49 protein-coding genes (1 of these 49 only partly in view) are annotated in these 57,070 nt (G+C 71.3%); 23 read left to right on the top strand and 26 right to left on the bottom strand.

Going from position 1 to position 57,070, the window contains the following annotated elements; genetic code table 11:
* Positions 1-143 precede the first annotated feature (143 nt).
* On the top strand, positions 144-581 hold the full coding sequence (locus ABZW17_RS16975; protein ID WP_354814284.1) for a hypothetical protein: 438 nt from the start codon (positions 144-146) through the stop codon (positions 579-581).
* 19 nt (positions 582-600) lie between these two features.
* Here ABZW17_RS16975 and ABZW17_RS16980 read toward each other — a convergent pair whose 3' ends face one another.
* From ABZW17_RS16980 to ABZW17_RS16990, 3 genes are all read right to left on the bottom strand, one after another.
* On the bottom strand, positions 601-1,074 hold the full coding sequence (locus ABZW17_RS16980) for a hypothetical protein (protein WP_354814286.1): 474 nt from the start codon (positions 1,072-1,074) through the stop codon (positions 601-603).
* On the bottom strand, positions 1,071-2,564 hold the full coding sequence (gene miaB, locus ABZW17_RS16985; protein ID WP_354814288.1) for a tRNA (N6-isopentenyl adenosine(37)-C2)-methylthiotransferase MiaB: 1,494 nt from the start codon (positions 2,562-2,564) through the stop codon (positions 1,071-1,073). The genes ABZW17_RS16980 and miaB overlap by 4 nt, the downstream gene beginning before the upstream one ends.
* Positions 2,565-2,748: 184 nt before the next feature.
* Positions 2,749-3,015, bottom strand: coding sequence for a hypothetical protein (locus tag ABZW17_RS16990; protein ID WP_354814290.1), 267 nt, complete (start codon positions 3,013-3,015; stop codon positions 2,749-2,751).
* Between the two features lie 134 nt (positions 3,016-3,149).
* Between ABZW17_RS16990 and ABZW17_RS16995 the strand changes: the two genes are divergently transcribed.
* The 3 genes from ABZW17_RS16995 to ABZW17_RS17005 all read left to right on the top strand — a co-directional run bounded on the left by ABZW17_RS16995 (position 3,150) and on the right by ABZW17_RS17005 (position 5,335).
* Entirely contained in the window at positions 3,150-3,995 is an 846-nt protein-coding gene (locus ABZW17_RS16995) for a hypothetical protein (RefSeq protein WP_354814292.1), read from the top strand.
* A 196-nt stretch (positions 3,996-4,191) separates the two neighbouring features.
* Complete coding sequence (shbA, locus tag ABZW17_RS17000; protein WP_354814573.1) at positions 4,192-4,779, top strand: RNA polymerase sigma factor ShbA; 588 nt, start codon at positions 4,192-4,194, stop codon at positions 4,777-4,779.
* Between the two features lie 361 nt (positions 4,780-5,140).
* Positions 5,141-5,335: a hypothetical protein gene (locus tag ABZW17_RS17005; RefSeq protein WP_354814294.1), complete on the top strand. Its 195-nt coding sequence runs from the start codon at positions 5,141-5,143 to the stop codon at positions 5,333-5,335.
* Between the two features lie 10 nt (positions 5,336-5,345).
* Here ABZW17_RS17005 and ABZW17_RS17010 read toward each other — a convergent pair whose 3' ends face one another.
* The 3 genes from ABZW17_RS17010 to ABZW17_RS17020 form a co-directional block, all read right to left on the bottom strand.
* Positions 5,346-5,681 carry a hypothetical protein gene (locus ABZW17_RS17010; RefSeq protein WP_354814295.1) on the bottom strand — a complete coding sequence of 112 codons (336 nt, stop codon included), beginning with the start codon at positions 5,679-5,681 and terminating at the stop codon, positions 5,346-5,348.
* Positions 5,682-5,782: 101 nt separating this feature from the next.
* Positions 5,783-7,531 (bottom strand): cellulase family glycosylhydrolase, encoded by a 1,749-nt coding sequence (locus tag ABZW17_RS17015; RefSeq protein WP_354814297.1) that lies wholly within the window; start codon positions 7,529-7,531, stop codon positions 5,783-5,785.
* A gap of 79 nt (positions 7,532-7,610) precedes the next feature.
* The gene (locus ABZW17_RS17020) at positions 7,611-9,047 is read right to left on the bottom strand and encodes an RICIN domain-containing protein (RefSeq protein ID WP_354814299.1); all 1,437 of its coding nucleotides are present in this window, start codon (positions 9,045-9,047) and stop codon (positions 7,611-7,613) included.
* A 407-nt stretch (positions 9,048-9,454) separates the two neighbouring features.
* Here ABZW17_RS17020 and ABZW17_RS17025 point away from each other — a divergent pair, with 407 nt between their 5' ends.
* Complete coding sequence (locus tag ABZW17_RS17025; protein ID WP_354814301.1) at positions 9,455-10,168, top strand: serine/threonine protein kinase; 714 nt, start codon at positions 9,455-9,457, stop codon at positions 10,166-10,168.
* Here ABZW17_RS17025 and ABZW17_RS17030 read toward each other — a convergent pair.
* From ABZW17_RS17030 to ABZW17_RS17060, 7 genes are all read right to left on the bottom strand, one after another.
* Positions 10,153-11,478 carry a jacalin-like lectin gene (locus tag ABZW17_RS17030; RefSeq protein WP_354814303.1) on the bottom strand — a complete coding sequence of 442 codons (1,326 nt, stop codon included), beginning with the start codon at positions 11,476-11,478 and terminating at the stop codon, positions 10,153-10,155. The genes ABZW17_RS17025 and ABZW17_RS17030 overlap by 16 nt on opposite strands.
* Positions 11,475-13,325 (bottom strand): phosphatase PAP2 family protein, encoded by a 1,851-nt coding sequence (locus ABZW17_RS17035; RefSeq protein ID WP_354814305.1) that lies wholly within the window; start codon positions 13,323-13,325, stop codon positions 11,475-11,477. The genes ABZW17_RS17030 and ABZW17_RS17035 overlap by 4 nt, the downstream gene beginning before the upstream one ends.
* 152 nt (positions 13,326-13,477) lie before the next feature.
* Positions 13,478-17,638 carry an NEW3 domain-containing protein gene (locus ABZW17_RS17040; RefSeq protein ID WP_354814307.1) on the bottom strand — a complete coding sequence of 1,387 codons (4,161 nt, stop codon included), beginning with the start codon at positions 17,636-17,638 and terminating at the stop codon, positions 13,478-13,480.
* Positions 17,639-17,646: 8 nt separating this feature from the next.
* On the bottom strand, positions 17,647-18,960 hold the full coding sequence (locus tag ABZW17_RS17045; RefSeq protein ID WP_354814309.1) for an extracellular solute-binding protein: 1,314 nt from the start codon (positions 18,958-18,960) through the stop codon (positions 17,647-17,649).
* 24 nt (positions 18,961-18,984) lie between these two features.
* Positions 18,985-19,824 carry a carbohydrate ABC transporter permease gene (locus ABZW17_RS17050; protein WP_354814311.1) on the bottom strand — a complete coding sequence of 280 codons (840 nt, stop codon included), beginning with the start codon at positions 19,822-19,824 and terminating at the stop codon, positions 18,985-18,987.
* Between the two features lie 25 nt (positions 19,825-19,849).
* Entirely contained in the window at positions 19,850-20,806 is a 957-nt protein-coding gene (locus tag ABZW17_RS17055) for a sugar ABC transporter permease (protein ID WP_354814313.1), read from the bottom strand.
* Positions 20,807-20,944: 138 nt separating this feature from the next.
* Complete coding sequence (locus ABZW17_RS17060; protein WP_354814315.1) at positions 20,945-22,051, bottom strand: ROK family protein; 1,107 nt, start codon at positions 22,049-22,051, stop codon at positions 20,945-20,947.
* A 225-nt stretch (positions 22,052-22,276) separates the two neighbouring features.
* On the opposite strand from ABZW17_RS17060, the gene ABZW17_RS17065 reads away from it, so the two are divergent.
* Both ABZW17_RS17065 and ABZW17_RS17070 read left to right on the top strand, forming a co-directional pair.
* Positions 22,277-24,202, top strand: coding sequence for a hypothetical protein (locus ABZW17_RS17065; protein WP_354814317.1), 1,926 nt, complete (start codon positions 22,277-22,279; stop codon positions 24,200-24,202).
* 51 nt (positions 24,203-24,253) lie between these two features.
* A complete protein-coding gene (locus ABZW17_RS17070) occupies positions 24,254-25,180 on the top strand; it encodes a TAXI family TRAP transporter solute-binding subunit (RefSeq protein WP_354814319.1) in 927 nt (308 codons plus the stop codon).
* Here ABZW17_RS17070 and ABZW17_RS17075 read toward each other — a convergent pair.
* Both ABZW17_RS17075 and ABZW17_RS17080 read right to left on the bottom strand, forming a co-directional pair.
* Positions 25,177-26,574: a HAMP domain-containing sensor histidine kinase gene (locus ABZW17_RS17075; RefSeq protein WP_354814321.1), complete on the bottom strand. Its 1,398-nt coding sequence runs from the start codon at positions 26,572-26,574 to the stop codon at positions 25,177-25,179. The genes ABZW17_RS17070 and ABZW17_RS17075 overlap by 4 nt on opposite strands.
* A 2-nt stretch (positions 26,575-26,576) precedes the next feature.
* Positions 26,577-27,248, bottom strand: coding sequence for a response regulator transcription factor (locus ABZW17_RS17080; protein WP_354814575.1), 672 nt, complete (start codon positions 27,246-27,248; stop codon positions 26,577-26,579).
* 278 nt (positions 27,249-27,526) lie between these two features.
* Between ABZW17_RS17080 and ABZW17_RS17085 the strand changes: the two genes are divergently transcribed.
* From ABZW17_RS17085 to ABZW17_RS17110, 6 genes are all read left to right on the top strand, one after another.
* Positions 27,527-28,255 (top strand): amino acid ABC transporter ATP-binding protein, encoded by a 729-nt coding sequence (locus ABZW17_RS17085; protein WP_208630558.1) that lies wholly within the window; start codon positions 27,527-27,529, stop codon positions 28,253-28,255.
* A 67-nt stretch (positions 28,256-28,322) separates the two neighbouring features.
* On the top strand, positions 28,323-29,249 hold the full coding sequence (locus ABZW17_RS17090) for a glutamate ABC transporter substrate-binding protein (RefSeq protein ID WP_354814323.1): 927 nt from the start codon (positions 28,323-28,325) through the stop codon (positions 29,247-29,249).
* A gap of 97 nt (positions 29,250-29,346) precedes the next feature.
* Positions 29,347-29,994, top strand: coding sequence for an amino acid ABC transporter permease (locus tag ABZW17_RS17095; protein ID WP_354814324.1), 648 nt, complete (start codon positions 29,347-29,349; stop codon positions 29,992-29,994).
* Entirely contained in the window at positions 29,991-30,854 is an 864-nt protein-coding gene (locus ABZW17_RS17100) for an amino acid ABC transporter permease (RefSeq protein WP_354814325.1), read from the top strand. The genes ABZW17_RS17095 and ABZW17_RS17100 overlap by 4 nt, the downstream gene beginning before the upstream one ends.
* Positions 30,855-30,929: 75 nt before the next feature.
* Positions 30,930-31,667, top strand: coding sequence for an SDR family oxidoreductase (locus ABZW17_RS17105; RefSeq protein WP_354814327.1), 738 nt, complete (start codon positions 30,930-30,932; stop codon positions 31,665-31,667).
* 44 nt (positions 31,668-31,711) lie between these two features.
* A complete protein-coding gene (locus ABZW17_RS17110) occupies positions 31,712-32,035 on the top strand; it encodes a DUF6204 family protein (RefSeq protein WP_354814329.1) in 324 nt (107 codons plus the stop codon).
* Here the strand turns inward: ABZW17_RS17110 and ABZW17_RS17115 are convergent.
* Positions 32,022-32,690, bottom strand: coding sequence for a YoaK family protein (locus tag ABZW17_RS17115; protein ID WP_354814331.1), 669 nt, complete (start codon positions 32,688-32,690; stop codon positions 32,022-32,024). The genes ABZW17_RS17110 and ABZW17_RS17115 overlap by 14 nt on opposite strands.
* Positions 32,683-33,726, bottom strand: a complete 1,044-nt coding sequence (locus tag ABZW17_RS17120) for a DUF4037 domain-containing protein (RefSeq protein ID WP_354814333.1) — start codon at positions 33,724-33,726, stop codon at positions 32,683-32,685. Before ABZW17_RS17120 ends, ABZW17_RS17115 begins: the two co-directional genes overlap by 8 nt.
* A 170-nt stretch (positions 33,727-33,896) precedes the next feature.
* On the opposite strand from ABZW17_RS17120, the gene ABZW17_RS17125 reads away from it, so the two are divergent.
* Positions 33,897-34,748: a helix-turn-helix transcriptional regulator gene (locus ABZW17_RS17125; RefSeq protein ID WP_354814335.1), complete on the top strand. Its 852-nt coding sequence runs from the start codon at positions 33,897-33,899 to the stop codon at positions 34,746-34,748.
* Positions 34,749-34,754: 6 nt separating this feature from the next.
* Positions 34,755-34,934, top strand: a complete 180-nt coding sequence (locus ABZW17_RS17130; RefSeq protein WP_354814337.1) for a DUF397 domain-containing protein — start codon at positions 34,755-34,757, stop codon at positions 34,932-34,934.
* Here the strand turns inward: ABZW17_RS17130 and ABZW17_RS17135 are convergent.
* From ABZW17_RS17135 to ABZW17_RS17155, 5 genes are all read right to left on the bottom strand, one after another.
* Positions 34,918-36,033 (bottom strand): amidohydrolase family protein, encoded by a 1,116-nt coding sequence (locus tag ABZW17_RS17135; RefSeq protein ID WP_354814339.1) that lies wholly within the window; start codon positions 36,031-36,033, stop codon positions 34,918-34,920. The genes ABZW17_RS17130 and ABZW17_RS17135 overlap by 17 nt on opposite strands.
* An 83-nt stretch (positions 36,034-36,116) precedes the next feature.
* Complete coding sequence (locus ABZW17_RS17140) at positions 36,117-36,869, bottom strand: succinate dehydrogenase/fumarate reductase iron-sulfur subunit (protein ID WP_354814341.1); 753 nt, start codon at positions 36,867-36,869, stop codon at positions 36,117-36,119.
* Positions 36,866-38,782 (bottom strand): fumarate reductase/succinate dehydrogenase flavoprotein subunit, encoded by a 1,917-nt coding sequence (locus tag ABZW17_RS17145; protein ID WP_354814343.1) that lies wholly within the window; start codon positions 38,780-38,782, stop codon positions 36,866-36,868. The genes ABZW17_RS17140 and ABZW17_RS17145 overlap by 4 nt, the downstream gene beginning before the upstream one ends.
* 52 nt (positions 38,783-38,834) lie before the next feature.
* A complete protein-coding gene (locus ABZW17_RS17150; RefSeq protein ID WP_354814345.1) occupies positions 38,835-39,659 on the bottom strand; it encodes a hypothetical protein in 825 nt (274 codons plus the stop codon).
* Entirely contained in the window at positions 39,656-39,943 is a 288-nt protein-coding gene (locus ABZW17_RS17155; RefSeq protein WP_003054488.1) for a hypothetical protein, read from the bottom strand. The genes ABZW17_RS17150 and ABZW17_RS17155 overlap by 4 nt, the downstream gene beginning before the upstream one ends.
* A gap of 236 nt (positions 39,944-40,179) precedes the next feature.
* On the opposite strand from ABZW17_RS17155, the gene edd reads away from it, so the two are divergent.
* The 4 genes from edd (at position 40,180) to ABZW17_RS17175 (ending at position 46,178) form a co-directional block, all read left to right on the top strand.
* Positions 40,180-42,063: a phosphogluconate dehydratase gene (edd, locus tag ABZW17_RS17160; RefSeq protein ID WP_354814347.1), complete on the top strand. Its 1,884-nt coding sequence runs from the start codon at positions 40,180-40,182 to the stop codon at positions 42,061-42,063.
* Positions 42,060-42,665: a bifunctional 4-hydroxy-2-oxoglutarate aldolase/2-dehydro-3-deoxy-phosphogluconate aldolase gene (eda, locus tag ABZW17_RS17165; RefSeq protein WP_354814349.1), complete on the top strand. Its 606-nt coding sequence runs from the start codon at positions 42,060-42,062 to the stop codon at positions 42,663-42,665. Before edd ends, eda begins: the two co-directional genes overlap by 4 nt.
* A 215-nt stretch (positions 42,666-42,880) precedes the next feature.
* Entirely contained in the window at positions 42,881-44,848 is a 1,968-nt protein-coding gene (locus tag ABZW17_RS17170) for a PEP/pyruvate-binding domain-containing protein (protein WP_354814351.1), read from the top strand.
* A 19-nt stretch (positions 44,849-44,867) separates the two neighbouring features.
* Entirely contained in the window at positions 44,868-46,178 is a 1,311-nt protein-coding gene (locus ABZW17_RS17175) for an MFS transporter (protein ID WP_354814353.1), read from the top strand.
* A gap of 31 nt (positions 46,179-46,209) precedes the next feature.
* Here the strand turns inward: ABZW17_RS17175 and ABZW17_RS17180 are convergent, their stop codons facing one another.
* The 4 genes from ABZW17_RS17180 to ABZW17_RS17195 form a co-directional block, all read right to left on the bottom strand.
* Complete coding sequence (locus tag ABZW17_RS17180) at positions 46,210-46,737, bottom strand: regulatory protein RecX (protein WP_354814577.1); 528 nt, start codon at positions 46,735-46,737, stop codon at positions 46,210-46,212.
* Between the two features lie 153 nt (positions 46,738-46,890).
* Positions 46,891-47,934 (bottom strand): recombinase RecA, encoded by a 1,044-nt coding sequence (gene recA / locus ABZW17_RS17185; protein WP_354814355.1) that lies wholly within the window; start codon positions 47,932-47,934, stop codon positions 46,891-46,893.
* Between the two features lie 238 nt (positions 47,935-48,172).
* Positions 48,173-48,367: a DUF3046 domain-containing protein gene (locus ABZW17_RS17190; RefSeq protein WP_354814357.1), complete on the bottom strand. Its 195-nt coding sequence runs from the start codon at positions 48,365-48,367 to the stop codon at positions 48,173-48,175.
* Positions 48,368-48,412: 45 nt separating this feature from the next.
* Positions 48,413-50,251, bottom strand: coding sequence for an Hsp70 family protein (locus ABZW17_RS17195; protein ID WP_354814359.1), 1,839 nt, complete (start codon positions 50,249-50,251; stop codon positions 48,413-48,415).
* A 338-nt stretch (positions 50,252-50,589) separates the two neighbouring features.
* Between ABZW17_RS17195 and pdxA the strand changes: the two genes are divergently transcribed.
* The 4 genes in view from pdxA to ABZW17_RS17215 are tightly spaced (each overlapping or abutting the next) and all read left to right on the top strand, a layout consistent with a single transcriptional unit that may run on beyond the window.
* A complete protein-coding gene (gene pdxA / locus ABZW17_RS17200; protein WP_354814361.1) occupies positions 50,590-51,618 on the top strand; it encodes a 4-hydroxythreonine-4-phosphate dehydrogenase PdxA in 1,029 nt (342 codons plus the stop codon).
* Positions 51,615-52,736 carry an MFS transporter gene (locus ABZW17_RS17205; protein WP_354814363.1) on the top strand — a complete coding sequence of 374 codons (1,122 nt, stop codon included), beginning with the start codon at positions 51,615-51,617 and terminating at the stop codon, positions 52,734-52,736. The genes pdxA and ABZW17_RS17205 overlap by 4 nt, the downstream gene beginning before the upstream one ends.
* Entirely contained in the window at positions 52,708-53,496 is a 789-nt protein-coding gene (locus ABZW17_RS17210) for a DeoR/GlpR family DNA-binding transcription regulator (protein WP_354814365.1), read from the top strand. The genes ABZW17_RS17205 and ABZW17_RS17210 overlap by 29 nt, the downstream gene beginning before the upstream one ends.
* Positions 53,489-57,070, top strand: the 5' portion of a protein-coding gene (locus ABZW17_RS17215; RefSeq protein WP_354814367.1) for a DEAD/DEAH box helicase. 1,089 nt of this gene lie beyond the right edge of the window; the window shows 3,582 of its 4,671 coding nt (coding positions 1-3,582); the start codon lies at positions 53,489-53,491; its stop codon lies off the right edge, out of view. Before ABZW17_RS17210 ends, ABZW17_RS17215 begins: the two co-directional genes overlap by 8 nt.

The following is a 57,070-nucleotide window of genomic DNA, read 5'->3' on the forward strand; positions in this document are numbered from 1 at the left end:
CGTGAGTGGTAAGGCGGGTTCTAACCCGCCTTACCACTCACGACGGGCCGGGTGGTCGAGGCGTCACCCGAAGCGGGGTCGCGTGCTCCCTGACCGGGGGCTACCGCGCGCCTTCCGGCACCGCCGGTGCTCCACTGTCGACCATGATCAGGACACCCCGCAGGATCCTCGCCGCTCTGGCCCTCAGTGTCGCCCTCGCCGGACTCGCCCCCGCGCTCGCCGCCCCGGCCGGCGCCGCGCCGCTCTCCTCGGCCACCGAGGCGGGCAAGGGGAAGGTGAAGGTCGACGGCAAACTGGCCAAGGACCACGTCAAGGTGAACGAAAAGGTCGACCTCAAGGGCACCCTCAAGGTCCTCGACGCGGCCCGCACCGAAGGATCCGTCGAGACCGTCGTCGTCCAGCAGCTGCAGGCCGGGGCCTGGGTGAACCTCGCCGACACCACCTGCCGGCCGAACGGGGGCTTCTCCTTCACCCTCGGCTTCAGCCTGAGCGCCACCGTCTCGCTGCGGCTCTACCACCCCGAGACCACGCTCTACGCCGCCGCCTACTCGGCGAGCACCCTCACCCTGCGCGTCGGCTGAGCCTCGTCCCCACCGGTCCTCACGACCGCGAGAACGCCGTCCGCATCCACTGCACCGCCAGGCAGACCATCGCGACGAACGCGATGATCATGCCGATCCCCGGGCCGCCGCCCGCGGAGCCCGAGGCGTGGGACGACTGCTGGGACCAGATCGCCAGCAGCCCGTCCACCGAGGCGAACCAGCCGCCCGCCGCGCAGACCCAGGACAGCCACCAGCGGCGCGTCACCAGGGCCAGCGCCGAGGCCAGGATGCCGACGCCCGTCGACGTCGCGGCGAACAGCTGCGGGATCCCGCCGCCCTCGCCGGCCAGGACGCGCCAGCCCGCGTGGTCGCCGACCCACGGCAGGATCTGGCAGATCAGCAGCACGAACGTGAACACCGCGATGGTGAACCCGCGGCGGCCCAGCTCCACCGTCCGCGACGCCCGCGCGCCCGCTTCGTCGATCTCGGCGGCCAGCTCGGCCAGCTCGCCGTTGCCCCGCGGCTCGGTCACAGCGCACACCCACTCACCGGTTCGGGCCGGGCCGCCGGGGCACCGAAGCCCGGCAGGCCCAGCGTCACACCGCTCGTCTTCGGCCGCAGCCCGGCCTCCGCGTTGTCGCCCGCCCGCGTCCGCCGGTGGGACAGCAGGTCACCGTCGGCCACCAGGTGGTGCGGCGCGCCGTAGGTGACGACCGTCTCGACGACGTCACCCGGGCGGACCGCGCGATCCACCTGCGCGCCGCTCGGCGTGAAGTGGACCAGCCGCCCGTCGCGGGCGCGGCCGCTCATCCGGTGCGTCTCGGCGTCCTTGCGGCCCTCGCCCTCGGCGACGAGCAGCTCGACGCGGCGGCCGACGATCTTCTTGTTCTCGTCCCAGGAGATCGCGTTCTGCAGCTCGACCAGCCGTTCGTAGCGCTCCTGCACGACCTCCTTCGGCAGCTGGCCGTCCATCGTCGCGGCCGGCGTGCCGGGGCGCTTCGAGTACTGGAAGGTGAACGCGCTGGAGAAGCGGGCCTGCTCGACGACGTCCAGGGTCGCCTGGAAGTCCTCCTCGGTCTCACCGGGGAAGCCGACGATGATGTCGGTGGTGATCGCCGCGTCCGGCATGACCGCGCGGACCTCGTCGAGGATCTTCAGGAACCGCGCCGAGCGGTAGGACCGCTTCATCTCGCGCAGCACCCGGTCGGACCCGGACTGCAGCGGCATGTGCAGCTGGTGGCAGACGTTCGGTGTCGCGGCCATGGCGTCGATGACGTCGGAGGTGAACGCGGCCGGGTGCGGCGAGGTGAACCGGACGCGCTCGAGGCCGTCGATGGTGCCGCAGGCGCGCAGCAGCTTGCCGAACGCCAGCCGGTCGCCGAATTCGACGCCGTAGGAGTTCACGTTCTGGCCGAGCAGCGTGACTTCGAGCACGCCCTCGGCGACGAGCGCCTCGACCTCGGCGAGGATCTCGCCGGGCCGCCGGTCGCGTTCCTTGCCGCGCAGCGCCGGGACGATGCAGAAGGTGCAGGTGTTGTTGCACCCGACCGAAACGGACACCCAGCTCGCGTAGGACGACTCGCGGCGCGCGGGCAGCGTCGAGGGGAAGGTCTCGAGCGACTCGAGGATCTCGACCTCGGCCTCGGCGTTGTGCCGGGCGCGCTCCAGCAGCGTGGGCAGCGACCCGAGGTTGTGCGTCCCGAAGACGACGTCCACCCACGGCGCCCGCTTGACGATGTCCCCGCGGTCCTTCTGCGCGAGACACCCGCCGACGGCGATCTGCAGGTCGGGGTTCGCGACCTTGTCGGGCCGCAGGTGCCCGAGGGTGCCGTACAGCTTGTTGTCGGCGTTCTCCCGCACGGCGCAGGTGTTGAACACGATGAGGTCGGGCTTGCTCCCGGCGCTCACCGGGACGTACCCGGCGTCCTCGAGCTGCCCGGCGAGGCGCTCGGAGTCGTGCACGTTCATCTGGCAGCCGAAGGTGCGGATCTGGTACGCCCTGGGTGCCTGGTTCTCGGTCATCGTCCTTCAGGGTAACCCGGCTGCCACCTGCTGCTCTCCGGTGCCCTTTGCTCGTGCCGTCATCGGACTCGCGGAACGGCGAGCACCCGACCGGGCACGAGATCCCGCGATTGCGGTCACGCCACCGGTCGTCAACGTAGAGTTGACGTGGATTTCGACAGTACTCCGCCGATCCGGCCGCCGGTCAGCGGTCTTCACGGTCCACTGCCCTGTGCAGGAAAACCACCGCACCGCCGAAGCTCGAAAGCCCGGCGAGGATCGCAGCCGGCAGGTTCCCGCCGGCCAGGTAGGTGAGAACGCCGACCGTCAGACCACAGACAAGGGCAAGCAACAGGACGACAGCCTGACGGACGGTGACAACGGGCGGAGGAACGGGCTTGCGAGGCATGGGCCACTCCGGATCACGGGACGCAGGCCCCGGCGGGGGCGGCGCGTCGTTGATCTGGTTCATAGGTACGACTGTCGCGAAATGTCGCAGAAAATTCTGCGCGCAGACAGCGGGGCCCGCACCTATAAGACACGCAATCCAGGCAACAACGACGGGAGATCGCCGGTTGTGATCACAGGTCTCCGGGCGGAGGAAGAATGACCCACGAGAAAGATCCACCTGACAACTCAAGACACGCCGCATCGGAACCAGGACTTCCGGACACTCCACGCAGACGGATCGAACTGAGGACGATCATCGGAGCCGCCCTGCCGACTCGCAACGCACTTTCGTACGACCATAGCCCTGACCAGGGCTTACACCACGACATAGTCCTCTTCGAAGCCCTGCAAGCCGAGATCGAGAAAGAGGCGTTCGAAGGATTCCTCTGGTTGCAGACCGCCGACCAGCTCGCTCGGTACGGTCTCGGCGTCATCAAGGCATGGGTGGACAGCGGGAGCATCTACAAGAAGCTCACGGAGATCGGCCGCAGTGTCACCCCTCTCCTGGTTCCGTTCACCCATGAGGAACGTGACGACCTCACCAAGGACGTGGTCATCGCCGGCTTGAAACAGTTCCAGAAGGTGGTGTTGATCGAACGAGCGTGGGATCCCTCTCGCGGCGCAGGGCTGGCTACCTACTTCATCCGCTTGTGCCTGGGAGCCTTCTCTAACATCTACCGATCCTACGACCGGAAGCGTCGAAAACGCATCGGAACGGAGGTTCTCAGCGGGGATCTTGACGCATTCCTGCGCACCGTTCCCTCCGCCGAGCACATCGGCACCGCCAGGATGGCTCTGCTGGAGGCGATCGAACGCGTACCGCCGGGGGCGGACAGGGCGATCATTGTTCTGACGGCGATCGGTTACTCGGACTCCGAAATCGCCGAGCTCTTCGGAGACATCCAACTGCACATGACCAAAAGCGGCGTGCGTTCGAAACGGTTGCATGCGCGACGCAGGTGGTTCGCGAGGATCAAGCGGGAAGGGGAACATGATGCCTGATCCAGCAGAGCCCGACTTCACGTTGCCGCCCCCACCAGTGGATCTCGTACGCCGGTCGTCGATGGGATCGGCGGGGGCGCAGTCCCTGGCCGACAGAGCCACCCCGCAAGCTGTCGCCAGCGTGCTGAGCGGGATCGCTGGAGAAACAAGCGATTCGACCGGCTTCGAAGCTCGCGATTATCGGACTCCCGAGCATCTGCCGCGTCCGGGCGGGCGGCTCACCAAGGAGGACCTCGACCCGCTCGTGAAGGACGCCGGCAGCGGGAACCCGGCCGCCATCCACTCGCTGCTCCAGATGATCGAGCCGGTGGTGGTCCGCTACTGCCGGGCCCGCATGGGCGGCCGCGACCTCTCCGACCTGTCGGCCGACGACGTCGCCCAGGAAGTCTGCCTCGCCGTCCTCAAGGCGCTGCCCGACTACCAGGACCGCGGCGGCTCCTTCCTCTACCTCGTCCACGCGATCGCCGCCAACAAGGTCGCCGACGCCTACCGCGCCGTCGCCCGTGACCGCTCCGAGCCCGTCCCCGAGCTCCCGGAGCGCCCGCTCCTGACCGGCAACGAGCCCGAAAGCCACGCCCTGCACCTGGACCTCGGCGCCCGGCTCGGCAAGTTGCTCGCGTCCCTGCCGCGGGTGCAGCAGGAGATCCTGACCCTGCGCATCGCCGTCGGCTTCTCGGCGACCGAGACCGCCGAAGCGCTCGGGATCTCCCCGGGCAACGTCCGCGTGACGCAGCACCGGGCCCTGACCCGGCTGCGCGGCATGATCCGCGACGAAGAGTTCTGAACTCCAGCGAGCCGCCCTTACGAGGGAGAAATACCAGCATTTTACCCGCCCCGGCTGACATCGGATGGGCCACACGGGCCGCCCGTCCTGCGCTGAAGCGCCCGGGTGCCGGAGCGGGTGAGGCCGTTCGGTTGCGGACAGTTCCGACCGGTCGGCCGCTCTTCCCGGTTGACCCTTGCCATTTCCGGCGCCGGTTTGCAAAGTTGGAATCAATTCATTCACTCCTCATCGGAGGTTGATTGTGAAGGTTCTCGTCTTTTTGTGCGCCGTTGTTTTCGGCTTGGGTGCCGCGCCGGCTGTGGCGTCAGCGGGTCAATCCACCTTGGAATGCACGACCTGGCAGTACAACACCGACCCCAACATGCCCATCTACAAACTGCCCGGCAACACCCAGATCGGCTCGACCACCGGCGGCCCCGGGATCGTGAACGTCGACAACTCTTCCGGCGACTGGCGGCACGGGAACTTCTACTGGATCGACGGCAACGGCGGGGCGAACTGGTACGACACCGGGTGGATCCACCTCAGCCACGTGCACTACGTCCGCTGCTGGTGACCCGAGCCGCTCAGTCCCCGTACCTGCACCCGGCCGCCGTCAGGGAACCGTCGGGCTGCACCTGGTAGGCGGTGCACGTCGCCGTGGCGGGGCCGGCCGACACGAGCAGGACGTCGAGGCCGACCAGGCGCCACACGTAGAGCGTGCCGATCCGGAACACGTACGGCGCACCCTGGTCGGGATCGGGAACGCAGGGGGCGGACATGTGCACCGTACTGGCGGGCCAGCGGTTCTCGACCGCGCTCGCGCAGCTCGTCGTGGTCGCGGCCTGGGCCGGGGGCGCGGCCAGGCCGCACCAGGTGACGAGCCCCAGCGAAACGACTGCCGTGAACCGCCGCATTCTCATTCTTCCGACGGTATCCCGGCCGGGACCGGCCCGAAATGGGACATCCGGGCGACCGGAATGACACACGGTGAATATGTCAGCTTTTTGTCCCGAATACCGGCCTACTTCACGGCACCGGCCGCCCAGGCCGCCAATTCCGTGCGCACCGCCGTCAGCTGGGCCGCGGTCGGCGCGGTCGACGGCTCCGCGATCAACGCGTAGTGCAGCCCCGGCGTCGCCGCCAGCTGCACCCGGTCGCCCGCCCGCGTCACCGACACGTCCGTCACGACCGTCGGCGTCATCCCCGCCGGGACGTGCAGCTCGGTCGGCGCACCCGAAGCCGTTCCCTGCCAGACCAGAACGCCGTAGCGCCCGGCGCCCGTCAACGCGGCCGTCGCCGGAAGAGCCGACGGGATCTGGTTCCACGTCAGCGTCTGGCTGCCGTCGCGGGAGCGGTCCTCGTACGTGAACGCCAGCGTGTGGCCCGCCACCGCGGCCGGGTACAGGCGGTCGAGCAGCCGGACGTCCTGGCGCAGCTGCACCGTTGCGTCGTCCGCCGTCCGCGCCGACGAGAAGTCCTCGCCGTTCCACGCGTCGCCGTCCGTTTTCACCTTGTCCGGGTTGTCGTTCATCAGCTCGTGGTGGCGGCCGCTGTAGATGTCCCACTGCCACTGGGTCGCCGACAGCACCGGGCCCGAGTCCGCCGGCCGGCGCCACCAGTTCGCGCCGGACACCCGCGAATCCAGGGCCTGGTACATCGCCTTGTCCACCGTCGGGGCCTTGTCCGAGGTGTAGCCCGTCAGCGGGTGGCCGAACTCGGTGACGATCGCCGCCGTGCCCAGGGCCGCCGCGCGGTCGCGGACCGTGGCGAAGTTCGCGCTGTACTGGCCGTCGCCCGCCTTGCCCGGCATGAACACGCCGGATTGCGCCAGCTGGTCGTAGAAGTGTGTGTTGAACACGTACCGCGGACCCAGCACGCCGGTGTCCTGGAAGCCGCCGGGGTGCAGCTGGAAGGAGATGTTGGCGTTCCAGAACATGTTCGGCTCGACGAACGCCGGCTTGTCCTGCCAGCCCGCCGAATCCATCGCGGCGCGGAAGCGCTGGAAGAACGGCCACAGCACGTTCTGCTCCCATGCCTTGCTGTCCTGCCCGGAGTCGTACCGCCCGGCGAACGGCTCGTTGTACGGGTCCATCCCGGCGATGCCGGCGAACTGGGCGGCACTCAGGTTCGTCCGCAGGTACGTCATCGTCTGCACGGCCTGGCCGACGAACTCGTCCTGGACGCCGCGGGCGTTGTGCCAGAAGTCCTTCGTGGCGTCCTGGACGGCGCCGTTCTGGGTGATGTTCTGCCCCCAGTGGGCGCAGATGCCGCAGCTCTCCGCCGGGTAGCCGCCGAGGTCGACGACCCACTTGGGCGCGCCGTCGCCGGTGTACCAGCTGCCGCGGTTGAACAGGTAGCGGGAGAACAGGTCCTGGTGGAAGTCGGGCAGGACCGCGAAACCCTCGTCCAGGAACGCCTTCAGCTGGTCCGTCAGCGCCGCCAGGTACGGCGTGTTCACCGGCCCGCGCACGGGCTGCGTCCCGGCCCACGCGATCGGGAACCGCACCGCGTTCGCGCCGGTGAGCGCCCGCATCGCCTGCGCGGAGCGGCGCGCGTCGGCCGCGTTCGCGAACGGCAGGAAACCGCTTTCCGCCAGCTTCGTCTCCCCCGAAACGTTGAAACCGCGCAACACCACCTCCCGGCCGTACTCGTCGACGAACGCCGAGCCCCGCACGGTCAGCCGGTGCTGCGGGACGTCCTCGGCGACGGCGGAGGCGACGACGCCGGAGGTCATCGCCACGGCGGTGAGCAAAGCCACGAGCATGCGCATGATGGCGGCCCCAAACATGAAGGAGTTTCGCAAAAGTTAGCGACCCATCCCGCGGCCGTCAAGAGCCGGAAGGCGCAGATCAGGCCGCCTTCCGGAGCCATTGCTGGTTGGCCACGGTCGTGCACGGGTACTGCTTGACGGCCGCGCTGTCCGCCGTCGAGCCGGAAACGACGTCCAGGCACTTGCCGCTGTGCCGGGCCACCCACCGGACGTACCCGCCGCCGGCGGCCTGCGCCTGCCACTGCTGGTTCGCCCCGCCGTTGCACGTCCACTGCACCGCCGCCGCGCCGTCCGCCGCCGAAGCGTCCGCGATGTCGAGGCACTTGCCGCTGTGGCGGGCGATCAGGTTCACGTAGCCGTTGCCGAGGTCGAGCTCGCTCCACTGCTGGTTCCAGCCGCCGTTGCAGGTGTACTGCTTCAGCTGCACGCCGTCGTCCCGCCCGGAACCCGGGATGTCGGCGCACTTTCCGCTGTGGCGCGCCACCAGCGTCTCGTACGCGCTGCCCGTGCCGGACCCGGTGACGACGCCGGTCGCCGCGTCGATGTCCACCTTCGGGTACCAGTTCATCGCAACCGTGGTGGCACCGGGGAAGGACAGCGGCAGCCAGACGTACCGGGACTCGTTGACCGGACGGTTCCACGCACCGGCCCAGCGGTCGCCCAGGAACAGGTACGACGTCGCCTGGGAGCCCTGCAGGGGCAGCACGTACGCCGCCTGGCTGCCGTACCCCGTCGAGTCCCCGAGGTTCGCCAGCCCGCTCCACGTTCCCGTGACGCTGGTGGCCGTGGCGTACTTCTGCTGGTTCGGCTGCCAGCCCGTGGCGGCCGAGGTGACCATGAAGTAGACGCCGTTTCGCTTGAACATCGCCGGCGCCTCGCGGTATGAGCCCGGCCACAGGGTCTGCACCAGCGCGCCGATGCCGGTGTAGTCGGCGGTGAGGCGGTAGACGTTCAGGTCGGCGTTCTCGCGGGCCGCGGAGGCCAGGTACGCGGTTCCGTCGTCGTCCTTGAACAGCGTGAGGTCGCGCGACATGTGGACGCCGAGCGGGCGGAAGCTGCCGCGGTAGCCGTACGTTCCGTCCACTGTGGACGAAGTGGCCACGGCCGCGCGCGCTTCGGCGTAGTCGTCGCCGTTCTCCTTGTGCATCCACATCACGTACTGCCCGGTCGAGCTGTTGTAGATGACCTTCGGCCGCTCGATCTTGGCGCGGCCCAGTTCCGCCGCCGACGACTGCGTCAGGACGTCCCTGCGGTACTCCCACGTCTTCAGGTCGGCCGAGCGGTAGACCGAGACCGCCTTGAAGGTGTCGTCGGCGTTGCGGTTCTCGCCGAACCAGTAGTAGTACGCGCCCACCTTGAGCACCCCGCCGCCGTGGGCGTGCACCAGGGCGCCGGAGGTGTCGGTGAACTGGCTCCCGTTGGTCACCGTCACCGGCGCCGCGGCCGCGACGGGCGCGCCGAGCACCAGGGTGAGGAGCAGGAGCAGGGACAGCACCACGCCACGTCGTCGTAGCACGATGACTCCTTCCGCGCGTCTGTTAGCGCTAACAGAACGGCCGGAAGTCTAGTGACACCGGCCGCCGGGCGGCAGGGCCGAACGTCGGGCGGCACGCGCGCAACGGCCGATTGACCACCTCGGGCCGGGCCGATATGTTAGCGCTCACTTCGCGCCTTCCCCGCACGATCGGCACCCCCATTGGAGAGCCGGTATGCCCGTTCGACTCGCGGCGACGACACCGTCGTCGCACCTCGCCCGGCGGCACCGGCCGCTGACCGCGCTGGTCACCGCGCTCGCCCGGGCGAGGGCGCGCCTCGTCAAGTAACGGCGTTCGGGTGGGTGAATTGGGCCGGTCGGCCGAACCGGATCCCGGTTCCCGCCGTATCCCCGCAGACGAGGAGCCGACGACACGGAGGGACGACGACGTGGCGCGCGAAGGAACACTCATCGGTGAGCGGTACCGCCTGCTCGGGCCCGCGGGCACCGCCGCAGGCGTCTGGCGAGCGCGGGACGAACGGCTCGACCGGCTGGTCGCACTGCGGCCGCTGTTCGACGAGCCGGCGATCCCCTCGCCGCGGACCCCCGTCTGCGACGTCGTCGACGAGGACAGCACGACCTACCTGGTGCTCGAATACCCGGCCTCGCGCACCCTGGCCGAACTGCTCGAGGAGTACGGTGTGCTGCCGCCCGAGCTCGTCGCCCGGCTCGGGACCCGGCTGGCGTCGGTGCTGGCGACGGCGCACGACGACGGCGTGCTGCACCCCGCCGTCGACCCGCACCGCGTGCTGATCACCCCCGACGGCCACACCGAGCTCGCGGCGCACACCCCCGCGCCCGGCGGCGAGTCCTACCTCGCTCCCGAAGTGGCCGACGGCGGGTTCCCCGACTTCCCGGCCGAGGTGTTCTCCCTCGGCGCCACCCTGTACGCCGCGCTCGAAGGACATCCGCCGGGCACCTCGGCGTTCGCCCGGACCGGGAGCACCGGCAGCCCGGTCACCGAGGCCGTGCTGCGGCTGCTGCACCCCGACCCGGCGGCCCGGCCCACCATGGCGGCGGCCGAACACCTGCTCCGCAGCGTCGCGCCCCGCCGTCCGGTGGCACGGCCGGACGACGGGGCGGGCGACTACCGCTGCGTGTAGACGAACCCGAGCTTGTCGACCTCGTCGCCGGTCCGCCCGTGGAAGCCGGCGATCTGCCAGCCGGCGGGTGCCGTCCGGGTCACGCAGTCCGCCGTCGTCGCGCCGCCGGCGAGCACGTGCCCGAGGTTGGTGGTGAACCGGGCCGAAAAGATCCGCGTCGTGCCGCTGTACTTGCCCTGGCACAGGGTCACCGTCGTGACGTACTCGCCGCTGCCGAGCGTGAGCGAGGCCGCCGTTCCGCCGGTGCCGCCGTGGGTCAGCGTGGTGCCGTCCTCCAAGGTCACCCCGACCTGGTCGACGCGGGACCCGCCACGCAGCGAGAACGTCCGCACCCGGGCGGCCGCGGGCACGGCGGGGACGTCGGTGAAGTAGTCGCCGTGCGGGCCGCCGTACTGCTCGGACAGCTGCAGCGCCGGGTTGCGCGTCCAGCCGAAGCGCACCGTGATCGGGTCGTGGTCGGACAGCATCTTGCCCGCGCTGTCGAGGAACTTGGCGTGCTCGTTGTTGTAGAGCGTCGCGTCGAGCGACACGAGCTTGCTGCCGCGGTAGAGCACCTTGTCGACGACCTCGCAGTCGTTGGTGACCGCCTGCTCGTCGCACACCAGCGCCGGGCTGCCCGGGGCCGGCGCGACGCCGCCGCGCACGAGCTTCACCCACGCGTCGGTCAGGCCGTTGTCCGCGGCGAACCCGGCGATCGTGTCGGCGGCGCGGGTGTAGCGCGTGTTGGTGTCGCCCATGACGACGACGGCGTTGCCCGCCGAGTGCGTCCGGATGAACGCGGTCAGCTGCGCCAGGTTCGACGCGCGCGAAGCCTCGTCGCCGTCGTTCGTCCCGGCGTTGGTGTGGGCGTTGTAGAAGTCGACGTACACGCCTTCGGCCAGCCGCACCCGCATGAAGGTGAAACCCTTCGGGGTCAGGCAGTCCCCGGAGTCGAGCTGGCAGGACGTCCAGCGGACGCGCTCGAAGTCGTCGGCGTCGTAGGGCAGCGACGACAGCGTGTTCAGGCCGCTGCCGATCCCGGCGCCGCCGCTGGTCGGCGTGCGGTACGGGTGCAGGTCGGCGGCGTAGAGCTTGGCGTGGTAGTTGAAGTCCTCTTCGACGTGCACGACGTCGTAGGGGCCGAGGCGCTGCCCGATCGCGGTCGTCGCCGGGTCACGCGGGGTCGGCGCGCTCGAAATCCCCTCGGGCAGGCCGGCGACGTTGTAGCTCAGCACCGAGAAGCTGCCGCCGTCGGCGGCCTGCGCGGCCGCCGGACTGACCACTGTGGACACTGCGACGGCGAAGAGCAGTGCGGTCAGGCGTTTCTTCACGAGAACTCCCGCTGGATTCGGACGGACAGACCGGTGGACGTGTACCGCGGAACCACCCGGTACCCCGGGCGGTCGACCTGGATGGCGGCGAACCGGCCGCGCAGCCGCCGCGCGCACAGCACCTCGACCTCGGCGGCCGGGCACGAACCGGGCGACCGGATCTCCAGGACGCTGCCGCGCTCGAGCGTGGCCTCGCCGCGGACGGACAGCGCCGAGCCGGCCGTGACGGACAGCGTGCCGCCGGTCTGCCGGTAGCCGCCCACCCGGGCGCCGGACACGCGCAGCACGCCCCCGGCGAGGGCGACGTCGCCGCGGCCCAGCGCTTCCGGCGCCGCCGCGACCAGCGTGCCCGCCTCGACGCGGGTGCCGCCGCGGTAGCTGTTCGCGCCGGTGAGCGTCAGCGTCCCGGTACCCGCCTTGACGAGTCCGCCGTCGCCGCCGATGTCGTTGCGCCAGCTGTCGTTCGCGCCGAACCCGCCGCGGGCGGCGTCCATCGTGACGCGCACGCACGCGTCGAACGCGCCGAAGCCGTCGGCCGCGGCGAAGAGGTTCAGCCGCCCCCACAGCTCGGGGCCGTCGAGCAGCGGGTGCCCGGCCGGGAACGCCGTCGTGCGCAGGACTTCCCGCCGCTGCGCCGCGTCGAGGTACGGCAGGCGCGTCTCGAGCAGCACCTCGGCGCCCTTGGGGACGCGCATCGCGGCGCGCGGGCCCCGGTCCGGCAGGCCGTAGGTCGCCCGGCGGGCGATCATCGCGGCGTTGGCCCGGCGGTCGCCGTATTCGTCGGCGCCGGTGTGCGCCCGGGCGAACAGCGTGTCGGCGGTCGTGCCGGTCTGCGCGGTGAAGTACTCCAGCGCCTGCTCGCGGGCGCCTGCCTTGAGCGCGGCGTTCTCCGGGTCGGCGAGCGTGGCGGCGGTGAGGGCGGTGGCCAGGATCCGGCCGCCGATCACGTCCACCGGGGAGTGCATCCCGGCGACGATCCGCGTGTCGGCGAGGTCGTAGGCCCGCGCCACCAGTTCCTGGAACCGTTCGGGGACCGCGTAGGCGAGCGCGAGGCAGGCGAGGTGGAACGCGTTCGTGTGGCCGCTGGGAAAGCCGCCGTCTTCGGCCGGGGTCGTGCTGCGCTGGCGCAGCAGCTGCGGCGTGACGACCACGTCGGAGCGGTAGACCGGGAAGCCGAGCGCGTCGACCCGGCCGGTGTCCTCGACCCGGCTGTCGGCGGTCATCCGCCACGGCCGCGGGTACTGGTAGGCGGCCTTGCTCGGGTTGCCCGAGGCCCAGGTGCCGCGGACGGTGTCGACGAGCGTGGCCACCAGGCCGAGCGCCGAGTCGTGCGCACCGGCGCCGAGCGCCGAGCCCGCCGGGGCGTTCGCCGGGACCGCGTCGTCGATCTTCGCCGGGGGCGTGCCGTCGGGGGCGGAGGTGATGCTCGTGACCGCCTTGGCGCCGCTGCGGTAGAGATCGGCGAGGGGGCCGAGGCCGCCGATGGCCGCGTAGGACTGGTGCTGGCGGTCGTAGACGAAGGAGCGCTTGGCTTCGGCGGCGGTCCGGTTGCGCGTGACGGCGACGCAGTGCCGGACGTTCGCGCGCAGCACGGCCGCGTCGAGCACGACCCCACTGTCCCAAGTGGACCCGGTGCGCCAGAGCCGCTGCATCCCGCTCAGGATCCGCACCGCCGCGTTGGTTTCCGCGGTGTGGTTGGCCGGGGTGTTGGTGCGGTAGGAGTCGACGAACGCCGTCGTCGCCTCCGCCCAGGCGGGCACGCTCAGCACGGTGGGCAGGACGGCGACGGCGGGGACGAGCGCGGACAGGCGCAGGAAGGCCCGCCGGTCCAAGGGCGCGAGGCTCAATGGGTTCTCCTGGGAAGGCACGCGGGAAAAATGCGCGCGGGGAATCGCTGCGGGAATGATCAGCGCCGGGCCGATCCGGGTCAAGCAGCGTCCGGAGTAATTCGCCCGGCAGTAACCTGATCTTCGGTGAAGCTCGTGCGAATTCGACGAATTCACTCGATCCGGACTTCGACGGCCGGGCTGTACGCGAGCCGTCCGTGGGCGGCCACGCGGACCAGCACCCACCAGTGTGCGCCCGGCCGCGCGCGATGACTCGCCCGGACGGTGATCGGCACCGTGGTCTTCCCGCCGGCGGCGAGCCGGAACGGCTGCAGCCGCGGGCCGATCGTCACCTCGGTGCCCCAGGTGCCGAACGGGCTGATCGCCGCCACCCCGCCCCGGATTCCGCTCTGGGCCAGGTTTTCCAGCGAAACCGGCAGTTCGGCGCATCCGCCCGGGTGCACGACGACCGCTCCCGCGAGGCCGACCGCGACGAGGTCGTCGCGGGCCGGAGGGGGCCCGACGAGGAGCTCGGCCGTGTCTTCCAGGAGCTGCCCGCGGTCGTCGGTGATCCGGGCGGCGAGCAGGTACCGGCCGGGCGGTTCCGGCCCTCGCACGTCGACCGTGGTTTCCACGTGTTCCCCCGGCTGCAGGTCGTATTCGAGGTCCGGCGCCCGCTCGGTGCGCCACCCCGGCGGCAGGTCCAGCTCGACACGCCCGCGGGCCGCGCGTCCGCTGCAGGCGACCGTGACGTCGAGCCGGGCGCGTCCCTCGCGCAGCCTCGGCCGGACCGGCGTAACGTGCACGCTCACGGGCAGGTTGCCGGCCGGCGCCGGGCCTTCGTTGTGCAGCCAGTACCGCGTGGGGACCGGCTGGACGGGCTCGGTGGTGACGGCCGAGCCGGTGCCCAACCGGGTGACCGGTTCCAGGCGCAGGGTCGCCACGTCCGCGGCGGCCAGCTCGACGCGCGCGCGGCCGCCGTCGATTTCGACCGGCTCGCCCTTCTCCTCGAGGAGATCGGTGCGCCAGGCCGAGCGGATCCCGCCGTGCAGCGAGATGGCCGCGGTGGCCGGCGAACCGGTCGATTCGTACAGCCGCACCGTGATCGCGTCCGGGGGCGGGACCACCGCACCCGAGGCCAGGGGGTTGCCCGCGGGTTTCGCCGCCGTCAGCACGACTTCCGGCGGTTCGACGGCGAGCAGGCTCAGCTCCGGCGGCAGCGTTCCCGCGGTGGCCGGCACCTGGCGGGCCCGAAGCGGGTGCGCGGTTTCCTGGGCGGCACGCGGGAAACCGGCGTCCCGCCAGTCCCCTTCCCCGGCGACGATCGCGAGGTCGAACGCGTGGGTCCAGTGCTGCCAGGCGAAACTCGAGCCGTCGGGCGCGGTCCGGCGGTCGCCGTCGATCCAGACGCCGCTGGGCCAGCCGCTGCACGATCGCATCAGCGACACGTGCAGCGTGCCGCCCGGATCGACGACGAACCCGGGCGTGCCCTGGTTGACGACCGCGACCGAGTAGCTGTCGGCCGGTTCCGCGGTCCCGGGCAGCCCGTGAGGCACCCGCACGTCGAGAGTGGCAGTCTCGCGGAGCTCGGCGACGGCGGCCTTGACGTCGTCGAGGATCACCACCGGCAGGTCCCGCGGTCCCCGGAGGTCGGCGTCGGGCACCCAGGCTTCCCGCCGGGTCCGCGTCGCCGGGACGAACACCCGGCCGTGGCGGTTCAGGGCGTCCCGGTAGCCGGGCTCGGCGGAGGCGAGGACTTCGCCGGCGTACGGGTTGTCCGCGCCGAGCACGATCCGGACGTCGGGCAGGTTGGAGTCGGCGTCGAGCGCGCCGTAGCGCGGGCCGCCGGGGCGGGTGCAGGTGGCCGTGACGCCCTTCGCGGCCAGCGCTGCCACCAGGGCCCGGACCTCGAGCCCGGTCGCGAGTGGCTCGACCACCTCGGCGACGCCGATGGCGTGCGCGGTCCGGGTGCCGTCGTCGTGGCGGAGCGCGACGCGGGCGGTCGCCGACAGCCCGGCCCAGGTGTGCGCCGGGGTGTCCAGCGTCCACAGATGTTCGGCCGCGTCGACGTCGGGGAAGCCGAACGACCGGCCGATCGCGCCGAACCCGACCTCGGCCACCGGCAGGGCGCCCGGGACGGCGAAGTCGAACCGGGCACGCAGGAGCCGGTCCCGCCCCAGCGAACCGTCGGCTTCGGTCCGGATGTCCACTTCGGACACCCCGCGCCACAGCGTCGTGCGCTGGGTGATCCGCAGTTCGTCCAGCGTGGTGGTCGCGACGAGCCGCTCCCCCAGCGGGCTGGTCTCGACGACGACCTCCGCCGCGCCCGGGCCGTGGCCGGGCCCCTTCGGCAGCAGGTGCCACGGGCCCTCGCCCCAGACGGGGTGCTCGGCGTGCTCGTCCTGGACCACCAGCCCGGCGGCGAGCCCGCCGTCCCGCAGCAGTTCCCGGCCGCTCCGCCGATCCTGGACGCGCTTGAGCGCACCCCCGCGCGCCGGGTCGGCTTCGACCGCGAAGGCGTCGTTCTCGATCGTGGGCGGGCCCGGCCGGGGCGTCCAGCCGGGCGGCACGGTGTCCGCGTCGAGGACCCGGTGGACGCGGTAGCCCAGCGCGGGCACCGCAGTCGCGAGGAAGGTCAGCGTGATCTCCTTCAGGGAGCCGTCGGGGTGGCGCACGACCGCGTCGGTGACGGCGGGGACCGGACGGCCGTCCGGATCGACCACCCGCGCACCCGGGCCCCCGGGGGTCACGGTCACCGTCGTGATCGCGTCGCGGGGCCAGGACAGCGTGTTGAGCACGAAGACGGGGACGCCGTCGCCGGTCGTGTCGGCGTGCCGGGCCAGCTCGGTGATCGCGCCGTCCAGGACCTCGCCGCCGCGGTCGGCCGCTTCGCGCCAGCCGGTGAGCAGGTCCAGGTAGACCTGGTCGGACTCGGTGCCGGTGATCGCGTCGTGGTGGGCGCCGTAGACCAGCTGCCGCCAGGCCTTGTCGAGGGCCTCGTGGGGGTAGGGCGCGCCGAGCAGGGTGGCGAGGGTCGCCGCGCGCTCGCCGTCGAGCACCGCCACCTCCGCCGCGCGCTGGGCCTGCTTGGTGTCGATGTAGGAGACGTCCTTGCCGGTGTACACCGGGTTCATGTCCCGGGTCTGCACGCTGATCGCCGTCCCCCGCGCCGCCGCGTCCGCGCGGACCGCGGCGAAGAAGTCCCGGGGCAGGCCGACGACGAACCGCGGCCAGGCGTACCGGGCGTTCCAGGTGCGGTGGATCCCGGTGCAGAACCGCGACGGGATGTTGTGGTCGTGCCCGACCGGCAGCAGCACGTTGCGCGTGGCGGCCACCTGCCGCAGCGTGCCGAACTGCCGGTATGCCTCCTCCATCGCCTCTTCGAGGGTGTCCTGGCGCTCGATGCCCCACCCGGCGACGTAGTGGTCGGCCATGTAGGCGGTCAGCAGGCCCCGCCCGCTCGGCGAGAGCCATTCGAACTCCGACGGGAACTGCATCCGGCCGATGTCGCCGGTGTGCCGCTTCGCCCCGACGTGGTGCCACGGCCCGCGCGCCCAGGCACTCGACTCCAGACCGGCGTCGGCCATCAGCCCGGGGTAGGCCGGGTCGTGGCCGAACACGTCGAGCATCCACGCCGAGCGCGGGTCGCCGCCGAGGACGTCCCGCTGGTAGCCGACGCCGTAGACGGCGTTGCGGATGGTCGATTCCGGGTGCGTCAGGTTGGTGTTGGCCTCGTTGTAGTTGCCGCCCACCAGCTCGATCCGGCCGTCGCGGAGGAACCGCGCGAGGTCGCGGCGGTCCTGCGGGAAGGTGTCCCAGTGCGGTTTGAGGTAGTCGACCTCGGCCAGCACGAACCGGTAGTCCTCGTCGTCGCGGGCGGCTTCGAGGTGGGCGCGCACGAGGTCGAACGCCGACCGCTGGAAGGTCATCCGCTTTTCCTGCGCCAGCGGCAGGTCCAGCCAGGTGTCGGTGAAGCCGGCCTGGGTGTTCCACCACACCGGGTCGTAGTGGAAGTGCGACACCATCCACATGGTCCAGCCGGTCTCCGCGACGACGAGGTCCGCCGCCGCCGTGACGCGCTGCCCGGGCGACTCCGCAACCACGGTGACCCGGTGTTCCGAGCCTTCCGGCGCCTGGAAGACCACGCCGACCTCGACGGTCACGCCGTCCGGGTGAACGTCGGCGAGGACCGGCTCCGGTGTGGACACCCGCTTGCCTTCGACGCGGACCCGCACCGGGCCCCGCGGCCCGCTCAGCGTCACCCTGACGACCTGGCGGGCCGCGGCGGCCGAGCCGATGAACAGATCGGTGCCCCGCACGGCCGTGATGCGCACGCTGCTCCCTACTTGGCGTTGGCGAGGGCGTTCTTGGCGTCGCTGAAGAACTGGGTCACGCCGGCCGCGATCGACACCTTGCCGAACGCGACCTGCTTGGCCGCCGAATCGAGCGCGGTCTTGACGTCGCCGTAGCCCGGCGGCGCGGTGGGCGCGGTCGGCAGGCCGTCCTTGGCGACCTGCGCGGCCACGTACTCGCCGAACTCCATGTCCGCCTTCTCGGGGGCGGTGGCGGTGGGGGCGAGGAGGTTCTTCGCCTTGTCCGACGGCGGCAGCCCGCGTTGCAGCTTCATGGTCTTGATGGCGTCGTCGTCGTTGAGGAAGAAGTCGATCAGCTTCGCCGCGCCTTCCGGGTTCCTGCTCTTCACCGGGATGCACAGCAGGACGCCGCCGGACAGCGCCTGGCCGGTCTTGCCGTTCGCGCGCGGCACGACGACCAGCTGGAGCTCGTGCTGGGTCAGCGGCTGCATCTGGGCCAGGCCCCAGCCGGTGGTCATCGCGATCTGCCCGGTGATGAACGGGTGGCTGCCGGTCGCCGCGTCGGTGTTGCTCAGCAGCGTCGGCGGGCAGACCGCGCCGGACTTGCGCAGCCCGTCCCAGAAGGTGAACCACTCGGTCAGGTCCGCCGGCCCGAACCCGAGGGTCTGGTCGGGGGTGTAGAGGTCCTTGCCGCGCTGGCGCAGCCACGGCTGCAGCGCGCCCGAGTCGTCCTTCGACGCGTCCAGCGCGCCGTACTTGTCCGGCCCCCACGCCTTCGAGATCTCGCCGGCGATGGTGCCGAAGTCCTGCCACGTCCAGTCGTTCGTCGGCGCGCTGATCTTGAGCTGGTCGAGGACGGTCTTGTCGTAGAGCACCGGGGCGTTGCCGGAGCCGGAGGGGACGCCGTAGGTTTTGCCCTTGACGGCGCCCGCCGTGCGCAGCGGCGCGTAGAGGGTGTCCAGCCCGATCGTGGCGGGGACGTAGGTGCCCAGGTCGGTGAGCACGTTCCGGCCGGCGTAGGTGCTGACGAGCGCGGTGTCCATCTGGAAGATGTCGGGCGGGTTGCCGCCGGCGAACTCGGTGTTCAGCTTGTCGAAGTACCCGTCGTAGCCGGAATACTGGGTGGTGACGGCGATCCCGGTCTTGTCGGTGAAGAGCTTGACCGCCTTCTGGTAGGCGTCGTTGCGGGCGTTGCCGCCCCACCAGCGGAAGGTCAGGGCGTTGGTCCCGCCGCCGGATCCGCTGCTGCTGGGCGGCGCGAAACCGCAGCCGGCGAGCGCGGCCGAGGCCACCCCCGCCCCGGCGATCCCGAGGAACCCCCTCCTGGACACCTGCTGGGCCATGGCGGTCTCACTTTCTGTCGGGTTTCAACCTTTGATGCCGGAGTTGGCCACGCCGTCCACCAGGCGCTTCTGACAGACCAGGAACACCACGACCGTCGGCACCAGGGTGACCACCGACATCGCGAGCATCCCGCCGTAGCTGGACCCGCTCGCCCGGTCGATGAAGGAGTTGAGGCCCAGCGGGACGGTGTAGCGGGACTTGTCGGAGAGGTAGACCAGCTGGCGCAGGAAGTCGTTGAACGTCCAGATGAACGTCAGGACCCCGGTGGTCAGCAGGGCCGGCCGCAGCAGCGGGAGGACCACCGAGCGGAAGATCCGGGCGTGCCCGGCGCCGTCGATGGCCGCCGCTTCGTCCAGTTCGCGGGGAATGCCCCGGATGAACTGCACCATGAGGAAGATGAAGAACGAGTCGAACGCGAGCAGCTGCGGCACCACCAGCGGCAGGAACGTGTTGACCCAGTTCAGTTTGTAGAAGATCGTGTACTGCGGGATCATGGTGGCCTGGAACGGCAGCATCAGCGTGCCGAGCATCAGCCCGAACCACACCTTGCGGAAGGCGAAGTCGAGCCGGGCGAACGCGTACGCCGCCAGCGAGCAGGAAACGACGTTGCCGATCACCACGCAGACCGCGATGGTCGCCGAGTTCGCGAGGTAGACGGTGAACGACGTCCCGGTCGCGGTCCAGCCGCCGACGTAGTTGCCGAGGGTGAAGTGCCACGGGATGGGGTCGAGCGTGCTGAAGATCTGGTTCTCCGGCTTGAACGACGCCCCGACCAGCCACACCAGCGGGTAGAGCATCACCACGACCCCGGCGAGCAGCACCGCGTGGGCGCGCCAGGGGAATTTCGCGGGCTTGATGGCCATCTCGGTCCTTTCGGCCGTGGGGTGGTCAGTCGGCGTAGGTGACCCAGCGCCGTGAAGACGCGAAGTAGAGCGCGGTGAAGAGGCCGATGACCACGAACAGGACCCACGCCATCGCCGAGGCGTAACCCATCTGCAGGCTGGTGAACCCCTTGCGGTACAGGTAAAGCGTGTACAGCATGGTCGAATCGATCGGACCGCCCGAACCGCCGCTGACCACGTAGGCCGGGGTGAACGTCTGGAACGCGTTGATCGTTTCCAGGACCAGGTTGAAGAAGATGACCGGCGAGAGCATCGGCACGGTGATCCGGAAGAACATCCGGACCCGGCCGGCGCCGTCGAGTTCCGCCGCCTCGTAGAGTTCCCTCGGGATCTGCTTCAGGCCGGCGAGGAAGATCAGCATCGGCGTGCCGAACTGCCAGCCCGACAACAGGACCAGGGTCCACAGCGCGAACCGCGGGTCGCCGATCCAGTCCGCGCCGTGGACGCCGAAGAACCCCAGCACCTGGTTCAGCAGGCCCTGCTGGGAGAAGATCTGCCGCCACATCACCGAAACCGCGACGCTCGCCCCGAGCAGCGACGGCAGGTAGAAGACCGAGCGGTAGAACCCGAGCGCGCGCAGGCCGCGGTTGAGCACCGCGGCGACGACGAGGGCGGCCGCGAGCTTGAGCGGCACGGAGAAGAAGACGTAGGTGAGCGTGACCTTGACCGAGTGCAGGAACTTCTCGTCCTGCCACATCGCGAGGTAGTTCTCGAAACCCACCCACTGCGGGGAGCTCAGCAGGTCGAACTTCGTCAGCGACAGGTACAGCGAGTACGCCATCGGCAGCAGGACGAACCCGAAGATCCCGAGGAACCACGGCGACAGGAACGCGTACGCCGCCAGGTTGTCCTTGTGGCGCTTGCGGCGGCGCCGGGCGGGCGCGGCCCGCGACGCCGGCGGGATCCCGGCTTCGACGGGGTGCGTTGCGGCTTCGGCTGACATCGGCTGCTCCCGGGACTCCAGCGTGGACCGGCAGCGCGGCTGCCGTGGCACGTCTTCCGACGCACGCGGTTCCAGTGGTTCCGTCCCAGGGAGCTGGAAGCGCTTTCTCGGCACTCTAGGCAGGCCGCCGCGCCGCTGTCAACGGCCGCCCGCCAGCACCGCGCGGATGCCCTTCTCCCTGGCCAGGTGCGCGGCGCCGAGCACGGTCGCGCGGGCCCCCAGCTCGCTCACGGCGACCTCGGTGGGCCAGCTGAGCCTGCCGACGGTGGCGGCCACCCCGGGCAGGAGCAGGCGGTTGCGACCCACTCCGCCGCCCAGCACGACCAGGCCCGGGTCGAGGACCGCGCAGATCGACGCGGCCAGGTTCCCGACGGCTTCGGCGTGTTCCGCGACGAGCTCGCGGGCGAGCGCGTCCCCCTTCTCCGCCAAGGCGAACAGCGCGGCCGCCGTCCTCGGCGCCGGCCGTCCCGGCCGGCGTTCGCGGGCGCGGCGCAGCAAGGCCCGCGAACCGAGGTGGGCCTCCAGGCCCTCCCGGACCGGCGGCTGCCCGTCCGCCCACGGGTACGCGAGCCGGGCGACCTCCCCCGCCGCGCCGCTCACGCCGCGCACGAGCTGCCGCCCCAGCACCACCCCCGCCCCGATCGCCACGCCGACCTGCAGGAAGACGAAGCTGTCGTGGTCACGGCCGGCCCCTTCGGCCAGTTCGGCGATGGCCGCGCAGTTGACGTTGTTCTCGGTGTGCACGGCGGCGCCGGCGGGCAGCCCGAGTGACGTCACGGCGTCGCGGACCCGCGCGGTGATCGCCGGCTCGCCGCGGCCGGGCGGGGAGACCACATCGGACACTGCGACCACGACGGCGCGAAGCGGACCACGTCCGCTGCCCCGGCGGAGCATCGCCTGCACCGTGGCCGCCGCGGAGGCGGGCCGCGGCGTCTGGTCTTCGTCGAGGAGTTCGCCGTCGAGCCGGGTGGCCCGCAGCGCCACCTGCGTCGAGCCCCGGTCCACCGCCAGCACGTACCCGGCCCGCGGCCCCAGCCGGTAGACCGCCGCGGTCCGCCCGGTGGCGCCCGCGGAGCTGCCGCTGCGCTCCGCGAGTCCCGCCGACTCCAGTTCGGCCATCACCAGCGAGACGGTCGGTTTCGACAGCCCGCACGCCACGGCGAGCTGCGGCCGGGTGGCCTGACCGGCGGCCGCCAGCGCGGCGAAGACTTCGCCGGCCCGGTCCCCGAGGCCCGGTTTCGCCATCTGCACCCACTCCCCCGAAGTGAAACTGTCGAATGCCCGTCGCCGTCCGCGCGAGGGTGTCGCGACCCGTTGACAAGGCGAGAGTTCGTTTGTTTACTGCTTAACCAAGTGCGGGTCCCAGCCGCATCATCGCCTTTCCGGACCTGATGGGCAAGTCATCCGGAAAGCGCTTCCTGACCACGTCGACCGGTCCGGTGCCCCGGACGGCAGGGAGGCTGCGCGCGGATGGACGCAATCCTGCTGCCGAGCCAGCACGCGAGCTCGCACGACCTGCCCGACGACCCCGCCCACCTGGACGCCGTCCTGGCCGAAGCGGCCAAGGCGGCACTGGCCGCACAGCAGCCCGACGGCAACTTCGAGGACCCCGCGGCCGACGACGACCTCGGCGACCTCGGCCTCGGCGTGATCTCCCTGCTCTGCCTGACCGGGGACCCCGCGCTCGCCCCGGCGCTGCGTCGCGGCCTGGACTTCTTCCTGGCGCACCGGGTGTTCCGGCACGACAACCCCGGCGAGCCGTTCCTGCGCGTCCGCCACAGCGGCCTGCCCTACGCGCGGTACCTGCCCGGCGAGGGCGAGCACCCGTTCGGCGACTGGCCGAGCACGGTGTGGGCGATGCTGCACGCGGTCAACGTCCTGGAGCTCGGCGAGGGGCTGCTGACGGACGACCAGTACGCCGAGGTGACCGAGCTGGCGCTGGGGTACTGGCGGTGGCTGACCGAGGCGAGCATGTTCGACCCGCAGCAGACGGCGAACCAGGCGATCGGCGCGGTGGTCGCGGGCCTGATGCTCGGCCGGCACCTCGGCGGCGTGTCCCGCACCCGCGAGGGCAGCCGCGTCACCACGACGGCCATGCGGCTGTACACCGACGTGATCCGGCCGGCCCGGGTGACCGACCGCGGGTTCGCACTGCCGGCGGAGCACGGCGGCGGCCACGACCAGAACTACCTGCCGATCTCGCTGTCCTTCCTGGCCCAGGCCCACCGGGTCACCGGCGACCGGCTGTTCCTGGACGACGGCGCGGAGATCGCCCGCCACCTGGACTGCCGCCTTTCGGCCCGCGGCTTCGACTACGGCGGCCCCCGCTACAGCGAGCAGCACTGCGGCGCCGAAGGCACGCTGGGCCTGCGGTACTTCAGCGCGCACCTGCGGACGGACCTGGGCCGCTACCTCGCCGACCGCCGCGTCGCGTACTACCCGGTGGCCCGCACCGGCGCACCGAGCGGGCATTTCGCGTTCACGACGGTCTGGCTCCGCCAGGACGCCACGGCCTGGCACCGCACCCCGGCACCCGCGCCGTATTCGCTGCGGCACCGGACGACGTCGGTGTCGTTGACGGCGAGCCACACGGCGTACCTGATCGACACGGCCGGCGTGGCGGTGATCGAGCCGGTGCTGGCGGGCCAGCACGGCATCGGCCCGGTCCTCGGCCACCGCACGCTCCTGACCCGGCCGCTGGGCCCGGTCCGCACCCGCACGGCCCGCGACGGCGACGTCCACGCCCGCCTGGTGACGAAGGCGGTGGTCACCCGGGACCAGGTGATGCTGAGCGTCCAGCAGCTGTTCGTCACCGACGGGCACCGGATGACGCTGTTCACCGCGGTCCCGGCACCCGGCTGCGAGTTCCTCGCCGGGCTGCCGTACGCGGAGGGGACGCCGCAGGGACAGCGCAAGATCGTCACGGTGTCCGAGCCGGACGGGGCACCGTTCGACCTGGGCGCGCCCGGGGCGGAGTTGACGACGCGCGGAACGATCCACGCGGGCCCCCTGGCGATCACGTCCGGGGCGGCGTTGCGGGTGGTCAACCCGCCACCGGGGCGGACGAGCTTCAACAGCCGGGAGACGATCGGGCTGACCCAGGAACAGCTGGCGTTCGCCCTGGCGGACGACCCCCGCGGCTACGGCAACCCGGACACGGGCTGGCACCGCGTGACGGACACGAACCACGTCCTGGCGGGCCCGCTGGAGGAGTCGCCACCGGGCTGGTCGGTGTTCGCCGTGCGCTACGGCCCGCACGGCGACGGCCGGTTCACGACGGGGGTCCGCGCGACCGCCGAAGGGCTGGTCGTCGGGGCGCCGGGGTTTTCCGCGTTGCTCGGGGACCCCGCCGGCGAGGCGGACGGCGAACCGGCCGTGTGGGTGAAGGCCACCTGACCCCGCCGTCCCTCCGGCGCCGGAAGGCGGGGAATCTGGCACGATCGGCCCGTGACCGGCAACCGGCGGACGCGTGCACTCGCGATGGCGGCCGCCCTCCTCCTGGTGCTCGCCGCCTGCACCGCCGGCTTCGGTGACCTCAAGCTGCGGATCGCCGCCGGCAACCCCGGCGGTGTCTACGACAAGCTCGCCCAGACCCTGGCCACGGCGTGGCAGAACGGCCTCGACATCGACCGGCCGCAGGTGCTGCAGACGCAGGGTTCGCCCGACAACGTCGCCAAGGTGCTGGCCGGCCAGGCCGACGTCGCCTTCGTCGCCGCCGACGTCGCCGCGGACAAGTACCGGGACAACCCCGGCCTGGCCGCGCTCGCCCGCATCCACGACGACTACCTGCACCTGGTGGTCCGCGCGGACTCCGACATCCAGTCGGTGGGTCAGCTGCACGGCCGCCGGATCGCGGTCGGCTCACCGGCCTCCGGCGTCGAGTACATCGCCGAGCGCCTGCTGGACGCGGCCAACCTGACCAGCTCGGTCACCAAGTTCCGGTTCGACCTCGACCAGTCGGTCGCCGCGCTCCTGAACGGCCAGGTCGACGCGTTCTTCTGGTCCGGCGGCCTGCCGACGCCGAAACTGGCGGCCTACAACGACCGCAGCGCACTGCGCATGCTCGACATCGGCGGCCTGATGCCGAAGATGCAGGCGATCAGCCCGGTCTACGGCACGGCGACCATCCCGGCGAGCACGTACAACCTCCTCCTGCCGGTGACGACCCTGGTGGTGCCGAACTTCCTGGTGGTCCGCAACACCATGGCCGACGACGTGGCGGAGGCCCTGGTCCGCGGCCTGTTCGACGCCCGCCCCCAGCTCGCGGACGCCAACCCGGCCGCCCTGTCGATCGACGTCCACCCGGGCATCGAAACCCAGCCGATCCCCCTGCACCCGGGCGCGCTGCGGTACTACCGGGCGCAGAAGACCTAGGCGACCGGGAACACCATCGAGATCCGCAACCCGCCCCCTTCGGGCAGGTCCAGCTCCAGCTCCCCGTCCGAATGCGCAACGATCTCACTCACGATCGCCAGCCCCAGCCCCGAACCCGGCACGTTCTGGTGCGCCGGACTCCGCCAGAACCGGTCGCGCGCCCGGTCCAGCTCGTCCGGTCGCAGGCCCGGGCCGTGGTCGCGCACCGACAACCGGACCTTGTCCACCTCGCGGGTCACCGTGACCCGGATCTCCGTGCCCGACGCCGTGAACTTCAGGGCGTTGTCCAGCAACGCGTCCAGGATCGTCTCCGCGCCGCGCGGGGGCATCCGGACCGTCAGCCCGTCTCCGGCCGTCTCCACCACCAGGCGCACGTCGCGGGCCTCGCCGACCACCGTCCAGTCCGCCACCCGCTCGGCGACGGCCTCGTCCAGCACCACCGGGTCCAGCTCGCCGCCGGAGGCCTCGGCGCGGGCCATCGACAGCAGGCCGTCCAGGATCTGGTGCAGCCGTCCCGCGTCGATCCGGGCCGCCTCCAGGTCGGCCGCCGCCGGCTCGTCGTCGACGTGGCCCTCGAGGTTGCCGAGGCGGATCTTCAACGCCGTCAACGGGTTGCGCAGCTGGTGGGACGCGTCGGCGACGAACGCGCGCTGCGCGGCCAGTGCGCCCGAGACGCTCGAGGCCATCCGGTCGAACGACCGCCCGAGCTGACGCAGCTCCGGCGGGCCGCCGCTCTCCCCCACCGGCTCGGCCTCCCGCCCGCCGACCACCGCCGCCACCAGCGCGCCGGTCGCGTCGTCGAGCCGGTGCACCGGCCGCAGGATCCAGCGGACGACCGGGATCGCCACGGCCAGCGCCAGGGTGAAGGCGAGGATCCCGCCCGCGGCGAGCAGCAGCCACCACCACAGGACGTCGGCGCGCTCGGCGCCGGTGCCGGACACGGTGAGCACCGCGCCGTGCACCTCGCCGTCGGCGAGCACCGGCTCGGCGAGCACCAGCGGCGTCGAATCCCACGGCATCAGCACGCCGGTGGGCTGCGACCGGCGGCCGGCGAGCGCCTCGTGCATCGGGCCGCTCACCCGGTCGGCCTTCAGGTCGATCCGCGCGGCCGACGCCCCGAGCGAGCTGGCGAACGGCTTGCCGTCCTGGTCGACGACCACCACCTGGACGCCGTACACCTCGTTGTAGCGGGTCAGGTCGGGGTCGATCAGCGACGGCTTGTTGTCCAGCAGCGGGCGTTGCGCCAGCGACGCGAACCGGGCGGTGTCGGTCAGCCGGTCGAGGAACAGGTCCTGCTGCGCGCCCGCGGCGATGCTGCGGGCCAGCGGGATGCCGAGGCCGAACACCAGCAACGCGACCAGCGTCAGCACGATGCCCTGCAGCCGGACGCGCACGCTCAGCCCCGGGTGACCTGGCCGCCGAGCCGGTACCCGACCCCGCGGACGGTCTCGATCAGCGCCGGCCGGCCCAGCTTGGTCCGCAGCGTCGCGACGTGGACGTCCAGCGAACGGCTCTCCGCCGGCCCGCGGTGCCCCCACACCTCGGTGAGCACGTGCTCGCGCGAACACACCGCGCCGCGGGCCCCCGCGACGAGCGCGAGCACCTGGAACTCCTTGCGGGACAACGCGACCGCCGCCCCGCCGACCAGCACCTCGTGCCGGGACAGGTCGACGCTGACGTCCCCCACCCGGATGACCACCGGTTCAGCGACATGTTCGCCCCGACGGCGGCGCACGGCCTCCACCCGGGCGAGCAGCTCCTCGACGTCGTAGGGCTTGACGAGGTAGTCGTCGGCGCCCGCGCGCAGGCCCTGGATCCGGTCGTCGACCTCGCCGCGCGCCGACACGACGATGATCGCGACGTCGCTGACCGCGCGGATCTGGCGGCACAGCGTCACGCCGTCGATGTCCGGCAGGCCCAGGTCGAGCAGGATGACGTCGACCTCGTGCACCCGGTCGAGCACGCCGGCGCCGGTGGCCAGCCGGGCGATCGCCAGGCCGCGGCGGGTCAGCGCCGGGATGAGCGCACCCGCGACCCGGTCGTCGTCCTCCACCAGCAGCACCCGCACCCGTCCGCCTCCCATGGTGACCTGCTCCACCGGCCGGTAGGGCGAACTCTAGGACGTCCGGGCGGCACCCGCACCGGCCACCCGGACGGTCACCGTCGGTGACCCCGGGTCGACACCCCCCAAAATGGACATCGATACTCAGTTGAAACCCTAAGTATTGCTCAAGCAGCCTTGCCAGCCGGTAAAGCAACGGTAGGTTCTCGCCATCGCGTGGTGACCCATGCCCGATTTGCACGAACGACCCGGGAGGCCAGATGACCGCGGAGGTGGCGGCGCCGATGATCAAGGCGTCCGCCGTGAACAAGTACTTCGGCGACCTGCACGTGCTCAGGGAGATCACGCTCGAGGTGCCTCGCGGCCAGGTCGTCGTGGTGCTGGGCCCGTCGGGCTCGGGCAAGTCGACCCTGTGCCGGGCGATCAACCGGCTGGAGCCGATCAATTCGGGCGAGATCGCCGTCGACGGCGTCCCGCTGCCCGCCGAGGGCAAGGCACTGGCCGCGCTGCGGGCCGACGTCGGCATGGTGTTCCAGTCGTTCAACCTGTTCGCGCACAAGACCATCGTCGAGAACGTCATGCTCGCGCCGGTGAAGGTCCGCAAGACCTCGCAGGCCGAAGCGCGCAAGACCGCGATGGAGCTGCTGGAGCGCGTCGGCATCGCCAACCAGGCCGACAAGTACCCGGCGCAGCTTTCGGGTGGCCAGCAGCAGCGCGTCGCCATCGCCCGGGCCCTGGCCATGCGGCCCAAGGTGATGCTGTTCGACGAGCCGACCTCGGCGCTGGACCCGGAGATGGTCCAGGAGGTCCTCGACGTCATGACGGGCCTGGCCAAGGACGGCATGACGATGCTCGTCGTCACCCACGAGATGGGGTTCGCCCGGCGGGCAGCCGATCGGGTGATCTTCATGGCCGACGGCGAGATCGTCGAGGACACGACGCCGGAAGCGTTCTTCACCGCGCCGAAGAGCGAGCGCGCGAAGGACTTCCTCGGCAAGATCCTTACCCACTGAGAACAACCGCTGAGAACGTTCCGCGGCGCCGTCGGCGTCCGGGTGACGACACACAGGAGAGATTCACATGAGGATCCGCACCCTCGCGGTGGGACTGCTCGCCGGCGGGCTGGCGCTGACCACGCTGACCGCCTGCGGCAAGGAAGGCACGCCGACGTCGCCGGGTTCCGGCGACCAGAGCGGCACGAACGCCCCCGCGGCGCTGACCTACCCGGTCGCGCAGGGCGTCGACCTGGCCGGCTCCCCGGTGTTCGCCAAGATGAAGTCGGCGGGCGCGCTGACCGTCGGCGCCAAGGACGACCAGCCGGGCCTCGGCCTCAAGGACCCGACGACCGGCAAGTTCGGCGGCTTCGACATCGAGATCGCGAAGCTCGTCTCGGCCGGCCTCGGCTTCGACCCGGAGAAGATCACCTTCCGCACGGTCGACTCCGGCGCCCGTGAGCAGACGATCGCGAACGGCGACGTGAACTACTACGTCGGCACCTACTCGATCACCGACAAGCGCAAGGCGTTGGTCTCCTTCGCCGGCCCGTACTTCGTCGCCGGCCAGGACCTGCTCGTCCGCAAGGACGACAGCTCGATCACCGGCCCGGAGACCCTCAAGGGCAAGAAGGTCTGCTCGGTCACCGGCTCGACCCCGATCCAGAAGGTCCGGCAGCAGAACCTGACCGAGCCGGGCAACATCGTCGAGTTCCAGAAGTACTCGCAGTGCGTCGAGAAGCTGCTGTCGAAGGACGTCGACGCGGTCACCACCGACGACGCGATCCTGAAGGGCTACGCCTCGCAGGACCCGGACAACCTGAAGGTCGTCGGCAAGACGTTCTCGACCGAGAAGTACGGCATCGGCCTCAACAAGGACGACAAGGTGCTGCGCGACAAGGTCAACGAGATCCTGCAGAAGGCGCTGGACGACGGCACGTGGCAGAAGATCTACGACGCCACCCTCGGCAAGTCGGGCTCGACCGCGACCAAGCCGACCCTCGAGAAGTACTGACGTGACACGAGGCCGGTGGATCGGGTGCGCCCGGTCCACCGGCCTCCTTTCACCCACCTGACCACCGCCTGACCGAAACGGACGCGGGGAAGGCTCCATGGACGTCCTGCTCAACAACCTGGACCTGTTCGGTCCGTTCTTCCTCACCACGATCGAGCTGTTCCTGCTCTCGGCCGTCGGCAGCCTGGTCTTGGGCACGATCCTGGCCATGCTGCGGGTGAGCCCGGTCCCCGTCTTCCGCGCCGTCGGCACGGCGTACGTGACGATCGCCCGGAACACCCCGCTCACCCTGGTGTTCGCGTTCTTCGTGTTCGCGTACCCGCTGCTCGACATCGTCAAGCTGGACTACTTCCCGGCCGCGGTGACCGCGCTGACCGTGTACACGTCGGCGTTCATCTGCGAGGTCGTGCGCTCGGGCATCAACACGGTGCCGGTCGGGCAGGCCGAGGCGGGCCGGGCGCTGGGGCTGACCTTCGGCCAGATCCTCGGCCAGGTCGTGCTGCCGCAGGCGCTGCGCTCGGTCGTGCCGCCGCTGATCAGCACCCTGATCGCGCTGCTGAAGAACACCACCATCGCGGCCGGTTTCTCCGTCGCCGAGGCCGGCGCGATCCGGTCGTACCTGTCCGAACGCGGGGAGAACCAGCTGGTCGGCCTGCTGTGGGTCGCGCTCGGCTTCATCATCCTGGTCGCCGTGCTGTCGTTCGTCCAACGCAGCCTGGAGAAGCGCTGGAGCGTGGCCCGATGAGCAACGTCCTGTTCGACGTCCCGGGCCCGAAGGCCCGGCTCCGGTACCGGACCTACGCGGTCGTCGGCATCGTCGTGGTCGTCGCGTTCATCGCCTACATCGGCTGGCGCTTCTACGACAGCGGCCAGTTCACCGCCCGCAAGTGGGAGTGGCTGCAGTACGCCCAGGTGCAGCGCGACCTCGGGAACGCGGTGCTCTCGACGCTCGAGGCGTTCGCCGCCGCGGCCGTGCTGGCGCTGGTCTTCGGCGCGATCTTCGCGGCGGGCCGGCTGTCGGACCACGCCTGGATCCGCCGGATCGCCGGGTTCGTCGTCGAGTTCTTCCGCGCCATCCCGGCGCTGATCCTGATGTTCCTGTTCTACTTCGGCCTGCCGACCGTCGGCGTGCCGACGACGCCGTTCCTCGGCGTGGTCCTCGGCCTGACGCTGTACAACGGCTCGGTGCTCGCGGAGGTCTTCCGCGCGGGCATCCAGTCGCTGCCGAAGGGGCAGAGCGAGGCCGCGTACGCGCTGGGCATGCGCAAGACGCAGGTGATGTTCCTGGTGCTGCTGCCGCAGGCGATCCGGGCGATGCTGCCGACGATCATCAGCCAGCTGGTCGTGCTGCTGAAGGACACCGCGCTCGGCTTCATCATCACCTACCAGGAGCTGCTGTACTACGCCCGCTACATCGGCTCGCAGGGCACGTTCGGGCGGCCGATCGTGCCGTCGACGATCGTGGCGACCGCCATCTACGTCGTGATGTGCCTGCTGCTGACGGCGCTGGCGACCTACCTGGAGCGCCGCAACCGGCGCAACAAGAAGGTCGTCGGTGCGGCCCCGCCCCCGGTGACCGAAAACCTCGTGGGCGCGTCGACCTGAGTCACCCGTTCGAGGCCCCCGGGACATGTCCCGGGGGCCTTGTCGTGTCCCGGGGCGTCCCCTAGCGTCGGGCGCATGGGTGTCGCACTGGTGACCGGCAGTTCCCGCGGCCTCGGCCGGGTGATCGCGCGCCGGCTGGCCAGAGACGGGTTCGCCGTCGCGGTCAACGGCCACGTCGACGACGCCGACCTCAAGACGGCCGCGGAAGGCATCCTCGGCGAGGGCGGCCGCGCGGCGGCGTTCGCCGCGGACGTGACCGACCGGCGCCAGGTCGGCGAGCTGGTCGACGCGGTCACGGCGGTGCTCGGCCCGATCGGGGTGCTGGTGCTCAACGCGACGGGCCCGCAGCCGGAGGCGCCGCTGTCCGGCGTGGACTGGCCGGAGCACCTGGCCCAGCTGGACTTCTTCGTGCGGTCACCGGTGCTGCTCGGGCACGCGGTGCTGCCGGGGATGCGCGCCCGCGGCCACGGCCGCATCGTGCACATCGACTCGGAGGTCGCGGACCGCCCGCCACCCGGCCGCTCGGCGTACGCGACGGCCAAGAGCGCCCAGATCGGCCTGGTCCGGGCGTGGGCCCGCGAGCTGGGCCCGGACGGCATCACGGTCAACACGGTGGCGCCGGGGTTCATCCCGGTGGAGCGGCACGATTCGGTGCCGGCGGCCGAGCGCGAGGAGTACCGGGCCTCGGTGCCGGCGGGCCGCCTGGGCACCCCGGAGGACGTGGCGGCGGCGGTGAGCTTCTTCGCCTCGGAGGAGGCGGGGTTCGTGACGGGCCAGCGCCTCCTCGTCGACGGCGGCCGCGCGCTCGGCTGAAAAACGCGTTCCGCCGCGGGCGAGGCGTCGCTAACCTCACGCCCATGCCGACCTACCGCGTCCTCGTCCGGGGCAAGTTCGACCGGCCCACGGAGGCCGTCCGCGCGAAACTGCGGGCCGGCTCGGGCGAGGACGGCCTCGCCGACCTGGCGTTCAGCGAACGCGGAGCCCTCACCTACAGCAGCCACCTGGGCGGGTTCAGCTTCCGCGTCGCGGTCGAGGTCGCGGCGGGCGCCGACGCCACGGCGCGGGCCCACGACCACGCCGAGCTGCTGGCGATGGAGCTGCTGGAGCGCGAGGGGTACCCGTACCGCGACCTGACGGTCAGCTCGACCTGCCTGGACGACGTCAAGGTCAACCGCCGCTGAAGGCCGGCCGCCGGTTCAGCACCACGAGCACGCCCAGCACCAAGGCGAGCGCAACGGCCAGCGCGGCCCACATCGCGACGTGCAGCTGGAGCACGCCGCCCACGAAGGCGCCCACCAGCATCGCGGCAACCGCGGCGGCCTTCCGCACCGGATGCGATCCCGCACCCCCGGCCGCCTTCGAATCCGCGGCGAACCCGGTCAGCGTCATGGTCAGGACGGTCGTCGTCAGGTCCGGCGCGCCGATCCGCCGGACGGCCGCGTTCTGCACGCCCATCGCCAGCCCGAGCACGACGATCAGCAGTTCGGCCCCCGGCCGCGTACCGGCGCCGAGGGTCGCGGACAGCACGACGGCCACCGCGACCAGCGCGGCCTGCACGGCGGTCGCCTGCCGGAGGGCGTCGTAGTCGTCCTCGCGGCGGGCGAGACGCCCTCCGGCCAGCGCCCCGGCCAGGAAGGCGAGCACGGCGGTCAGCGACGCGAGCACCGACAGCGTCGTCTCCCCCGCCGCCGCGAACCCGAGAAAGACGACGTTGCCGGTCATGTTGGCCACGAAGACGCGCCCGAGCCCGAGGAAGCTGACGGCGTCGACGACCCCGGTGACGACGGTCAGGGCCAGCAGCAGGGCGGCCAGGTCCCGCGGTTTCGGATCAGCCATGCGGGCAGTCAACCACCCCGCGGGTGAACGCGCGGTCGCCGAGCGCGTCGGTGTTGTCGACGAACTGGTCGATCGCTCCGGTCAGGGCCTGCGGCGGTGCCCCGGCGAGCAACGCCGTCACGAAGCGGCCGGCGTGGATCACCTGGTAGGGGCGGTCGTGGTAGCCGCCGGCGCGCGGTTCCACGGGATCGGTGAGGCCGAGGTCGTTGTGCAGCCGGGCGGCGAGTTCGAAGGCGGCCACGAGGTGCCGCTCGCGTTCGCGCCAGGTGCCCGCGGCCGGCGCGGCGGTGAGGTGCGGGGTCAGCCGGGCCGCCACGGGCAGCCGCGCGAAGGCGCTGCCGAGCCACTTGCTGTACGGCGGGTACCGGCGCGCCATGAGCAGGCACAGCCGCATCAGGTCCCGGACGAGCCGCGCGGCGACGACCGCGGACCCCAGTTCGTCCCCGGCCTCCCCGCACCGGCCCACGAACGCCTCTTCCTGGCCGATCCGCTGCCACTGGCACGCCAGGACGTACCGCCAGACGTCTTCGGGGTACCAGGCGACGTTCCGCCGCAGGGTTTCGAGCCCGAGGTCGTCGTGGAAGACGGCGCCGCCGGTGAACTCGGCGAAGACCTGGGTGGGGGTCGCGAGCCAGTCGGCCCTGACCGGCCGCCGCGGATCGAACCCGAGCGCCCCGCGAACCCAGTCGCCGAGCTCGGCGACGACGACGCCGTGGTCGGGACGGCCGGTCGCCGGGGCGAGGTGCCGGGTGCCGTCTTCGCCGGTCGCGAAGTGCGTCGAACAGCCCAGGAAACTGCGCGGCAGGTGCTCGGCGAGCAGGGCGGGGATCCGTTCGCTGTCGCGCTCGGCGAACAGCAGCAGCCGTGGTCCCCAGTCGTGGTCGGTGGAACGTGGCGAATCGAGGCCGAGCACCTCGGAGCCGGGGCCGACGAGCGCGGCAGTGTAGCGAAGCCTCGGGAGTTCCCGGCGCAGAATCGGGCGGACCACCTCGGCGTGGAAGCGCCGGGACAGTTCGATTCCGGGGGTGAATTCCATGGGGCCATTGTGCCGCGCGAAGGCGCGAAGCGCGCTTCATTATGCGAAGCCGCTTCGCAGCCCTTCACGACCGATTTTCGTTGTCACACAGGCGAAACACCGACCTCCTTGCGGTGAATCCGCGCGCGGCGCACGCCGTTTTGTCGGAGGTCCCCTCTAACGTCCGTGGCATGACCGAAAAGAGCACGGTGCGCACGCGGGAAATGGCCTACGAACTCAGGGGCCAGCGTGAGCTGAAACGGATCACCCTGCGCGAGCTGGCCCGCCGCGCGGACTGGTCGGCGTCGAAGGTGTCGGCCTGGGAGAACGGGCGTCGCATCTCCCCGATCGACGCCGCGATCTACCTCGCCCACTGCGGGACCAGGGCGGCCGAGCGGGCCCGGCTCCTCGAGCTGGTCAAGCCGCCCGGCGACCTGTACTGGGTGCGGCCCTACTTCGAGAAGCTCGTCGACCCGATGAAGTCCCTCATCATCCAGGAAAACCTGGCGAACTCGATGGTCTACTACAGCCCGGCGGCCATCCCCGGGATGCTGCAGACGGAGGAGTACGTCCGCACCTGTTTCGAACTCACCGGGCGCTACACGGCCGACCGGCTCGGCGTGCTGACGCGGGCCCGCGTGGACCGGCAGCAGGTGCTGCAACACCACACCCCGCCCCGCTGCACCTTCTTCGTGCACGAACGCGCGTTGCGCTCGGTGGTGGGCGACCCGGCGCTCATGCACGAACAGGTGCAGAACCTGGTGCTGACCACGAACCTGCCGCACTGCGTCATCCGGGTGGTGCCGGAGTCCGATCCGACGTTCCGCGTGCTGAGCACGACCTTCACGGTGATGGAATTCCCCGAGCACGCCCCGGTGGTCTACGAGGAGACCTACACCGCGGGCTTGTTCGTGGACGACCGCATCGCCGTGGAGGCGTTCTACCTCCTCGTCACACGCCTGGAACAAGTGGCCCTTTCCGAGGGACAATCACGGGACTGGCTCGTCCGGTTCGCGGACGAGTACGAACGACTGAGGGAGTGAACGAGAATGGCCCGCGAGCGGACTTGGTTCAAGAGCACCCACAGTGAAGGCCAGGAACACCAGACCTGCGTGGAAGTGGCGTTGACCTCCGAGGTCACCGCGGTTCGCGATTCGAAGGCGCCGGCAGCCGGGCACCTCACCCTTCCCCACCCCGCGTGGAACGCTCTGCTCAGCTCGCTGCGCTGACCCGTTCCCCGTCGTGCCAGACCGCCCGGGTCCGCCCGGGCAGGTCGGTCACGTCGAGATCCGTACCGTCGAGCAACACCAGATCGGCGCGCAGCCCCGCCTCGATGCGGCCCCGGTCGTCGTCGAGGCGGAGCAGGCGCGCGGCCTCGGAGGTGGCCGCCTTCAGGGCGACCACCTCGCCGAGGACCGCGGCCAGCAGCCGCAGCTCGGTCGTCAAGTCGACATGGGGACGCGGGGCGAGGTCGGAGCCCGCGGCGATGCGGACACCCGCTTCCGCCGCGAGCCGCAGCGATCGGCGGTGCGTCTCGGCGAATTCGGTGTCGCTGATCGCGGCCAGCGTCGGCACGTACCAGGTGCCGGCCAACGCGGCGACGGCCGAGTCGTCGAGGAACGTGCCGTGCTCGATGCTGCGCGCCCCGGCGCGGGCGGCGGAGACGACCGCGGCGGACGTGTGCGCGTGGGCCAGGACGTCCCGGCCGCAGCGGCGGGCCTCGTCGACCAGCGCCGCGAGCTCGTCGTCGGTCGGGCGCACGTCGATGCCCGAACGCACCGCCCGCATCGCCCCGCCCGCGCCGACCTTGATCCAGTCGGCGCCGGCCCGCACCATCCGGCGGACCGCCGCGCGGGCCGCGTCCGGCCCGTCGAACAGCGGGTCCGGCAGCGACGGGTCACCGTAGTGGTCGACGGCGCCCGCCGGCGGCTCCCAGCTGTCGCCGAGCCCGCCGGTCGGGCCCAGCTGCCGCAGGCTGATCAGCAGATCGGGCCCGGAGATCCAGCCGGCTCGCAACGCGTGCTTGAACCCGGCATCGGCGCCCCACGCGTCGCGGACGGTGGTGATCCCGCGCGCCAGCAGCCCGCGCAGCACCGGCACGGCTTCGAGGATCCGCGCACTGCGCGGCACCGGCTCGGGCCGTGGGAACGCAACGTGCACGTGGCAGTCGATGAGCCCGGGGATCAGCAGCCCGCCCGAGCAGTCGACCCGTTCGCCCTCGAGCCCCAGGCCGACTTCGGCGATCCGCGAGCCGTCCAGCCGGACGTCCGCGCGCGTGGTCTCCCCGGTCTCGGGATCGAACACCCGCGCGCCGGCGAGCACCTTCACGGGAACTCCTTGCGGCAGCCGAGGAAGTCGCGCACGCTCGCGAACCGGACCAAACCCGGTTCGCGAGCGTCGGGGAGAAAGCCCTACTTGTCCCGGCGGAACAGCTTGTTCCCCAGCCACACGATCGGGTCGTACTTCCGGTCCGCGACGCGCTCCTTCATCGGGATCAGCGCGTTGTCCGTGATGTGGATCCCCTCCGGGCACACCTCGGAACAGCACTTCGTGATGTTGCAGTACCCGAGACCGTGCTCGTCCTGCGCCGCGTCACGGCGGTCCGCGACGTCCAGCGGGTGCATCTCCAGCTCCGCGATCCGCATCAGGTACCTCGGCCCGGCGAAGGCTTCCTTGTTCTCCTCGTGGTCACGCACCACGTGGCAGGTGTTCTGGCACAGGAAGCACTCGATGCACTTGCGGAACTCCTGCGACCGCTCGACGTCGACCTGCTGCATCCGGTACTCGCCCGGTTTCAGGTCCGCCGGCGGCGTGAACGACGGGATCTCGCGCGCCTTCGTGTAGTTGAACGACACGTCGGTGACGAGGTCGCGGATCACCGGGAACGTCCGCATCGGCGTCACCGTGATCACCTCGTCCTCGGTGAACGTCGACATCCGCGTCATGCACAGCAGGCGCGGCTTGCCGTTGATCTCCGCCGAGCACGAGCCGCACTTGCCCGCCTTGCAGTTCCAGCGCACCGCGAGGTCCGACGCCTGGGTGGCCTGCAGCCGGTGGATGATGTCGAGGACGACCTCGCCCTCGTTCACCTCCACCGTGAAGTCCTGCAGCTCGCCGCCCGTGTCGTCGCCGCGCCAGACGCGGAAACTCGCCTTGTAGCTCATGCCTTGCTCCCGGGGTGCGCCTCGAGCTCGTTGTCGGTGTAGTACTTCCCGAGCTCACCGAACTCGAACAGCTCCAGCAGGTCCTGCCGCAGCGGCACCTGCTCCGCCACCGTGACGTCGATGTCCGGGACGACCGGGTTTTCCCCGTCCGAAGCCGAGCACACCAGCAGCTTGTGCCGCCACTCGGCGTCCATGCCCGGGAAGTCGTCGCGCGTGTGCCCGCCACGGCTTTCGGTGCGCGTCAACGCGGCCTTCGCGACGCACTCGCTGACCATCAGCATGTTGCGCAGGTCGATCGCGAGGTGCCAGCCCGGGTTGAACTGCCGGTGTCCCTCCACCGTGACGAGCTTGATCCGCTCCCGCAGCTCGGCCAGCTTCGTCAGCGCCTGCTCGATCTCGCCCGCCTTGCGGATGATGCCGACCAGGTCGTTCATCGACTGCTGCAGCTCGGTGTGCAGGGTGTACGGGTTCTCCGCCGTGGCACCGGAGGGCGGGTCGAACGGCGCGAGCGCCATCGTCGCCGCGGCGTCCACATCGGACTGCCCGACCGCGGGCCGCTCGGTCAGGCCGAGCACGTACTCGGCCGCGCCGAGGCCCGCGCGCCGGCCGAACACCAGCAGGTCGGACAGCGAGTTGCCGCCGAGCCGGTTGGAGCCGTGCATGCCGCCCGAGCACTCGCCGGCCGCGAACAGGCCGGGCACGCTCGCCGCCGCCGTGTCCGGGTCGACCTCGATGCCGCCCATGACGTAGTGGCAGGTCGGGCCGACCTCCATCGGCTCCGCGGTGATGTCGACGTCCGCCAGCTCCTTGAACTGGTGGTACATCGACGGCAGCCGCTTCTTGATCTCCTCGGCCGGCAGCCGGCTGGCGATGTCGAGGAAGACGCCGCCGTGCGGGGACCCGCGGCCCTCCTTGACCTCGGAGTTGATCGCGCGGGCCACCTCGTCGCGCGGCAGCAGGTCCGGCGTGCGCCGGTTGTTGTCCGCGTCGGCGTACCAGCGGTCGGCTTCCTCTTCGCTTTCGGCGTACTGGCCCTTGAACACGTCGGGGACGTACTCGAACATGAACCGCTTGCCGTCGGAGTTCTTCAGCACGCCGCCGTCACCGCGCACGCCCTCGGTGACGAGGATGCCCTTGACGCTCGGCGGCCAGACCATCCCGGTCGGGTGGAACTGGACGAACTCCATGTTGATCAGCTTCGCGCCCGCCCGCAGGGCCAGCGCGTGGCCGTCACCGGTGTACTCCCACGAGTTCGACGTCACCTTGAACGACTTGCCGATGCCGCCGGTGGCGAGCACGACCGCGGGCGCCTCGAAGAGGATGAACCGCCCGCTCTCGCGCCAGTAGCCGAACGCGCCGGCGATCCTGCCGTCGGTGGTGAGCAGCTCGGTGACCGTGCACTCGGCGAAGACCTTGATCTTCGCCTCGTAGTCCCCGGTCTCGGCGAAGTCCTCCTGCTGCAGCGACACGATCTTCTGCTGCATCGTGCGGATCAGCTCGAGGCCGGTGCGGTCACCGACGTGCGCCAGCCGCGGGTACGTGTGCCCGCCGAAGTTGCGCTGGCTGATCCGGCCGTCGGCGGTCCGGTCGAACAACGCGCCGTACGTCTCGAGCTCCCAGACGCGGTCCGGCGCTTCCTTGGCGTGCAGCTCGGCCATCCGCCAGTTGTTGAGGAACTTGCCGCCGCGCATGGTGTCGCGGAAGTGGACCTGCCAGTTGTCGTTCGAGTTCGCGTTGCCCATCGAGGCCGCGCACCCGCCCTCGGCCATCACCGTGTGCGCCTTGCCGAACAGGGACTTGCACACGACCGCGACGCGGAAACCGCGTTCGCGGGCTTCGATCACGGCGCGCAGACCGGCGCCACCGGCACCGATCACCACCACGTCGTAGCTGTGCCGTTCGACCTCGGTCATGAAGAGATTCCACCTCGGAACTGGGGACGTCTGTTTTTGGGAGAAGGGTGCGCTAGTTGACGAATCTCAGGTCCGAGATCGCGCCGCTGGCGACGAGCATGACGTAGAAGTCGGTCAGCACCAGCGTGCCGAGCGTCGTCCAGGCCAGCGTCATGTGGCGGGTGTTGAGTTTCGTGACCTGCGTCCAGATCCAGTAGCGCACCGGGTGCTTGGAGAAGTGCTTCAGCCGGCCGCCGGTCACGTGCCGGCAGGAGTGGCAGGACAGCGTGTACGCCCAGAGCAGGATCACGTTCGCGAGCAGGATGAGGTTGCCGAGCCCGAAACCGAAACCGCCGGTCTTCCCGTGGAACGCCGTGATCGCGTCGTAGGTGTTGACCAGCGAGACGATCAGCGCGACGTAGAAGAAGTAGCGGTGGACGTTCTGGATGATCAGCGGCAGCCGCGTCTCGCCGGTGTACTTGGCGTGCGGTTCCGCGACGGCGCAGGCGGGCGGGGAGAACCACACCGACCGGTAGTAGGCCTTGCGGTAGTAGTAGCAGGTCAGGCGGAACCCGAGCAGGAACGGCAGCACCACGAAGCCGAGCGGGATGAACCCGGGCAGGTCGCCGAACCAGTGGCCGAAGTGGCTGGAGCCTTCGACGCAGGAGGTGGACAGGCACGGCGAGTAGAACGGCGTCAGGTAGTGGTAGTCGGGCACCCAGTACGCGGTGCGCACGAACGACCGGACCGTCGCGTAGATGATGAACGCCGACAGTCCGAGCACGGTCAGCAGCGGCTGGAGCCACCACCGGTCCGTGCGGAGGGTGCGCTCGGCGATCCGGGCCCGCTTGGGGGCCTGGACGCCGGTGCCGACGCCGTTGTCAGCGGGTGCGCTCACCGCTGGTCGCGCTTGTAGCCGCCGACGCCTTCGTCATCGGCGCCGTGCCACAGCGCCGGGTCGTAGGGGGTGTCGGGGACGGGGACGCGTTCGGCGGCCTTCGCCTGCGCGGGCACCGCGAGGGGCACGCCGTCGAGGTCCGCGGTGTCGATGTCGAGGCGCTCGACGTCGTTGGCGAGCCGGCGCACGGCCGAGGCGTCGCCGTAGCGAGAGCGCAGTGCGCCGACGCACTGCCGGAGCTGGCCGATGGTTCGCCGCAGCTCGGCGATCTCGGAGGTGGACATCATGCCTCCCGTGGTGGTGGGGCTGGCAGGGAACCGGGCTACGGCTGTGCCACGCGTCGTGCAGTGTGACAACTAGCACACTAACGGTTCCAGAGGTGATCGGGGTCACGCGGGTCGATCTTCTGAATCGATTTTGATTCGGCGTTTTCCCGAGGTAGTGTGGCCAGTGTCACGACCCAGAGGCGTCAGCGCTGCCGTCCCGCGGACCACCCCACACCAGTGATCCGGAGCCGGACATGAGCCCGACCCCATCGTTGCACCCCGTCATCGCCGAAGTCACCGCCCGCATCGCCGCGCGCAGCGCCGCGACCCGCACGGCTCACCTCGACCGGACGGCCGCCGCGCACGCCGAAGGCCCGGTCCGCCGCGGCCTCGCCTGCAGCAACCTCGCCCACGGTTTCGCCGCGATGGACGGCGTCGACAAGGAGGCGCTGCGGGCCGCGCGCGCCCCCGGCGTCGCGATCGTGTCGTCCTACAACGACATGCTGTCGGCGCACCAGCCGATGCAGGAGTACCCGGCCTGGCTGAAGAAGGCCGTGCGTTCCGCCGGCGGGGTCGCCCAGTTCGCCGGCGGCGTGCCCGCCATGTGCGACGGCATCACGCAGGGCCGCGCGGGCATGGAGCTGTCGCTGTTCAGCCGCGAGGTCATCGCGATGTCGACGGCGATCGCGCTCTCGCACGACATGTTCGACGCCTCGCTGCTGCTGGGCGTCTGCGACAAGATCGTCCCCGGCCTGCTGATCGGCGCCCTGTCCTTCGGGCACCTCCCGGCCGTCCTGGTGCCGGCCGGACCGATGAACTCCGGGCTGCCGAACAAGGAAAAGGCGCGCGTCCGGCAGCTCTACGCCGAGGGCCTGGCGACCCGCGAAGACCTCCTCGACGCCGAAGCGGCGTCGTACCACTCCGCCGGCACCTGCACCTTCTACGGCACGGCCAACTCCAACCAGATGGTCGTCGAGGTGATGGGCCTGCACCTGCCGGGTGCCAGCTTCGTCCAGCCGGGTTCCGCGTTGCGCCGGGCGCTGACCGAGGAAGCGGGACGGCGGGTGGTCGCGCTGTCCCGCGGCGAGGAGTACACGCCGGTCTCGCGGATCCTCGACGAGAAGGCGTTCGTCAACGGCGTCGTCGCGCTGCTCGCCACGGGCGGCTCGACCAACCACACGATGCACCTGGTCGCGATCGCCGCGGCCGCGGGCATCCAGCTGACCTGGGACGACTTCTCCGACCTGTCGGCCGTCGTCCCGCTGCTGGCGCGGGTCTACCCGAACGGCAGCGCGGACATCAACCACTTCCACGCCGCCGGCGGCATCCAGTTCCTGGTCGGCACCCTGCTCGACGCGGGTTTCCTGCACGAAGACGTCCACACGGTGGCCGGGTTCGGGCTGCACCGCTACCGCGCCGAGCCGATCCTGTCCGACGGCGAGCTGGTCTGGCGGGACGTGCCGACCCGCAGCCTCGACGAGGAGGTCCTGCGCCCGGCCTGGCGCCCCTTCGCCGCCGACGGCGGGCTGCGGATGGTCGAGGGCAACCTCGGCCGCGCGGTGGTCAAGGTGTCCGCGGTGGCGCCCGAACACCGCGTCGTCCAGGCGCCGGCGCGGGTGTTCACCACGCAGGAGGACTTCAAGGCCGCGTTCGACGCCGGCGAGCTGGACCGGGACGTCGTCGTGGTGGTCCGGCAGCAGGGCCCGCGGGCCAACGGCATGCCGGAGCTGCACGGCCTGACGCCCGCGCTGGGCGTGCTGATGGACCGCGGGCACGCCGTGGCGTTGCTCACCGACGGCCGGATGTCGGGCGCGTCGGGCAAGATCCCGGCGGCCATCCAGGTGACGCCGGAAGCCGCGGCGGGCGGCCTGATCGCCCGCGTCGCGGACGACGACGTCATCCGGCTCGACGCGTCCGCGGGCTCGCTCGACGTGCTGGTCGGTGACGAAGAACTCGCCCGGCGCGAGCTTGTGGACGCCCCGCCGTCCGAAGCATCCTGGACCGGCACCGGCCGAGAGCTGTTCGCCGCGTTGCGCCGTGCCGTCGGCCCCGCTGACCAGGGCGCTTCCGTGTTCGGCGGTCTGACGCCGGAGCACTTCGGAACGCCCGCTTTCGCTACCCAGGAGGTCGGTCAGTGACCACCGGTCAGGACCTGCTCGAGCTGTCCCCCGTGATGCCCGTCGTGGTGATCGACGACGCCGACGACGCCGTGCCCACGGCGCGGGCCCTGCTCGCCGGCGGGATCGGGGTCATCGAGCTGACCCTGCGCACCCCGGCGGCGCTGTCGGCGATCGAGCGCGTCGCCACGGAGGTGCCGGAGATCGTCATCGGCGCGGGCACGGTCACCGCGGCGGACCACGCGAAGCAGGCGGCGGACGCGGGGGCGAAGTTCCTCGTGACGCCGGGCTGCACCGACTCGGTCGTCGACGCCTGCTTCGAAACCGGGCTGCCGTTCCTGCCCGGTGCGAGCACGGTGTCGGAGGCGATGCGGCTGGCCGAGCGCGGGCTGACGGCGTTGAAGTTCTTCCCGGCGGAGGCGTCCGGCGGCGTCGCCTACCTGAAGTCGATCGCGGGCCCGTTGCCCTCCCTGCGGTTCTGCCCGACCGGCGGGATCACGGTGGCCTCGGCGCCGTCGTACCTGGCGCTGCCGAACGTCGGCTGCATCGGCGGTTCGTGGCTGACGGCCTCGCTCGACCCCGCCACGATCGAAAAGCTGGCCGCGGAGGCGGCCGCGCTGTAGCGGAGATCACTACGCGTCATTGTCCTCCTCGAACGGCGGAATGTGCGTCCGCATTCCGGGAGCACCGTTCCAGCGCGCTGGAACGGTGCTCCGAGCGGGTGTGGCGCCGGTCATGCGACCGGGTGCCGTCCCACTGAATGGCCCATTCACCAGGCAGATGGGTTATTAACCGGCCTGTTATCGTTCCTTCTCGCTATTTCCAGCGAGGAGAATCCGTGTCCCTGACCAGCGTGGTCACGCCCAGTCCTGCTTCCGAGACCGTCGCCGCTCTCGTCGGCGAACGCCTTTCGGTGTCCGCACTCCACCAGCTGGGCGGCACGCTCGGCGGCTGTTCCTTCGTCAAGGTCGTGGTCGACCGCGAACAGGCGAAGATCCACTTCCTGAACGACGCGCGGCATTCCTTTCACGCGATCTATATCGGCGAAGAGATCCTGGGCGTCCCCGAAGAACGCGTGCGCGCGGAGATCGACTCGTACAACGAAACCTTCTACCACGCACCCGACCGGCGGTTCCTGCTCGGCATTCTCGCGTTGCACCCGCAGCTGCTTTCGCTGGAGACGGTCGAGGTCGACACGATGCCGGCCGAGCTGATCCGCGAGTTCCACGCTTTCGTCGCGCAGTACGTCGACCCGGCCCTGCCGCTGGTGTTCAAGCCGGCCAACCAGCGGCAGGAGCGGATCGTCCGGGAGATCCCGGCGAGCGAACTGCCCCGCGTCTTCGCGCACGAGCTGTTCTCCACGGCGCCGTTCGTGGCGCTGAACCCGGGCACGGCCACCGGGCGGCTGCGCGCGTTCCGCAGCGAGGCCGAGTACCGGGCCGCGACGCTGGACTGGACCGACATCATCGTGATGGACCGCGTGCCCGACGACATCCCGCGGCTGTCGGGGATCGTCAACGCCCGGCACACGACACCGTTGTCGCACACCAACGTCCTCGCCACCGGCTGGCAGATCCCGAACGCAGTCCAGCTCGGCGCCCTGGCCGACGTCGAGCGCCGCGGTCTCGACGGGAAGTGGGTCGAGTACACGGTCGACGCCCAGGCGTTCTCCCTGCGGGAGGTCGACGAGCCGGCCGACGCGGCGCCGCCGTCCTGGTACGCCCAGCGCGTCACGCTGGAGCAGCCGGAGGCCGACCACAGCCCGATCGTGAACCTCGCGCGGCTGCGCGCGGCCGACCGTCACCGCTACGGCACCAAGGCGGCCAACCTGGGCGAGCTGCACCACGTGCTGGCGTCCGGCTCGCAGCGGCTCCTCGGCTTCTACCAGGTGCCACGGCCGCCGCGGGACAACCTGCTGCCGTACCTGGCCCGCCTGCTCGGCGTCCCGGTCGACGCCGACCTTTCCGCCGCCGCCCGCCGGCTGCTCGACGAGCACGTCCGCGTCCCGCGCGGGATCGCGCTGCCGTTCTCGCTGCAGCGGCGGTTCCTGGAGTCGTCGCCGCGGATCCAGCAGGCCATCGGCAAGCTGAAGATGGCGCTGGAGCTGGACGCGCGGGAGATCGAGCCGCTGTGCGTCGAGCTGCAGGGCCTGATCCGGTCGGCACGCATGCCGGGCGCGCTCGCCGGCGAGATCGACTCGGCCCTGGTGTCGCAGCTGGCCGGCGTGCGGGCGTTCGTCGTGCGCAGTTCGTCGAACGCCGAGGACCTCGCCGGGTTCTCGGCGGCCGGGATCTACGAGTCGCACAACCACGTGACGACGGCCGAGCGGATCTTCGCCAGTGTGAAGGAGGTCTGGGCGTCGCTGGTGTCGGTGCGCAGCGTCCGGCTGCGGCAGCAGGCCGGGATCTCGCTCGACGAGTGCTACATGGGGGTGGTCATCCAGGAGCAGGTGGCGGCCGCCTTCGGCGGGGTGCTGGTGACGACGAACCCGATGAACCGCGCGGACTTCCGCACGGTGTACGTCAACGTGTCCCCGAGCGTCACCGACGTCGTCGACGGTTCGGCCCTGCCCATGCAGTACCTGTATTCGACGGTCGAGGGCGGCGGCCGCACGCTGTCGCTGGGTGACGCGCCGGCGGACCTCGACTCGCGGGCGCACGACCAGCTCCAGGTGCTGGCGATCGCCGGCCGCCTGCTCCAGGGCCATTTTTCGCCCGACTACACGTTCGACTCACCGGTGGACATCGAGTGGCTCGCCGACGGCGACCACCTCCACCTCGTGCAGCTGCGCCCCTATTCGGCCTGACCTTCCGGGAGACACGACCATGCTGGGCCTTCGCCTGCCCGCGAAACCCGCCGTTCAGCGCGCCGTCCGGCTGAGCTACGGGTTCCAGTTCTTCTTCGGCCTGCTGCTGTGGGTGCCGATCTTCTACCAGTACCAGAAGCTCGCCGGGCTGTCCGACGGCGAGATCTTCGGCATCCAGAGCATCTACTACATCGTGTTCTGCCTGCTGGAGATCCCGACCGGGATGATCGCCGACCGCTTTGACTACCGCACCTCGCTGGCGGCGGGCGCGGGCGTGCTCGTGACGGCGAACCTGGTGCCGGTGCTCTCGGGCTCGTACCCCGGATTCCTGGTGCACTTCATCCTGATCGCCCTGGCCCGCTCGCTGGTGTCGGGTGCGCAGAGCGCGTACCTGTACGAGTACCTGCACGCTTCCGGCGCCGGGGAACACTACCTCCGCGTGGAAGGCGTCGGCCGCGCGTACAGCCTGGTCGGCAAGATCGTGTTCTGGCCGGTGATCGGCCTGCTGATGTCGTGGAGCCTCCCCTCTCCGTACTGGCTGACGGCGATCAACGCGGGCATCGCGCTCTTCTTCGCGGTCAAGCTCCCGCCGATCCCCGGCGGCCGCCGCGTGACGGGCAAAACGGCCTCGGTGCTGGCCGGCGTCGGCGGCGCTCTGTCGGCGCTGCGGTCGTCCCGCTGGCTGGTGCTGCTGATGGTGCAGGGCATCGCGATGTTCACGCTGGTGCGCATCTGCCAGGTGAACCTGTTCCAGCCGATCCTGGCGTCGAAGTCGCTCTCGGTGAACTGGTACGGCGCGGTCCTGGCCGCGATGACGGTCTTCGAGGCCCTGGGCGCGGCCCGCCCCCACCGTCTCCGCCGCGCGATCGGCCCGGTGGGTTCGGTGTTCACCCTGACGATCGTGATGGCGCTCTGCCTGGGGGCCGTGGTTTTCGTGGGTGCTTTCCCGGCGGTGGTGCTGCTGTGCGTGTTCGCGGTGGCGACGGGCATCGCGTTCCCGGTCCAGAAGCAGCTGCTGAACGACTCCATCCCGGACTCCCGCCACCGCGCCACCCTCCTGTCCATGGAGTCCATTCTGGACAGAGCGGTGTGCGCGCTGGTCGCGGTGGCCCTGGGCGCGTACCTGGCGGCCGGGCAGCTGAACGGGTTCCTGGTGCTGACGGCCGTGGTGACGTGCGTGGCGATGGGCCTGCTCGCGGTGTTCCTGCTGACGGTCCGCAAGCACCGTTCGGACCGGCGTGCACCGGCCGCCCGCCGCCCCGGCCAGGCCGGGACGAGCGCACCGCCGGCCGCCCCGGAACTCCGCCCGCTGGGACAAGTCCGCCCCTGACCCGGCTTTTACCTTCGGGCGCCGGGCGCGGTCAGTCGATGACGGCGTCGTCGAGCAGGGTGGACTCCGCGCCGTACTCGCGGAGTTCCTCCCTGATCACGGTGTACGCCAGCCCCTGCGGGTAGCCCTTGCGCGCCAGGAAGCCGAGCAGCCGCCGCAGGGCGGTCTGTTCGTCGACGTTGCCGAGCGAGCCGAGGCGCTTGCGGACCAGTTCCCTGGCCATCTGTTCCTCGGACTCGCGGTCGACCTCGCCGGCCGCCTGCGCGGCCACGTCGCCGTCGACGCCCTTGCGCCGCAGCTCGGCCACCAGCGCGGTGCGGGACAAGCCCTGGTTCGCGTGCCGGGACTTCACCCAGAGCTGGGCGAACTCCTCGTCGTTGACCAGCCCGGCCCGGTCGAGCTTGCCGAGCAGGGTCTCGCTGGTTTCCTCGTCGAACCCCTTGCGCTGCAACGCCTGCCGCAGCTCCTCCTGGGTCCGCGGCCGGGCGGCCAGGAGATCGAAGCAGATCTCCTTGGCCTTCTTGTACCGCTCCTCAGGAGGAAGCTCGGCGGGCGGCACCTTGGGCGCCCTGGCCACCTCGATCACTCCTCGTCCTCACGACCCCGGCAACCACGTCACCCAAGCCCGCAGTCACCAAAGGCCGAACGTCATCGCCCAACACAACCCCGGCGGGGGTCCGGGGTTACCTCACCCCATCCCGCAGCAACCCGATCAGAAGTCGACCGGTGCCGGGACCGCCTCGGTGGCTGCGTCGAGCTGCGGGCCGATGCCGAGCTTCTCCTTGATCCGCTTCTCGATCTCGTTGGCGATGTCCGGGTTGTCGCGCATGAACTTCCGCGCGTTCTCCTTGCCCTGGCCGAGCTGGTCGCCCTCGTAGGTGTACCAGGCGCCGGACTTGCGCAGGATGCCCTGGTCGACCCCCATGTCGATGAGCGAACCCTCGCGGGAGATGCCGTGGCCGTACAGGATGTCGAACTCGGCCTGCTTGAAGGGCGGGGCCATCTTGTTCTTCACGACCTTGACCCGGGTGCGGTTGCCGACCGCCTCGCCGGCGTCCTTCATCGTCTCGATGCGGCGCACGTCCAGACGGACCGACGCGTAGAACTTCAGCGCCTTGCCACCGGTCGTCGTCTCCGGGGAGCCGAACATGACACCGATCTTCTCGCGCAGCTGGTTGATGAAGATCGCGGTGGTGCCGGAGTTGTTCATCGCACCGGTCATCTTGCGCAGCGCCTGGCTCATCAGCCGGGCCTGGAGGCCGACGTGCGAGTCACCCATCTCGCCCTCGATCTCGGCGCGGGGCACGAGCGCGGCCACGGAGTCGATGACCAGGATGTCGAGCGCGCCGGAGCGGACCAGCATGTCCGCGATCTCCAGGGCTTGCTCACCGGTGTCCGGCTGGGAGACGAGCAGCGCGTCCGTGTCAACGCCGAGCTTCTTGGCGTAGTCCGGGTCCAGCGCGTGCTCAGCGTCGATGAACGCCGCGATGCCGCCGGCGCGCTGCGCGTTCGCCACCGCGTGCAGGGCGACCGTGGTCTTACCGGAGGACTCCGGCCCGTAGACCTCGATGACCCGGCCGCGGGGCAGGCCGCCGATGCCGAGGGCGACGTCGAGGGCGATCGAGCCGGTGGGGATCACCGCGATGGGCGGGCGGGTGTCCTCGCCCAGGCGCATCACCGAGCCCTTGCCGTACTGCTTGTCGATCTGCGCGAGCGCGAGCTCGAGCGCCTTGTCCTTGTCGGGTGCTGCAGGCATGGAAGTCCACCTCGCTGGTCGAAGCCCCGTCTCTCGGGGGCTCTGTGTCGGTTCTTCAGCTGTCCGGTCCGACGCTAGCGGCGGGGACCGACAATTCCAGGCGCGGCGCCCAATCTGTGGATCGCTGGACCCGATGTGGACAACACCTTAGACGAACACCTGTTCGAGGTCGGCAGCGACACACCCTTGCGCTAGGATTTTCGCCCGCCCGGGTCGGCCCGGCCCTCATCGGCCCAGGTCAGCGCCGTTCGGCCGGGACCTCGAAGGCGTCGCAGACCTCGCGCCAGATCTCTTTCGCCGGGATTCCCGCGGTCAGCGCCTGGTCGACGGTGCGGCCGCCGAGCCCGCTGAGCACGTGGTCCCTGGCCAGCACCTGGGCCCGCCCGGAGCCGAACTCGTCGGCCATCAGCCGCCGGAAAACCGTGATCCGCATCGGGCCCACTCTAACCGGCGGGCCGGAAAGCTCCGTTCGCGCCGTCTACTCCCCCGGCTGGACGCTCGCCTCGAAGTAGTCGGCCAGCGTGCCCGGCGTCGTCACCTGGGCCTGCCCGCTCGTGTTCAGCTGGTAGATGAACCCGGCCAGCGGCCGGTCCGCCACGGTGAACACGAGCACCGCCGACGTCTTGCCCGCGGCCGACGAGTAGTGGCCCTTGAGGCCGTTGCCGCCCCAGTCGGCCTCGGTGCGGTCGCCGCCCGCCGAGGCGAGCAGGCCGTCGGTGTACTGCTTGAGCGCGTCGGCGCTGTCGCCGTGGACGTAGGTCACCTGGGTGCCCGCCCGGCCCGGCGCGGAGCAGGTCGACGAAGCGCCCAGGCTCTGCGCCGGTGCCGCCGGGCCGTTGCCCATGCCGGGTTTGCAGTCGCCGGTGTCGGCGATCTTCCCGGCGAGCTGGCGCAGGCACCCGGTGAAACCCTTGTCGTCGGCCTGCCCCGGCGTCCTGCACTGGTCGGCGGTGTAGGTGGCGACCGAGGACGACGACGTGAGGAAGAAGGTCAGCCCCGCGGCGAGCACCACGACGACCGCGACCGCGATCCCGATGAGCAGCTTCTTCTTCCCGCGCGGCTCGGCCTTCTCCGGCGCGGGCGCGTAAGCCGGGAAGTTCGACGGCACCGGCTGCGGGCCGCTGGGCGGGAAGTTCGACGGTGCGTAACCCGGGTACTGCGGCGGCGGGGGCGGCGCGTACTGCGGGCGGTGCGGCGGTGCCCCCGCGGCCACCGCGCCCTCGACGTTCTGCGTCCGCACCGAGAGCCCGTCGCGGGCCACGTGCTGGGCGCCGAGCGCGACGGCGGTTTCCGGCTGGTCGAGGCTGCCCGGCACGACGCCGAGCTTCTCCGCGATCATGGTGCCGACCAGCGGCAGCCGGCTCGACCCGCCGACGAGGTAGATGCCGGCCAGCCGGTCCGGGGCCAGCCCGGACGAGCGCAGCGTCCGCGACAGCAGCTCGACGCTGCGCAGCATCGCCGGGCGCACCAGGCCTTCCAGCTCGCCGCGGGTGACCAGCACGTCCTTGAACGGTTCGGGCATCGGCACCTCGGTCTGCGGGTGCCGCGACAGGGCCTCCTTGGCCGCCTTGACGTCCTCCTGCAGCGCGCGCCGGGTGCGCCGGTCGCCGGTGGACTCCGGGCGCAGCAGCCGCTGCCAGCGCTGCGGGTCGGAGTGCGACACCTCGCGCCCGACGTGCACCATCAGCGCCTGGTCGACGTCGAGGCCGCCGAGGTCGGGCAGGCCGTCCTCGGCGAGCACGGTGAACCCGTTCTGCGTGGCGCCGACGACGGCGACGTCGAACGTGCCGGCGCCGAGGTCGTAGACCGCGAGCGCGTGGCCGGGAGCGAGCGCCTTGCCGGGGAACGACGCGAAGTGCGCCGCCGCGGCGACCGGTTCGGGCACCAGCAGGATGTTCGGGCCCATCCCGGCGAGCCGGGCGGCCGACATCAGGACGTTGCGGCGGGTCTGGCCCCACTGCGCAGGGTGGGTCAGCCGGACCTCGTCGGGCTGGTCGCCGCCGAGCTGGCGGGACGTCTCTTCGAGCACCCGCCGCAGGATGGCGGCGAGCGCTTCGGTCACCGGGACGACGTCGGTGCCGAGCAGCAGGGTCTGCTCGTCGATGCGGCGCTTGGGGTTCGGCTCGAAGCGCGTCGGGTCGAGGCGGGCGCGGCGCTCGGCGTCGCGGCCGACCATGATCGTGCCCTCTTCGGTGGCGAACACCGCCGACGGCATGTTGGCCGAGCCGTCCACCTCGACGACCCTGGGCGGCATACCGTGCGCCGAAAGCACGGCGACGGTGTTGGACGTCCCGAGGTCCACCGACAGGATCCGCACAGCACTCCCCTTCGCGAAACGACGCCTCGGCGGCGCCCGCGGTGATGCTGCCACGTGCGCGGTCACCGTGCGTGCGGACCCGCGAAAGTCACTGCTCCTTGACGTGGCAGGCGATCAAGGTGCACGATAGTTGCACGGTTCGGTCATAAAAGTTGACCGGAATGCGCAAGAAGGGAGGCTGTGGTGCCGGAGATCGACGCGGGTACCCGCCACCCTTCGCCACCACACGTCACGTGGGCGGTACGGGCCACCCCTGACCGTCGCCGGGGCCGCCGTCCGGCGGCGATCGCCTGCCCGGGAGCACCTGAACACGTCTCGGCCACCGGAAGGAAGAACCCGTGAGCGACCTCCCCATCCTCGCCGTCACCCTCGGCGACCCCGTCGGCATCGGCCCGGAGATCACCCTCAAGACCCTCGCCGAGCCCGAAGCGCTCCAGATGGCGCGCGGGGTGGCGGTGGGCGACGCGATCGTGCTGGAACGCCTGGTCCGGCACCTGGGCCTGCACCTGGAGATCAACCCCATCGCCACGGTCGCCGACGCGCGGTTCACCACCGGCGTGATCGACGTGCTCAACCTCGGCGTGGTCACCGAAGACCTGCCGTGGGGCGAGGTGAACGCGACCGCGGGCGCCGCGGCGGTCGGGGCGATCGAGGTCGCCACCCGGCTCGCGCTGGCGGGCGAGGTCGACGCGGTCGTGACCGCGCCGATCAACAAGGAAGCCATCTGGGCGGCCGGTTCGCAGCACCTCGGGCACACGGAGATGCTCGGCGAGCTGACCGGCTCGACCCGGTTCACCACGATGTTCTGGGTCTCCGGGCTGAAGATCTTCTTCGCCACCCGGCACCTTTCCCTGCGCGAAGCGATCAACCAGATCACCAGGGAGAACATCGAATACGCGATCCGGGAGGCGTACACCGCGCTCCAGGTGTTCGGCACGGAGAAACCGAGACTGGCCGTGGCGGCGCTCAACCCGCACGGCGGCGAAAACGGCAAGTTCGGTGACGAAGAGATCATCGCGATCGCCCCCGCGGTGGCCGCCGCGCGGGTGGCCGGCCTCGACGTGGTCGGCCCGATCCCCGCGGATTCCGTGTTCCACCAAGGGATCCAGGGCCGGTTCGACGGCGTGCTCTCGCTCTACCACGACCAGGGCCACATCGCGTCGAAGACGTACGACTTCGACGGCACGGTGTCGGTGACGGTCGGCCTGCCGATCCTGCGCACGTCGGTCGACCACGGCACCGCGTTCGACATCGCCGGCACCGGCCGGGCCTCCCACGGCACCATGCGGGCGGCGTTCAAGGCCGCGGCCACCCTGGCGCCGTACGCCCGGAAGCTGCCCGTCAGCTACCCGCCGGGCCGGCGGTGATCCCCCGCAGGCGCTGGGCGTACGTGATCCCGGTCGCGGTGGTCATGTACATGCCGGCCTACCTCGACCGCACGAACGTCGCGGTGATCCTGCCCTACGTCGGCGCCGACTTCCCGTTGTCCGCCGGTGCGAAGGGGCTGGCGAGCGGCATCTTCTTGGTCGGCTACCTCGTGCTGCAGATCCCGGCGGCGGTGCTGGCGGCGAAGTGGAGCGCCCGCAAGACCGTGCTGATCCTGATGATCGCCTGGGCGTTCGCGGCGGTGCTGTGCGGCCTGGTGCGGAACGAAACGCAGCTGCACCTGGCCCGGTTGCTGCTCGGGCTGTTCGAGGGCGGGGTGTGGCCGGCGGTGCTGGTCCTGCTGGCGTCCTGGTTCCCGCAGGCGGAACGGGCGCGGGCGAACGCGTGGTGGATGACGTGCCTGCCGATTTCGGCGATCCTCATGTCGCCGCTGTCCGGGTTCATGCTCGACCACATGTCGTGGCGCTGGGTGTTCGTCCTGCAGGGGCTGCCGCCGCTGGTGTGGGCGGTCGTCTGGGGGTTCGCGGTCGCCGACCGGCCGGCGCGGGCCCGGTGGATCTCCCCGGCGGAACGCGAGTACCTCGAAACCACCTTGCAGGCCGAAGAGGACGCGAAACCGGCGTTCGCGAAGCGGAGCTACCGGCAGGCGCTGGCGAACCGCCAGGTCCTGCTGCTGGTCGGCGTCTGCTTCTTCTGGATCACCGGCTTCTACGGCTTCTCCCTGTGGCTGCCGTCGGTGGTGAAGACGATGACCGGCGGCTCGGCCACCGCCGTCGGCTTCCTGTCGGCCGTGCCGTACGTGCTGGCCCTGGCCGGGATGGTCGCGTGCGCGCACTGGTCCGACCGCACCGGCAACCGGCGGCTCGCGGTCACCGTCCCGCTGCTCGTCGCCATCGCCGGCCTGCTGCTGGGCAACCTCGGCGGGTTCGCCGGGCCGTACCTGGTCGGCTGGCTCACCGACGTCACCGGCACGGCGGCCACCAGCTTCGTCGTCCTGGCCGCGTTTTTCGCCGTGGCCGCCGGGCTGGCGTTCTTCGGGCTGAAACCCGCGACTGTGGAAGGGTCGGCGCATGTCCCAGCCGCGACCAGGCACCCGTGACCGGCGCGCGATGCTCCTGGAGGCCGTCCGCGACGGCTCCGGCGGCATCGCGGAGCTGGCCGAAGAGTTCGGCGTCTCCGAGTCGACGATCCGCCGCGACCTCGCCTCGCTCGCCGGGGCGGGCCACGTCGTCCGCACCTACGGCGGCGCCCTCGACACCGAACGCAGTCCCCGCGAGAAGGACCGGGAGCACGCGGCGGCCAAGGACGTCATCGCCCGCGAGGCCGCCGCGCTCGTCCGGGACGGCGAGGTGGTGCTGCTCGACGCCGGCACGACCACCGGCAGGCTCGCCCGTCACCTCGCCCACCGCGAGGGGCTGACCGTGGTCACCAACGGCGTGCACGCGATCCGGGAGCTCGCCGGCTTCTCCGGGATCGACCTGATCGTCCTCGGCGGCCGGCTGCGGCATCCCGACGAGGCGATCCTCGGCGAAAACGTGCTGGCGCAACTGCGGCACATCTCACCCGATCGGGTGTTCCTGGGCGCGGACGGCGTGGTCGCCGCCCGGGGGCTGTGCTGCCCGTCACTGGAGCAGTCGGTGGTCAAGCACGCGATGCTCCACGCCGGCACCGAGGCGTACGTGCTGGCCGACCACTCCCAGCTGGACCAGGCCCCTTTTTCGTACTGGACCCCGCTCGACCGCGAGTACCGGCTGATCACCGACGAGCCGAAGGTCGACGTGGTGTTCCCGCAGTTCGCCCAGAGCGTGATCCCGGCGAACCGGCCCGAAACTGTCGGGGGTGCCGCGCATCATGAATGACGTGGCAACCGACGTGCTCGACCTCTTCTCCCCCGCGACCCGGGACTGGTTCGCGGGAGCCTTCGCCGCGCCCACCGCGGCGCAGGAAGGGGCCTGGCGGGCCGCGCACGCGGGCGAGCACGCCCTCGTCGTCGCGCCCACCGGGTCCGGCAAGACGCTCTCGGCGTTCCTCTGGGCGCTCGACCGGCTCTCGGTGGAGCCGCCGCCGGCGGAGGTGACGAAACGCTGCCGGATCCTGTACGTCTCGCCGTTGAAGGCCCTGGCGGTCGACGTCCAGCGGAACCTGCGGGCGCCGCTCGCCGGCATCTCGCAGGCCAGCCGCCGGCTCGGGCTGCCGGTGCCCGGGATCGAGGTCGGCATGCGCACCGGCGACACCACCGCGGCCGAGCGGCGCACGTTCGCCAAGACCCCGCCGGACGTGCTGGTGACCACGCCGGAGTCCCTGTTCCTGATCCTCACATCCTCGGCGCGGGAGTCGCTGCGCGGCGTCGAGACCGTGATCGTCGACGAGGTGCACGCGGTCGCCGGCGGCAAGCGCGGTGCCCACCTCGCGCTCTCGCTGGAGCGGCTGGACGCGCTGCTGGCGAAGCCGGCGCAGCGGATCGGCCTGTCGGCGACGGTCCGCCCGATCGACGAGGTGGGCGCGTTCCTGGCCGGCGGCCGCCCGGTGCGCGTCGTCCAGCCGAAGCTGGCGAAGACCATCGAGGTCCGCGTCGAGGTCCCGGTCGAGGACATGAGCAACCTCGACGCCCCGCGCAGCGGCCCGGCGCCGAGCCCGCTCGACGCCTTGGAGTCACTGGAGTCGCTGACCGAGGCGTTCCCGCCCGGGGGCATCGCGCCCGGCGGCATGGGCACGATGGAAGAGCTGGCCGGCAACCCGGTGCAGCGGCCGTCGATCTGGCCGGCGGTCGAGGAACGGGTGCTGAGCCTGATCCAGGCGCACCGCTCGACCATCGTCTTCGCCAACTCCCGCCGGCTCACCGAGCGGCTCACCGCCCGGCTGAACGAGCTGGCCGCCGAGCAGACCGAGCTCACGGCCGCCGACGCGTTCCCGGCGGAGGCGGTCGGGCAGTCCGGGGTGAGCACCGGCGCGCCGCCGGTGATCGCCCGGGCCCACCACGGTTCGATGTCGCGGGAGCAGCGCACGCACGTCGAAGAAGCGCTGAAGTCCGGGCAGCTGCCGTGCGTGGTGGCGACGTCGTCGCTGGAGCTCGGCATCGACATGGGCGCGGTCGACCTGGTCGTGCAGATCGAGGCGCCGCCGACGGTGGCGTCCGGGCTGCAGCGGGTCGGCCGGGCCGGGCACCAGGTCGGCGCGGTGTCGTCCGGGGTGATGTTCCCCAAGTTCCGCGGTGACCTCGTCTCCTGCGCGGTCGTCGCGGAGCGGATGGCGAGCGGTGCGATCGAGGCGGTCCGCTACCCGCGCAACCCCTTGGACGTCCTGGCGCAGCACGTCGTCGCCATGGTGGCGCTGGAGCCGTGGACGGTGCCGGACCTGGCGTCGCTGGTGCGGCGCGCGGCCCCCTTCGCCGCCATACCGGACGACGCCCTGCACGCGGTGCTCGACATGCTCGCCGGCCGCTACCCGAGCGAGGAGTTCGGCGAGCTGCGGGCGCGGATCACCTGGGACCGGATCACCGGCGAGCTGCGCGGCCGGCCGGGTGCGCAACGGCTGGCGGTGACCTCGGGTGGCACGATCCCCGACCGCGGCCTGTTCACCGTCATGACGCCGGGCTCGGACGACAAATCCGGATCGCGCGTCGGCGAGTTCGACGAGGAGATGGTGTACGAGTCGCGCGTCGGCGACACCATCCTGCTGGGCACGTCGTCGTGGCGGATCACCGACATCACCCACGACCGCGTCATCGTGGTGCCCGCGCCGGGCGAACCGGCGCGGATGCCGTTCTGGAAGGGCGACGCGCCGGGCCGTCCACTGGAGCTGGGCCGGGCACTGGGGAAGTTCGTCCGCGAACTGTCCACTTCGGACGATGTGAAGGCGCGCGAGCGGGCCGAGGCGGCGGGGCTGGACGAGCGGGCGTGCGACAACCTCCTCGCCTACCTCGCCGAGCAGAAAGCCGCCACCCGGCACGTGCCGAACGACCGCACGATCCTGCTGGAGCGCTACCGCGACGAGCTCGGCGACTGGCGGATCGTCGTGCACTCGCCGTTCGGCGCGCAGGTGAACGCGCCGTGGGCGCTGGCCATCGCCGCCCGGCTGCGGGAAAACCGCGGGGTGGACGCCCAGGTGGCGCACTCCGACGACGGCATCGTCCTGCGCCTGCCGGACGCACTGGACGCCGAGGGCGGCGAGGTCACCATCGGCGCGGACGACGTGCTGCTCGATCCCGAAGAGGTCGAGCAGCTGATCGTCGCCGAGGTCGGCGGCTCGGCCGTGTTCGCGGCGCGGTTCCGGGAATGCGCGGCGCGGTCCCTGCTGCTGCCGCGCCGGGACCCGCGGCGCCGCACCCCGCTGTGGCAGCAACGGCAACGAGCGTCGCAGCTGCTTTCGGTCGCGGCGAAGTACGAACGCTTCCCGGTGGTGCTGGAGGCGATGCGGGAGGTCCTGCAGGACGTCTACGACGTCAGCGGCCTGCGCGAGCTGATGGCCGACGTCCGCGCCCGCAAGGTCCGGCTCGTGGAGGTCGAGACGCCGGCCGCGTCGCCGTTCGCGCGCAGCCTGCTCTTCGGGTACGTCGGGATGTTCCTGTACGAGACCGACGCGCCACTGGCCGAGCGGCGGGCCGCGGCGCTGTCGCTGGATTCGGCGCTGCTGGCCGAGCTCCTGGGCACCGAGGCGATCCGGGAGCTGCTGGATCCCGAGGCCGTCACCGAGGTCGAACGGTCGCTGCAGCGGCTCGAACCGGACAGGCACGCGCGCTCGGCCGAAGACGCCGCCGACCTGTTGCGGTTCCTCGGCGACCTGACCGTCGAGGAGGCCGCCGAGCGCGGGATCCAGGAGGCGTGGCTGACCGAACTGGAGGCGGCGCGGCGGGCGATCCGGGTGCGGATCGGCGGCGCGGAACGGTTCCTGGCCATCGAGGACGCCGGTCGCGTGCGGGACGCGCTGGGCACGGCGCTGCCGGTGGGCGTGCCCGAGGCGTTCACCGAGCCGGTCGCGGACCCGCTCGGGGACCTGCTGTCGCGCTACGCCCGCGGCCGGGGTCCGTTCGCCGCGGCGGACGCGGCCGCGCGGTTCGGGCTCGGCACGGCCGTGGTCACCGGGGTGCTCGACCGGATGACCGGGGAAGGCCGCCTGGTGCGCGGCGAGCTGAGCCCGGTCGGACGTCCGGAGACGCACGGTGCCGGCGTCGAATACTGCGATTCGGCGGTGCTGCGCCGGTTGCGGCGGACGTCGCTGGCGAAGCTGCGGGCCGAAGTCGAGCCGGTCGAGCCGGCGGCGCTGGGCCGGTTCCTGCCCTCGTGGCACGGATTCGGCGGCCGCGTCCGGGCGGCGCCGACGGCGGACGACGTGCTGTCGGTGGTCGAGCAGCTGGCCGGGGCCCCGTTGCCGGCGAGCGCGGTGGAGTCGCTGATCCTGCCCGGACGGCTGCCGGGCTACTCCCCCGCGCTGCTG

Origin of the sequence: Amycolatopsis sp. NPDC004625 (assembly GCF_040609695.1) — a bacterium.
Taxonomy (GTDB): domain Bacteria; phylum Actinomycetota; class Actinomycetes; order Mycobacteriales; family Pseudonocardiaceae; genus Amycolatopsis.

What these genes read in the sequence shown, in the direction of transcription:
- ABZW17_RS17085 (WP_208630558.1), top strand. Translation starts at nt 27,527, where the DNA reads ATGATCAAGGCGTCCGCCGTGAACAAGTACTTCGGCGACCTGCACGTG.
- ABZW17_RS17210 (WP_354814365.1), top strand. Translation starts at nt 52,708, where the DNA reads ATGTCCCAGCCGCGACCAGGCACCCGTGACCGGCGCGCGATGCTCCTG.
- ABZW17_RS17050 (WP_354814311.1), bottom strand. Translation starts at nt 19,824, where the DNA reads ATGGCCATCAAGCCCGCGAAATTCCCCTGGCGCGCCCACGCGGTGCTG.
- ABZW17_RS17140 (WP_354814341.1), bottom strand. Translation starts at nt 36,869, where the DNA reads ATGAGCTACAAGGCGAGTTTCCGCGTCTGGCGCGGCGACGACACGGGC.
- ABZW17_RS17190 (WP_354814357.1), bottom strand. Translation starts at nt 48,367, where the DNA reads ATGCGGATCACGGTTTTCCGGCGGCTGATGGCCGACGAGTTCGGCTCC.
- ABZW17_RS17005 (WP_354814294.1), top strand. Translation starts at nt 5,141, where the DNA reads ATGCCCATCTACAAACTGCCCGGCAACACCCAGATCGGCTCGACCACC.
- ABZW17_RS16995 (WP_354814292.1), top strand. Translation starts at nt 3,150, where the DNA reads ATGACCCACGAGAAAGATCCACCTGACAACTCAAGACACGCCGCATCG.
- ABZW17_RS17045 (WP_354814309.1), bottom strand. Translation starts at nt 18,960, where the DNA reads ATGGCCCAGCAGGTGTCCAGGAGGGGGTTCCTCGGGATCGCCGGGGCG.
- ABZW17_RS16990 (WP_354814290.1), bottom strand. Translation starts at nt 3,015, where the DNA reads ATGAACCAGATCAACGACGCGCCGCCCCCGCCGGGGCCTGCGTCCCGT.
- recA (WP_354814355.1), bottom strand. Translation starts at nt 47,934, where the DNA reads ATGCCTGCAGCACCCGACAAGGACAAGGCGCTCGAGCTCGCGCTCGCG.
- ABZW17_RS17175 (WP_354814353.1), top strand. Translation starts at nt 44,868, where the DNA reads ATGCTGGGCCTTCGCCTGCCCGCGAAACCCGCCGTTCAGCGCGCCGTC.
- ABZW17_RS16975 (WP_354814284.1), top strand. Translation starts at nt 144, where the DNA reads ATGATCAGGACACCCCGCAGGATCCTCGCCGCTCTGGCCCTCAGTGTC.
- ABZW17_RS17120 (WP_354814333.1), bottom strand. Translation starts at nt 33,726, where the DNA reads ATGGAATTCACCCCCGGAATCGAACTGTCCCGGCGCTTCCACGCCGAG.
- ABZW17_RS17105 (WP_354814327.1), top strand. Translation starts at nt 30,930, where the DNA reads ATGGGTGTCGCACTGGTGACCGGCAGTTCCCGCGGCCTCGGCCGGGTG.
- ABZW17_RS17015 (WP_354814297.1), bottom strand. Translation starts at nt 7,531, where the DNA reads ATGCGCATGCTCGTGGCTTTGCTCACCGCCGTGGCGATGACCTCCGGC.
- ABZW17_RS17065 (WP_354814317.1), top strand. Translation starts at nt 22,277, where the DNA reads ATGGACGCAATCCTGCTGCCGAGCCAGCACGCGAGCTCGCACGACCTG.
- ABZW17_RS17090 (WP_354814323.1), top strand. Translation starts at nt 28,323, where the DNA reads ATGAGGATCCGCACCCTCGCGGTGGGACTGCTCGCCGGCGGGCTGGCG.
- ABZW17_RS17125 (WP_354814335.1), top strand. Translation starts at nt 33,897, where the DNA reads ATGACCGAAAAGAGCACGGTGCGCACGCGGGAAATGGCCTACGAACTC.
- ABZW17_RS17130 (WP_354814337.1), top strand. Translation starts at nt 34,755, where the DNA reads ATGGCCCGCGAGCGGACTTGGTTCAAGAGCACCCACAGTGAAGGCCAG.
- edd (WP_354814347.1), top strand. Translation starts at nt 40,180, where the DNA reads ATGAGCCCGACCCCATCGTTGCACCCCGTCATCGCCGAAGTCACCGCC.
- miaB (WP_354814288.1), bottom strand. Translation starts at nt 2,564, where the DNA reads ATGACCGAGAACCAGGCACCCAGGGCGTACCAGATCCGCACCTTCGGC.
- ABZW17_RS17060 (WP_354814315.1), bottom strand. Translation starts at nt 22,051, where the DNA reads ATGGCGAAACCGGGCCTCGGGGACCGGGCCGGCGAAGTCTTCGCCGCG.
- ABZW17_RS17095 (WP_354814324.1), top strand. Translation starts at nt 29,347, where the DNA reads ATGGACGTCCTGCTCAACAACCTGGACCTGTTCGGTCCGTTCTTCCTC.
- ABZW17_RS17110 (WP_354814329.1), top strand. Translation starts at nt 31,712, where the DNA reads ATGCCGACCTACCGCGTCCTCGTCCGGGGCAAGTTCGACCGGCCCACG.
- ABZW17_RS17010 (WP_354814295.1), bottom strand. Translation starts at nt 5,681, where the DNA reads ATGAGAATGCGGCGGTTCACGGCAGTCGTTTCGCTGGGGCTCGTCACC.
- ABZW17_RS17055 (WP_354814313.1), bottom strand. Translation starts at nt 20,806, where the DNA reads ATGTCAGCCGAAGCCGCAACGCACCCCGTCGAAGCCGGGATCCCGCCG.
- ABZW17_RS17115 (WP_354814331.1), bottom strand. Translation starts at nt 32,690, where the DNA reads ATGGCTGATCCGAAACCGCGGGACCTGGCCGCCCTGCTGCTGGCCCTG.
- ABZW17_RS17145 (WP_354814343.1), bottom strand. Translation starts at nt 38,782, where the DNA reads ATGACCGAGGTCGAACGGCACAGCTACGACGTGGTGGTGATCGGTGCC.
- ABZW17_RS17155 (WP_003054488.1), bottom strand. Translation starts at nt 39,943, where the DNA reads ATGTCCACCTCCGAGATCGCCGAGCTGCGGCGAACCATCGGCCAGCTC.
- ABZW17_RS17100 (WP_354814325.1), top strand. Translation starts at nt 29,991, where the DNA reads ATGAGCAACGTCCTGTTCGACGTCCCGGGCCCGAAGGCCCGGCTCCGG.